The 54558-nt window shown below is 55.9% G+C and carries 59 protein-coding genes, 1 tRNA gene and 1 pseudogene (2 of these 61 cut by a window edge); 31 read left to right on the top strand and 30 right to left on the bottom strand.

From position 1 onward, the window contains the following. The 5 genes from ACRZ9X_RS04190 to glmM form a co-directional block, all read left to right on the top strand. Positions 1–480: the 3' portion of a cell wall hydrolase gene (locus tag ACRZ9X_RS04190; RefSeq protein ID WP_480516106.1), read on the top strand. Its footprint begins 147 nt before the window's first position; the window shows 480 of its 627 coding nt (coding positions 148–627); the start codon falls outside the window, past its left edge; the stop codon is at positions 478–480. 73 nt (positions 481–553) lie between these two features. Then, positions 554–1927, top strand: coding sequence for a multicopper oxidase family protein (locus ACRZ9X_RS04195; protein WP_480516107.1), 1374 nt, complete (start codon positions 554–556; stop codon positions 1925–1927). 101 nt (positions 1928–2028) lie between these two features. After that, complete coding sequence (locus ACRZ9X_RS04200; protein ID WP_480516108.1) at positions 2029–2949, top strand: dihydroneopterin aldolase; 921 nt, start codon at positions 2029–2031, stop codon at positions 2947–2949. A gap of 35 nt (positions 2950–2984) precedes the next feature. Next, the gene (folP, locus tag ACRZ9X_RS04205) at positions 2985–3944 is read left to right on the top strand and encodes a dihydropteroate synthase (protein ID WP_480516109.1); all 960 of its coding nucleotides are present in this window, start codon (positions 2985–2987) and stop codon (positions 3942–3944) included. Between the two features lie 31 nt (positions 3945–3975). Further along, the gene (gene glmM / locus ACRZ9X_RS04210; RefSeq protein ID WP_480516111.1) at positions 3976–5319 is read left to right on the top strand and encodes a phosphoglucosamine mutase; all 1344 of its coding nucleotides are present in this window, start codon (positions 3976–3978) and stop codon (positions 5317–5319) included. On the opposite strand, the gene ACRZ9X_RS04215 is transcribed toward glmM, so the two are convergent. Continuing rightward, entirely contained in the window at positions 5316–6218 is a 903-nt protein-coding gene (locus tag ACRZ9X_RS04215) for a DMT family transporter (protein WP_480516113.1), read from the bottom strand. The two genes, glmM and ACRZ9X_RS04215, sit on opposite strands and share 4 nt — an antisense overlap. A 78-nt stretch (positions 6219–6296) precedes the next feature. Between ACRZ9X_RS04215 and ACRZ9X_RS04220 the strand changes: the two genes are divergently transcribed. Continuing rightward, positions 6297–6605 carry an ArsR/SmtB family transcription factor gene (locus ACRZ9X_RS04220; RefSeq protein WP_480516115.1) on the top strand — a complete coding sequence of 103 codons (309 nt, stop codon included), beginning with the start codon at positions 6297–6299 and terminating at the stop codon, positions 6603–6605. Further along, complete coding sequence (locus tag ACRZ9X_RS04225) at positions 6602–7057, top strand: SRPBCC family protein (protein WP_480516117.1); 456 nt, start codon at positions 6602–6604, stop codon at positions 7055–7057. Before ACRZ9X_RS04220 ends, ACRZ9X_RS04225 begins: the two co-directional genes overlap by 4 nt. Before the next feature lie 144 nt (positions 7058–7201). Here ACRZ9X_RS04225 and ilvC read toward each other — a convergent pair whose 3' ends face one another. Then, positions 7202–8224, bottom strand: coding sequence for a ketol-acid reductoisomerase (gene ilvC / locus ACRZ9X_RS04230; RefSeq protein ID WP_170652671.1), 1023 nt, complete (start codon positions 8222–8224; stop codon positions 7202–7204). Positions 8225–8355: 131 nt separating this feature from the next. Between ilvC and ACRZ9X_RS04235 the strand changes: the two genes are divergently transcribed. Both ACRZ9X_RS04235 and ACRZ9X_RS04240 read left to right on the top strand, forming a co-directional pair. Next, a complete protein-coding gene (locus ACRZ9X_RS04235; protein ID WP_480516119.1) occupies positions 8356–8811 on the top strand; it encodes an Lrp/AsnC family transcriptional regulator in 456 nt (151 codons plus the stop codon). Then, on the top strand, positions 8808–9266 hold the full coding sequence (locus ACRZ9X_RS04240; RefSeq protein WP_480516121.1) for an Lrp/AsnC family transcriptional regulator: 459 nt from the start codon (positions 8808–8810) through the stop codon (positions 9264–9266). Before ACRZ9X_RS04235 ends, ACRZ9X_RS04240 begins: the two co-directional genes overlap by 4 nt. Positions 9267–9273: 7 nt before the next feature. Here ACRZ9X_RS04240 and ACRZ9X_RS04245 read toward each other — a convergent pair whose 3' ends face one another. After that, positions 9274–9975: a GntR family transcriptional regulator gene (locus tag ACRZ9X_RS04245; RefSeq protein WP_480516123.1), complete on the bottom strand. Its 702-nt coding sequence runs from the start codon at positions 9973–9975 to the stop codon at positions 9274–9276. Between the two features lie 231 nt (positions 9976–10206). Here ACRZ9X_RS04245 and ACRZ9X_RS04250 point away from each other — a divergent pair, with 231 nt between their 5' ends. Continuing rightward, positions 10207–11334 carry an aminotransferase class V-fold PLP-dependent enzyme gene (locus ACRZ9X_RS04250; RefSeq protein WP_480516125.1) on the top strand — a complete coding sequence of 376 codons (1128 nt, stop codon included), beginning with the start codon at positions 10207–10209 and terminating at the stop codon, positions 11332–11334. A 16-nt stretch (positions 11335–11350) separates the two neighbouring features. Here the strand turns inward: ACRZ9X_RS04250 and ACRZ9X_RS04255 are convergent, their stop codons facing one another. The 3 genes from ACRZ9X_RS04255 to ACRZ9X_RS04265 all read right to left on the bottom strand — a co-directional run bounded on the left by ACRZ9X_RS04255 (position 11351) and on the right by ACRZ9X_RS04265 (position 13606). After that, positions 11351–12547, bottom strand: a complete 1197-nt coding sequence (locus tag ACRZ9X_RS04255) for a UbiH/UbiF family hydroxylase (protein WP_480516127.1) — start codon at positions 12545–12547, stop codon at positions 11351–11353. A gap of 77 nt (positions 12548–12624) precedes the next feature. Continuing rightward, entirely contained in the window at positions 12625–12873 is a 249-nt protein-coding gene (locus ACRZ9X_RS04260; protein ID WP_480516129.1) for a hypothetical protein, read from the bottom strand. Positions 12874–12961: 88 nt separating this feature from the next. Then, positions 12962–13606 carry a pyrimidine 5'-nucleotidase gene (locus ACRZ9X_RS04265; protein WP_480516131.1) on the bottom strand — a complete coding sequence of 215 codons (645 nt, stop codon included), beginning with the start codon at positions 13604–13606 and terminating at the stop codon, positions 12962–12964. Positions 13607–13706: 100 nt separating this feature from the next. On the opposite strand from ACRZ9X_RS04265, the gene ACRZ9X_RS04270 reads away from it, so the two are divergent. Continuing rightward, positions 13707–14354: a GntR family transcriptional regulator gene (locus ACRZ9X_RS04270; RefSeq protein ID WP_480516133.1), complete on the top strand. Its 648-nt coding sequence runs from the start codon at positions 13707–13709 to the stop codon at positions 14352–14354. Between the two features lie 6 nt (positions 14355–14360). Here the strand turns inward: ACRZ9X_RS04270 and ACRZ9X_RS04275 are convergent, their stop codons facing one another. Together ACRZ9X_RS04275 and carA are read right to left on the bottom strand one after the other, a co-directional pair. Further along, the gene (locus ACRZ9X_RS04275) at positions 14361–16232 is read right to left on the bottom strand and encodes a glycosyltransferase family 2 protein (RefSeq protein WP_480516135.1); all 1872 of its coding nucleotides are present in this window, start codon (positions 16230–16232) and stop codon (positions 14361–14363) included. An 80-nt stretch (positions 16233–16312) separates the two neighbouring features. Beyond that, complete coding sequence (carA, locus tag ACRZ9X_RS04280; protein ID WP_480516137.1) at positions 16313–17479, bottom strand: glutamine-hydrolyzing carbamoyl-phosphate synthase small subunit; 1167 nt, start codon at positions 17477–17479, stop codon at positions 16313–16315. 183 nt (positions 17480–17662) lie between these two features. On the opposite strand from carA, the gene ACRZ9X_RS04285 reads away from it, so the two are divergent. Further along, a complete protein-coding gene (locus tag ACRZ9X_RS04285; protein ID WP_480516139.1) occupies positions 17663–18145 on the top strand; it encodes a GatB/YqeY domain-containing protein in 483 nt (160 codons plus the stop codon). On the opposite strand, the gene ACRZ9X_RS04290 is transcribed toward ACRZ9X_RS04285, so the two are convergent. From ACRZ9X_RS04290 to ctaD, 3 genes are all read right to left on the bottom strand, one after another. Beyond that, complete coding sequence (locus ACRZ9X_RS04290; RefSeq protein ID WP_480516141.1) at positions 18146–18640, bottom strand: DUF2244 domain-containing protein; 495 nt, start codon at positions 18638–18640, stop codon at positions 18146–18148. A gap of 45 nt (positions 18641–18685) precedes the next feature. After that, complete coding sequence (locus tag ACRZ9X_RS04295) at positions 18686–19285, bottom strand: DsbA family protein (protein WP_480516143.1); 600 nt, start codon at positions 19283–19285, stop codon at positions 18686–18688. A gap of 142 nt (positions 19286–19427) precedes the next feature. After that, positions 19428–21086, bottom strand: coding sequence for a cytochrome c oxidase subunit I (gene ctaD / locus ACRZ9X_RS04300; RefSeq protein WP_480516145.1), 1659 nt, complete (start codon positions 21084–21086; stop codon positions 19428–19430). A gap of 289 nt (positions 21087–21375) precedes the next feature. On the opposite strand from ctaD, the gene ACRZ9X_RS04305 reads away from it, so the two are divergent. After that, on the top strand, positions 21376–21795 hold the full coding sequence (locus tag ACRZ9X_RS04305) for an HIT family protein (protein ID WP_480516147.1): 420 nt from the start codon (positions 21376–21378) through the stop codon (positions 21793–21795). A 388-nt stretch (positions 21796–22183) separates the two neighbouring features. On the opposite strand, the gene lipB is transcribed toward ACRZ9X_RS04305, so the two are convergent. Together lipB and ACRZ9X_RS04315 are read right to left on the bottom strand one after the other, a co-directional pair. Next, positions 22184–22864 carry a lipoyl(octanoyl) transferase LipB gene (gene lipB, locus ACRZ9X_RS04310; protein ID WP_480516149.1) on the bottom strand — a complete coding sequence of 227 codons (681 nt, stop codon included), beginning with the start codon at positions 22862–22864 and terminating at the stop codon, positions 22184–22186. A 28-nt stretch (positions 22865–22892) separates the two neighbouring features. Further along, entirely contained in the window at positions 22893–23552 is a 660-nt protein-coding gene (locus ACRZ9X_RS04315; RefSeq protein WP_480516151.1) for a DsbA family oxidoreductase, read from the bottom strand. A 140-nt stretch (positions 23553–23692) separates the two neighbouring features. On the opposite strand from ACRZ9X_RS04315, the gene ACRZ9X_RS04320 reads away from it, so the two are divergent. Next, positions 23693–23779, top strand: a tRNA-Leu gene (locus ACRZ9X_RS04320). 550 nt (positions 23780–24329) lie between these two features. Here the strand turns inward: ACRZ9X_RS04320 and ACRZ9X_RS04325 are convergent. From ACRZ9X_RS04325 to ACRZ9X_RS04340, 4 genes and pseudogenes are all read right to left on the bottom strand, one after another. Next, positions 24330–25301, bottom strand: a pseudogene (locus tag ACRZ9X_RS04325) (recombinase family protein); the annotation flags it as partial. Beyond that, on the bottom strand, positions 25289–25588 hold the full coding sequence (locus tag ACRZ9X_RS04330) for a hypothetical protein (RefSeq protein WP_480516153.1): 300 nt from the start codon (positions 25586–25588) through the stop codon (positions 25289–25291). The pseudogene ACRZ9X_RS04325 and the gene ACRZ9X_RS04330, both read right to left, overlap by 13 nt. Positions 25589–25815: 227 nt before the next feature. Further along, entirely contained in the window at positions 25816–26112 is a 297-nt protein-coding gene (locus tag ACRZ9X_RS04335; protein ID WP_480516155.1) for a type II toxin-antitoxin system RelE/ParE family toxin, read from the bottom strand. Then, positions 26109–26360 (bottom strand): type II toxin-antitoxin system ParD family antitoxin, encoded by a 252-nt coding sequence (locus ACRZ9X_RS04340; protein WP_480516157.1) that lies wholly within the window; start codon positions 26358–26360, stop codon positions 26109–26111. Before ACRZ9X_RS04340 ends, ACRZ9X_RS04335 begins: the two co-directional genes overlap by 4 nt. Before the next feature lie 64 nt (positions 26361–26424). On the opposite strand from ACRZ9X_RS04340, the gene ACRZ9X_RS04345 reads away from it, so the two are divergent. From ACRZ9X_RS04345 to ACRZ9X_RS04355, 3 genes are all read left to right on the top strand, one after another. Beyond that, positions 26425–27144 carry a hypothetical protein gene (locus tag ACRZ9X_RS04345; protein WP_480516159.1) on the top strand — a complete coding sequence of 240 codons (720 nt, stop codon included), beginning with the start codon at positions 26425–26427 and terminating at the stop codon, positions 27142–27144. 110 nt (positions 27145–27254) lie between these two features. Further along, positions 27255–28148: a restriction endonuclease gene (locus ACRZ9X_RS04350; protein ID WP_480516161.1), complete on the top strand. Its 894-nt coding sequence runs from the start codon at positions 27255–27257 to the stop codon at positions 28146–28148. A 64-nt stretch (positions 28149–28212) separates the two neighbouring features. Continuing rightward, the gene (locus ACRZ9X_RS04355) at positions 28213–29124 is read left to right on the top strand and encodes a hypothetical protein (RefSeq protein ID WP_480516163.1); all 912 of its coding nucleotides are present in this window, start codon (positions 28213–28215) and stop codon (positions 29122–29124) included. Here the strand turns inward: ACRZ9X_RS04355 and ACRZ9X_RS04360 are convergent. Then, entirely contained in the window at positions 29109–30098 is a 990-nt protein-coding gene (locus tag ACRZ9X_RS04360; RefSeq protein WP_480516165.1) for a hypothetical protein, read from the bottom strand. The genes ACRZ9X_RS04355 and ACRZ9X_RS04360 overlap by 16 nt on opposite strands. Before the next feature lie 304 nt (positions 30099–30402). Between ACRZ9X_RS04360 and ACRZ9X_RS04365 the strand changes: the two genes are divergently transcribed. The 5 genes from ACRZ9X_RS04365 (at position 30403) to ACRZ9X_RS04385 (ending at position 34563) form a co-directional block, all read left to right on the top strand. Further along, entirely contained in the window at positions 30403–30768 is a 366-nt protein-coding gene (locus tag ACRZ9X_RS04365; RefSeq protein WP_480516167.1) for a phosphoglycerate kinase, read from the top strand. Positions 30769–30915: 147 nt separating this feature from the next. Then, a complete protein-coding gene (locus ACRZ9X_RS04370; protein WP_480516169.1) occupies positions 30916–31401 on the top strand; it encodes an ABC-three component system protein in 486 nt (161 codons plus the stop codon). Beyond that, the gene (locus tag ACRZ9X_RS04375; RefSeq protein ID WP_480516171.1) at positions 31389–31913 is read left to right on the top strand and encodes an ABC-three component system middle component 5; all 525 of its coding nucleotides are present in this window, start codon (positions 31389–31391) and stop codon (positions 31911–31913) included. Before ACRZ9X_RS04370 ends, ACRZ9X_RS04375 begins: the two co-directional genes overlap by 13 nt. After that, positions 31900–33834, top strand: coding sequence for an AAA family ATPase (locus ACRZ9X_RS04380; protein ID WP_480516173.1), 1935 nt, complete (start codon positions 31900–31902; stop codon positions 33832–33834). Before ACRZ9X_RS04375 ends, ACRZ9X_RS04380 begins: the two co-directional genes overlap by 14 nt. Before the next feature lie 78 nt (positions 33835–33912). After that, positions 33913–34563 carry a hypothetical protein gene (locus tag ACRZ9X_RS04385; protein ID WP_480516175.1) on the top strand — a complete coding sequence of 217 codons (651 nt, stop codon included), beginning with the start codon at positions 33913–33915 and terminating at the stop codon, positions 34561–34563. Positions 34564–35162: 599 nt separating this feature from the next. Here ACRZ9X_RS04385 and ACRZ9X_RS04390 read toward each other — a convergent pair. Beyond that, positions 35163–35978: a hypothetical protein gene (locus tag ACRZ9X_RS04390; RefSeq protein ID WP_480516177.1), complete on the bottom strand. Its 816-nt coding sequence runs from the start codon at positions 35976–35978 to the stop codon at positions 35163–35165. An 80-nt stretch (positions 35979–36058) separates the two neighbouring features. On the opposite strand from ACRZ9X_RS04390, the gene ACRZ9X_RS04395 reads away from it, so the two are divergent. From ACRZ9X_RS04395 to ACRZ9X_RS04405, 3 genes are read left to right on the top strand one after another with little or no spacing between them, the layout of a single operon-like run. Next, positions 36059–36739, top strand: a complete 681-nt coding sequence (locus tag ACRZ9X_RS04395) for a recombinase family protein (RefSeq protein ID WP_480516179.1) — start codon at positions 36059–36061, stop codon at positions 36737–36739. 23 nt (positions 36740–36762) lie between these two features. Next, positions 36763–37089, top strand: a complete 327-nt coding sequence (locus ACRZ9X_RS04400) for a hypothetical protein (RefSeq protein WP_480516181.1) — start codon at positions 36763–36765, stop codon at positions 37087–37089. 50 nt (positions 37090–37139) lie between these two features. Then, the gene (locus tag ACRZ9X_RS04405; RefSeq protein ID WP_480516183.1) at positions 37140–37577 is read left to right on the top strand and encodes a hypothetical protein; all 438 of its coding nucleotides are present in this window, start codon (positions 37140–37142) and stop codon (positions 37575–37577) included. An 11-nt stretch (positions 37578–37588) separates the two neighbouring features. Here the strand turns inward: ACRZ9X_RS04405 and ACRZ9X_RS04410 are convergent, their stop codons facing one another. The 4 genes from ACRZ9X_RS04410 to mobC form a co-directional block, all read right to left on the bottom strand. After that, positions 37589–38134, bottom strand: a complete 546-nt coding sequence (locus tag ACRZ9X_RS04410; protein WP_480516185.1) for a hypothetical protein — start codon at positions 38132–38134, stop codon at positions 37589–37591. Then, a complete protein-coding gene (locus ACRZ9X_RS04415) occupies positions 38131–39621 on the bottom strand; it encodes a type IV secretory system conjugative DNA transfer family protein (RefSeq protein ID WP_480516187.1) in 1491 nt (496 codons plus the stop codon). Before ACRZ9X_RS04415 ends, ACRZ9X_RS04410 begins: the two co-directional genes overlap by 4 nt. Before the next feature lie 107 nt (positions 39622–39728). Further along, entirely contained in the window at positions 39729–40988 is a 1260-nt protein-coding gene (locus ACRZ9X_RS04420) for a relaxase/mobilization nuclease domain-containing protein (RefSeq protein WP_480516189.1), read from the bottom strand. After that, positions 40985–41341: a plasmid mobilization relaxosome protein MobC gene (gene mobC, locus ACRZ9X_RS04425; RefSeq protein ID WP_480516191.1), complete on the bottom strand. Its 357-nt coding sequence runs from the start codon at positions 41339–41341 to the stop codon at positions 40985–40987. The genes ACRZ9X_RS04420 and mobC overlap by 4 nt, the downstream gene beginning before the upstream one ends. Before the next feature lie 183 nt (positions 41342–41524). Between mobC and ACRZ9X_RS04430 the strand changes: the two genes are divergently transcribed. After that, positions 41525–41917 (top strand): DUF6538 domain-containing protein, encoded by a 393-nt coding sequence (locus ACRZ9X_RS04430; RefSeq protein ID WP_480516193.1) that lies wholly within the window; start codon positions 41525–41527, stop codon positions 41915–41917. 162 nt (positions 41918–42079) lie between these two features. Here the strand turns inward: ACRZ9X_RS04430 and ACRZ9X_RS04435 are convergent, their stop codons facing one another. The 6 genes from ACRZ9X_RS04435 to ACRZ9X_RS04460 all read right to left on the bottom strand — a co-directional run bounded on the left by ACRZ9X_RS04435 (position 42080) and on the right by ACRZ9X_RS04460 (position 48108). Next, positions 42080–43075 (bottom strand): ABC transporter ATP-binding protein, encoded by a 996-nt coding sequence (locus ACRZ9X_RS04435; RefSeq protein ID WP_480516195.1) that lies wholly within the window; start codon positions 43073–43075, stop codon positions 42080–42082. Beyond that, the gene (locus ACRZ9X_RS04440) at positions 43072–44106 is read right to left on the bottom strand and encodes a Gfo/Idh/MocA family protein (protein WP_480516197.1); all 1035 of its coding nucleotides are present in this window, start codon (positions 44104–44106) and stop codon (positions 43072–43074) included. The genes ACRZ9X_RS04435 and ACRZ9X_RS04440 overlap by 4 nt, the downstream gene beginning before the upstream one ends. Then, positions 44103–44942, bottom strand: coding sequence for a carbohydrate ABC transporter permease (locus tag ACRZ9X_RS04445; protein ID WP_480516199.1), 840 nt, complete (start codon positions 44940–44942; stop codon positions 44103–44105). The genes ACRZ9X_RS04440 and ACRZ9X_RS04445 overlap by 4 nt, the downstream gene beginning before the upstream one ends. A 10-nt stretch (positions 44943–44952) precedes the next feature. Then, the gene (locus ACRZ9X_RS04450) at positions 44953–45867 is read right to left on the bottom strand and encodes a carbohydrate ABC transporter permease (protein ID WP_480516201.1); all 915 of its coding nucleotides are present in this window, start codon (positions 45865–45867) and stop codon (positions 44953–44955) included. Between the two features lie 67 nt (positions 45868–45934). Continuing rightward, positions 45935–47188 carry an ABC transporter substrate-binding protein gene (locus ACRZ9X_RS04455; RefSeq protein WP_480516203.1) on the bottom strand — a complete coding sequence of 418 codons (1254 nt, stop codon included), beginning with the start codon at positions 47186–47188 and terminating at the stop codon, positions 45935–45937. Continuing rightward, positions 47185–48108 carry an N-acetylmuramic acid 6-phosphate etherase gene (locus ACRZ9X_RS04460; protein ID WP_480516205.1) on the bottom strand — a complete coding sequence of 308 codons (924 nt, stop codon included), beginning with the start codon at positions 48106–48108 and terminating at the stop codon, positions 47185–47187. Before ACRZ9X_RS04460 ends, ACRZ9X_RS04455 begins: the two co-directional genes overlap by 4 nt. Positions 48109–48267: 159 nt before the next feature. On the opposite strand from ACRZ9X_RS04460, the gene ACRZ9X_RS04465 reads away from it, so the two are divergent. From ACRZ9X_RS04465 to ACRZ9X_RS04485, 5 genes are all read left to right on the top strand, one after another. After that, positions 48268–49155: a glucosamine kinase nucleotide-binding domain-containing protein gene (locus tag ACRZ9X_RS04465; RefSeq protein ID WP_480516207.1), complete on the top strand. Its 888-nt coding sequence runs from the start codon at positions 48268–48270 to the stop codon at positions 49153–49155. Then, positions 49142–49897, top strand: a complete 756-nt coding sequence (locus ACRZ9X_RS04470) for a GntR family transcriptional regulator (RefSeq protein WP_480516209.1) — start codon at positions 49142–49144, stop codon at positions 49895–49897. The genes ACRZ9X_RS04465 and ACRZ9X_RS04470 overlap by 14 nt, the downstream gene beginning before the upstream one ends. Positions 49898–49909: 12 nt before the next feature. Next, positions 49910–50938: an SIS domain-containing protein gene (locus ACRZ9X_RS04475; RefSeq protein ID WP_480516211.1), complete on the top strand. Its 1029-nt coding sequence runs from the start codon at positions 49910–49912 to the stop codon at positions 50936–50938. After that, complete coding sequence (gene nagA, locus ACRZ9X_RS04480) at positions 50935–52065, top strand: N-acetylglucosamine-6-phosphate deacetylase (protein ID WP_480516213.1); 1131 nt, start codon at positions 50935–50937, stop codon at positions 52063–52065. The genes ACRZ9X_RS04475 and nagA overlap by 4 nt, the downstream gene beginning before the upstream one ends. A gap of 238 nt (positions 52066–52303) precedes the next feature. Next, positions 52304–54295, top strand: a complete 1992-nt coding sequence (locus ACRZ9X_RS04485; RefSeq protein ID WP_480516215.1) for a tetratricopeptide repeat protein — start codon at positions 52304–52306, stop codon at positions 54293–54295. A gap of 29 nt (positions 54296–54324) precedes the next feature. Here the strand turns inward: ACRZ9X_RS04485 and ACRZ9X_RS04490 are convergent, their stop codons facing one another. Next, positions 54325–54558, bottom strand: partial view of a DUF6476 family protein gene (locus ACRZ9X_RS04490; protein ID WP_480516217.1) — the 3' portion only. It continues 75 nt past the right edge of the window; the window shows 234 of its 309 coding nt (coding positions 76–309); its start codon lies off the right edge, out of view; it ends in the stop codon at positions 54325–54327.

Consider the following 54558-nt stretch of genomic DNA (forward strand, 5'->3'; position numbering starts at 1 on the left):
CGCAAGCCGCTGGACAAGGTAGAGGTATCCTACACAAAAGGGTGGCTGGATGAACAGCCCAAAGCGACCGGCGACGAGGGATTCAAGTGCCTTGCCGAGGCGCTGTATTTCGAAGCGCGCGGTGAAAGTGTTCGCGGTCAGTTCGCGGTTGCCGAGGTTATTCTGAACCGGGTCGATAGTGCCCGCTTTCCGAATACGCTGTGCGGGGTGATCCGGCAGGGCACCGGCAAAAAATACCAATGTCAGTTCACTTATACCTGCGATGGTCGGAAAGAGATCATCCGGGAAAAGCGCGCGTATGAGCGGGTCTCAAAAGTGGCGCGAGCGGCGATTGACGGCAGGGCAGATAAACTGACCGATGGTGCCACGCATTACCACACCAAGGCGGTTCGCCCATCCTGGTCCAAGGTCTACAAGGAAACGACGCGGATCGGAGTGCACATCTTCTATCGGCACAACTACCGCACTGCGCGTAACTGATTGCCGCACCCGCGCTGGAAGGTGGGTGGCGCTGGGTAATATGAACTCTATGTTGCGGGCCAGGAGGCCCGCAATGACTTTTTCCCGCAGACAATTCCTGCAAGCCACAACCGCGTGTTTGGTCCTGCCCCGTTCGGTGCATGCCGCACTGCCCGAGTTGCTGGTCCGGCCGTCTTCGCAACAGATTGCGCCGGATGGGTATCCTGAAACAAATATCTGGAGCTATGGCGGCTCCGTGCCCGGACTCGAAATCCGCGTCCGGCAAGGCACGCGGGTGCAGCGTCGCGTGCTCAATCATTTGCCGCAGCCGACCACGGTTCATTGGCATGGCATTCGGATCGACAACGCCATGGATGGTGTGCCTGGCCTGACGCAAGAGGTCATCGCGACCGGCAGCCGTTTTGACTATGACTTTGTCGTCCCCGATGCGGGAACCTATTGGTATCACGCGCATAACCGCTCGGTGGAGCAGGTGGCGCGGGGGCTTTATGGTCCGTTGATTGTAGAGGAATCCGCCGGGCCTGATGTGGATCAGGATGTGACCCTGATGTTGGATGACTGGCGCCTTGATCCCGAAAGCGGTCAGATCAGTGATGACTTTCAGAACGGTCACGACCTCAGCCATGCGGGGCGTTTGGGCAATCTTATTACCGTGAATGGTCAGATCGACCCGGCCTATCCCGTGCGTACCCATGAGCGGTTGAGGTTGCGGCTGATAAATGCGGCCAATGCGCGGATCTTTGACGTCGGTCTGGATGGGCTGACCGGCTGGATCGCGGCGCTGGATGGAATGCCGTTGGATGCGCCGCTGCGAATCGATGGGAGCTTTCCGCTTGGGCCTGCGCAACGCGCCGATCTGATCGTGGATGTCACAACTGGGGTTGGAGGAGTTGCAAGCCTAACCAGCACCGAAAGGGATGGAACCTTTGGGCTGGTCGGTTTTCCGGTGTCGGAGGCTGCGGCATCTGGGCCACGCGAGGGCTTTGACCCTCTGCCGCCCAACCCGGTGCCCGACTTCTCTGTGCAGGAAGCGCCACTGCACCGGATGACAATGCAGGGCGGGGCCATGCGATGGCTTGACAACGCAATTTTGGGCGATACCGAGCTATCTGGTCAGGAGTTGGCTCAGTTGGGGCGGTTCTGGGCCCTGAACGGATATGCCGAGCGCCCGCAAGATCCGTTTCTGGATACGACCATCGGGCAGGTGCATCGCATTGAGTTCGCGAACCAAACAGCCTTTCCGCATGCAATGCATCTGCACGGGCATCATTTCCGTCTGCTGATGCAAGACGGCAGTCTTGGTCCCTGGCGAGATACCGTATTGGTCGGACGCGGCCAGACCCGGCAGATCGCCCTGATGGCGGATAATCCCGGGGATTGGTTGTTGCACTGCCATATGCTGGGCCACGCCGCATCGGGCATGATGAGCTGGTTTCGCGTGACCTGACGCCGCATTCGACGGGTGGAAAGGCGTTTGCTGCGGTGTTATACGCCCGCGCAACGCTTAATTTGGGCACATAGTCCACCGAGCCCGAAAAGGTCCGTCGCATGAGTTCTGAAATCCGTCTTGCTTTCGCGCACCCGTCCGAACGAGCCGAAGCGACGGCTGCGTGCGGACCTCTGGACCGAATTTCGTTGCGCGACCACATCGTTGAAGTCGAGATCGGTGCCTTTCAGGCCGAGAGGGGTACCACGCAGCGCATCTGTTTTAATGTGGTGGTCGAGGTGCGGCCCCTGACCGACCCGATTGATGATGATGTGGATCGCATCCTGTCTTACGACCGTGTCACCGAAGCGATCGCCTTTGAGTTGGCCGCCGAGCGTTTGAACCTGCTTGAAACGTTGGCAGAGCGTGTGGCCGAACGCATTTTACTTGAGCCTCAGGCAGTAAGAGCCTTTGTTCGCATCGAAAAACTGGATCGCGGTCCAGGTGCGCTTGGGGTCGAGATCGTGCGCAGCATGGATGCCACGCATCACGATGTTGCCGAAGAAGAACGCCCCCATCCCCGGCTGGTGTTCCTGTCGAACGAGGCCATCGCCTCGGGCAATCTGACCGGCTGGATCGACCAGCTCGAGAACCGACAGCGCCCTCCGATCTTGTGCGTCGGTGCGGCCGATCTGGCGGTGCCGCAGACAGGTCATGCGATGACCCAGCGCCGCATCGACCTGCTGGCGATCGAGCAGAACGCCTGGGTTCTGGCCGCGCGGGATCATCGCTGTGTGGTGGTCTCGACCCGGACCGAGCTGGATTGGGCGATGAAGAATGGTCAGATTTGCGTCTGGGCGCCGTCCAAGATCGTGCTGGACGCGGTCGATGGCCCCTCGGCGGCGCCGTCTGATGCGGTGGCTTTGGCGGCGTGGTTTGCCGCAACTTTTGAGGCCAGCGAGATGCTGGTGATCGGGGGCGATTTGCCTGAGACCCCAAAAACGCCATTGCGTGCGGTTTCGGTGGAACAGGCCAAGTTGTGACGACCTATTATCGACCGCTTGTGCAGCACGGACCGATGCGCCCAGAGAGCGCAGTATCGCTGGCCGGGCAATCTTTGTGGTTTACGCATGCCGAATGTTTGCAGCGTGATGAGAATTCACGCATTGTAGATATTGATTTGATACCAAAGACTTATCTGGAAAAGCTTACGCGATCTCGCGCGCCCGTTTCGGGGCTGGATATGGCGCGGTCACAGATCATGGGCATTTTGAACGCCACGCCAGACAGTTTCTCGGATGGTGGCGTGCACAATTCGGTCGACGCAGCCCGCGCCGCCGCCGCCGTGATGGTGGCGCATGGGGCGAGCATTCTGGATATCGGCGGGGAATCAACGCGCCCCGGTGCCGATTTCGTGCCCGAAGACGTAGAGATCACCCGGACACAGCCGCTGATCGAAGCGATCCGGGCCGAGACCGATGTGCTGATCTCGATAGACACCCGCAAGGCCAGCGTCGCCAGGGCCGCGCATGAGGCTGGGGCTGGGCTGATCAATGATGTCTCGGGCTTTACCTTCGATCCACAACTTGCGCCGTTTTGCGCCAGCATCGGCGCGCCGGTCTGCGTGATGCATATGCAGGGCGATCCCGGCACGATGCAGGACGATCCGCAGTACGACGACGTGCTGCTGGACGTCTACGATTTCCTTGAATCGCAGATCGCGCATCTGGAAAGCCTCGGGCTAAGCCGGGACCTGATTATCGTCGATCCGGGCATAGGTTTTGGCAAATCCACCGAGCACAACCTGACGCTTTTGCGCAATCTCAGCCTGTTTCATGGGCTCGGTTGCCCGATCTTGTTGGGAGTCTCTCGCAAGGGCATCATTGGTGAAGTCGGCAAAGAGCCGCGCAAGGATGCCCGCGCACCGGGATCAATTGCGGTGGCTCTGGCAGGATTGTCACAAGGCGTGCAGATTATACGTGCCCATGATGTGGCCGAGACGGCTCAGGCCTTGCGTCTGTGGGCCGCTGTCCGGTAGGGCGGGTGCACGTAATCAAGGAGTAGATCTGATGCGCAAGCTGTTCGGAACCGACGGGGTGCGGGGCACCGCCAACACGCATCCGATGACGGCTGAGATGGCCTTGCGCATGGGGGCCGCAGTGGGCCGTTACTTCCGCCGGGATGCAAGCGGCGTGCACCGGGTTGTCATTGGCAAGGACACGCGGCTGTCGGGTTATATGCTGGAAAACGCGCTGACGGCGGGCCTGACCTCGACCGGGATGAACGTGCTGTTGTTGGGGCCGGTGCCGACGCCTGCGGTGGGCTTGATGACCCGGTCGATGCGGGCGGATCTGGGCGTGATGATTTCAGCCAGTCACAACCCGGCCGAGGATAACGGGATCAAGTTTTTCGGGCCGGACGGGTTCAAGCTGTCGGATCAGGCCGAGTTTGAGATCGAACGGTTGATCGAAGAGGGCGTGAACCCGGCGCAGGCCAAGAATATCGGTCGCGCTCGCCGAGTCGATGACGCACGGTTCCGCTATGGCGAGCGGGTGAAATCCTCGCTGCCGCGCGACGTTCGGCTGGATGGGCTGAAGGTGGTGATCGACTGTGCCAACGGGGCAGCGCACCGGACGGCTCCGGAAGTGCTGTGGGAGCTTGGGGCAGATGTCATTCCGATTGGCGTCTCGCCGGATGGCAAGAACATCAATCTGGACTGCGGATCGACCAAGCCGCGCGTGGCTGTGGAAACAGTGGTTGCTCATGGTGCGGATGTGGGCATCTGCCTGGATGGTGATGCCGACCGGGTTGTGGTGATCGACGAAACCGGCGCGGTTGCGGATGGCGATCAACTGATGGCCCTTTTGGCGGGCGCATGGTCGCGCGCTGACCGGCTCAAGGGCGGTGCCTTGGTGGCGACGGTGATGTCGAACCTCGGGCTGGAGCGGCATCTGGCGGGGCAGGGTTTGCGGTTGGAGCGGACGGCCGTTGGCGACCGCTATGTGGTCGAGCGGATGCGCGAAGGCGGTTTCAACCTGGGCGGCGAACAATCCGGTCATATCGTGATGAGCGACTATGCTACCACTGGCGATGGGCTGATGGCCGGTCTGCATTTTCTGGCCGAGATGGTGTTGTCTGAAAAGAAAGCCTCGGAACTGGCGCATCAGTTCGAGACCGTTCCGCAATTGCTTAAGAATGTGCGCTTCGCGGCGGGACAAGCGCCGCTTGAGGCGGCGAACGTCAAGACTGCGATCTCAGATGCCGAAGCGCGGTTGAATGGACAGGGTCGTCTTTTGATCCGTAAGTCAGGCACCGAACCTCTGATCCGCGTGATGGCTGAATGCGAGGATGCGGCCCTGTTGACACAGGTGGTTGATGGCATCGTGGCCGAGGTCGAGGCAGTTGCGGGTTAACGCCCGATCAGCATTTTGCGCAGGCTGAACCACTGGCTGATGGCCAGCCCGCACAGGATCATGACCAGCGCGATGAAAAAGCGCAGCGGTAGGGCCTCGGACAATATCCACGCTCCGAACACCATCGACCAGATGGGAACCTGATAGTTCACCAAAGTCATGAACACCGATCCCGCGCTGAGGATGATCGATACGCGCAGCAGCGTGGCGAAAGCCGTGGGGATCAGGCCCAATACGATGATCGCCAGCCCCGAACGGGCGCCTTGCCACGATGGAAGCCCCTCGGTCATGACCATGATCGGCAACAGGATGACCGCACCCACGACCAGCGTCAGGGCCGACAGAACCACCGGATCAATCGGTGGACAACGGCGGGTGAAAATGGACGAGCTCGCATAGCAAAACGCTGCTCCGACGCAGGCCAGTTGCGCCAGCGGTTCGGCCCCCTGACCCAGTTGCGCCAGGCCCGGCCCGATCAGCACCAGCGCACCCGAGAAACCCAAAGAGACCCCGACCAACCGGCGCAGATTCATAGGCTCGTCCGAGAAGAAATGCGCAAGCGGCAAAACCATGAGCGGAACCGCCGCCATGGACAGGCCCGCGAAAGCGGATGGCACATATTGCTGCCCCCAGCTTAGCAGGACAAAGGGCAGGGCGGTGGACAGCACTCCGATCACCGTGATTGAGGCCCACAAGGGCCCGCCCATGCGCGGCAATCTGCGCCCGGTCAGCCGCATCAGCACCAGCAACATGACCGCACCCAATGTGGTGCGCGCAGTGGCCACGGTCACCGGGCCATAGCCTTCCAGCGCTATGGCGACGACCATAAACGTCGCGCCCCAGATCAGACCCAGAGCGATGACGCCGCCCCAGTCACGGTGGTTGGGTTGTTGAACCATTCCATCCCCTTATCCCGCAACTCGGGCAGTGTCACGGGGTGTTCTTGACTTAATGTTAGCTTTGACTTACCGTTAGTTATGGCTTACCAAGATGTGTTTTCAACGCTGGGCGACGCCACCCGCCGTCAGGTTTTTGAGGCAGTCGCCGCGCGCCCTCGCGCCGTTGGGGATTTGGCCGCAGACCTGCCGGTCAGCCGCCCTGCGGTATCCCAACATCTGAAGGTTTTGTCCGACGCCGGTCTGGTCATTTGCCGTGCCGAAGGGACACGCCGGATCTACGCCGCGCGGCCCGAAGGCCTGGCCGAGATGCGTGCCTGGCTGGAGCGATACTGGACAGATGTACTGGAGAACTTCGCAACCGAAGTGAACGAAGGACAAGACGGATGACCGATCCAATCATCAAGACCATTGTTGTGAACGCAACGCCGGACCGTGCGTTTGATGTCTTTGTGAACCGGATTGCCAGGTGGTGGCCGCTGGAGGGCCACGCCGTTTCAGCAGCTAAAGGGCAGGCTGCGCTGGCGGTTGTGATCGAACCCCGGGTCGGTGGCGCGATCTATGAGACCATGTTTGACGGAGAGCGTGAGGATTGGGGGGAGGTACTGGTGTTTGAAGAGGGCCGGCGACTGGCGTTCAGCTGGCACCCGGGCACGAACAAAGACCGCCCGACCCGGGTGGAGGTGGCCTTTGAAGCGCAAGACGTGGCGCAGACAAAAGTCACACTGACCCATTCGGGTTGGGAGGTCTGGGTAAGCGACGCGCCGGACAAACGTTCCGGATATGACAGCGGCTGGGATTACGTGCTGGGCGACTGCTACGCGAATGCCGTCGCCAACTAGAAAGGGCAACCGCGCGGGCCGCCCTTTCGCTGACAAAAGCCAGTCTTGGGTCGTTTTGCGTTCGATTTGAACCGAAATACGCTGTCTCTCCCTTCGGTCGAACGCGCATTTCGATGCGTTTTTTCAGATCAAACGCTGAACGCCTCAGTTCTTTTCTTTGTCGACCATTTTGCCGGCCGAGATCCAAGGCATCATGGCGCGCAGTTTCGCGCCGGTTTCCTCGATCATGTGCTCGTCATTGGCACGGCGCGATGCTTTGATGGTCGGCTGGCCAACGGCGTTTTCCAGCATGAAATCGCGAACGAATTTGCCCTGCTGGATGTCGCTGAGAACCTCTTTCATCCGCGCTTTGGTCTCGTCATATTTCAGGATCCGCGGGCCGGTGACGTACTGGCCGTACTCGGCGGTGTTCGAGATCGAGTAATCCATGTTGGCGATGCCGCCTTCGTAGATCAGGTCAACGATCAGCTTCACCTCGTGCAGACACTCGAAATAGGCCATCTCGGGCGCGTAACCGGCCTCGACCAGTGTTTCAAAACCACAGCGGATCAGTTCGACCAGGCCGCCGCATAGAACGGCCTGCTCACCGAACAGGTCGGTTTCGCATTCTTCGCGGAAGTTGGTTTCGATGATGCCTGAACGACCGCCGCCGATGGCCGAGCAATAGGACAGGCCAATTTCCAGCGCTTTGCCGGTTTCGTCTTTGTCAACGGCCACCAGACAGGGCACGCCGCCGCCTTTGGTGTATTCACCGCGCACGGTGTGGCCGGGGCCTTTCGGGGCCATCATGATGACATCAACGCCTTCTTTCGGCTCAATCAGGCCGAAATGCACGTTCAGGCCGTGGGCGAACGCGATGGCAGCGCCGGGCTTGATGTTGTCGTGGACGTATTTCTTGTAGGTCTCGGCCTGCAATTCGTCGGGCATGGTGAACATGATCAGGTCGCACCAGGCCGCCGCTTCGGCGATACCCATGACTTCGAGACCTTCCGCTTCGGCTTTCTTGGCCGAGGCCGACCCTTCGCGCAGCGCGACGACAAGGTTCTTGGCACCCGAGTCGCGCAGGTTCAGCGCGTGGGCGTGACCTTGTGAGCCATAGCCCAGGATGGCCACTTTTTTGTCTTTGATCAGGTTGATATCGCAATCGCGATCATAATAGACGCGCATGTTGCCGGTCCTTTCTGTTTCGATTGCGGTGCTTTTATCCTGAAGTCGGGGTATTGGCGATAGCGTTGGGATTGAGTATTTGAGGAAAAGATGAAGAATCATTCTCGAAATTTCGAAGTTTTGTGAAAATCATGCTTGATGACATCGATCGACGTATTCTGCGGCATTTTCAGGCCGAGCCCAGCCTGACAGTGGCAGATTTGGCTGATCGCTGTCGGATCAGTCAGGGGGTTTGTTGGCGGCGGATCGAAAAGATGCAGGCATCAGGCGTTATTGAGGGGCAGGAGGCCGTGATTGACTGGGCGGTGTTGGGATATGCGGTGGAGGTGTCGCTACGCATCACGCTGGACAAGACTCAGGCGCGGGCATTTGACGATTTCACAGAGGCTGCGCGTGATGTGGCCGAAGTGATCGAGATCCAGACTTTTCTGGGCCGGGTGGATGTAAGGTTATCTGTTCTGGCGCGAGATATGGCGCATTATCAGCAGGTCTACCGCGACAGGATTCTGACGTTGCCTCATATCGCGGATATCGAAGCGCTCATGCATATCACGCGTCTCAAACGTGACGAGGCTTTGCCGGTATGATCGAATTGGATGAAACAGACCGCAGGATTTTACGGGCGCTGGTTCAGGATGCGACGCAAAGTGCAGGGGCGTTGGGGCGTCGGTTTGGGCTGTCTCAGCCTGCTACGTGGCGGCGTATTCGGCGGTTGGAGGAGGCGGGTGTCATTGCTGGCCGTCGATTGCGTCTGAATGCCGAAGCTTTGGGCTTTGGGGTGACTGTCTTTCTGGGGGTGAAGCTGGCCCGCAAGGGGCATGTCAGTCTGGAAGATTTCGAGCGTGCCGTCAGCGCCATTCCCGAAGTCCAGACGGTGGAGCATGTGCTGGGTTTGTACGATTACAGATTGCGGGTTGTTGCGCGGGACCTGTCTGATTTCGAACGTGTTTTACGACGACGCATCATGACATTGCCGGGCGCGGGCGAGGTCGAAGCCAATGTGTTGCTGAGCGAAGAACGACTGCCCGGTCCGATCGGATAGGGCCAATTCAGTATTTGGTGCGGAGCCGAAAACCCGGGTGATGGGTCATACGGGCGAATGTCATGGGTTGCCCGTCTTTCCATGTGGTACGTTCCAACTGGATCATGGATGCGCCGGCAGTGGTGCCCATAAACTCGGCCAGCCGGGCATCGGCGGAGACGGCGCAAAACGCAATCTCGGCTTCGGTGAAAGGGGCGGTGTTCAACAACCACTCATGCGGGCCCGAGGTTTTCAGATCGGCTTGTTCGATTTCCGGAACTGTGTCGATGCTGATCCAGCGTTCCTCAAGCTGGAAGGGGCGGTTATCGGCATAGTGCATGCAGATCACATGCAGGACCCGGGCACCGGGTTGCACATTCATCTGTGATGTCAGCCAGCCCGGGCTGTTGACCACGTTGCGTTCGACCAGGGCATAGCGGTAGGTGGAATTTTGGTTTTCAACCTCTTGCCGGGCCAGCGAAATCTCCAGCTTGGCTTGTTTGCGTGGCTCTTTCTTGACGCGCGTTCCGCTTTTGCGCTTGCGTTCGACGAACCCCTGTTCAGCCAATTCCCGAAGTGCGCGGTTGACCGTGGCGCGGGCACAGTTGAATTCTTCGGCCAACTGGGTTTCTGTCGGAAGAAGCGAGCCCTGTGGCCAGATGCGGGCTTCGATCCGTCGTTTAACTTCATCCCGAACAACCTGAAAACTAATGCGCTTTTGCAAAGTCACGAGTTACTTAATCCATTCAAGTTCAAAGTGAGTGTATCTGTTCAGAAACACGTCATAGTGTAAAGAGGTGGTGACACTGGTTAGCGTCATCTCGGCTATTTGTTGCATAGGATTTCCTCAATTAAAACCTCAGGTTGAAGGTTCCCTAGGGTCAACCTTCCCCAAGGATTAGCGCTTTACCGGCAAGACCCGAGCGTGCAAAACATTTGTGAAACTGGAAAGGACGCTAAAATGCCTGCACTGCTGGAAACTGTGGACCCGGATGGCCTGGAAGAATTCTCGGTCGTGTTTACCGATCGGTCTCTCAATCATATGTCTGCAAGCTTTCAGCAGGTCATGCGGGATATCTCGGACATGTTGTGTGCGGTTTACAACGCGGATGGGGTTGCGGTGATCCCGGGGGGCGGGACCTACGGCATGGAAGCCGTGGCGCGTCAGTTTGCGCGTGGGGCGACGGCTGTTGTGGTGCGCAACGGTTGGTTCTCCTACCGGTGGAGCCAGATATTTGAATCCGGGGCATTGACCGAAACCACCACCGTTCTCAAAGCGCGACAAACGGGCAATTCCAGCCCGTCTCCTTTTGCCCCGGCACCGATTGATGAGGTGGTTGCGACCATTCGGGAACAGCGGCCCCAGATCGTTTTTGCACCGCATGTGGAAACTTCGGCTGGTGTGATCCTGCCCGATGACTACGTCACCGCGATGGCGGAGGCTGCCCATGAGGTCGGCGCGCTGATGGTTCTGGACTGTATCGCATCGGGGTGTGCCTGGATCGACATGAAGGCGACCGGTGTGGATGTTCTGATCTCGGCCCCGCAAAAAGGGTGGAGCGCGTCGCCCTGTGCCGGGTTGGTTATGCTGTCGGAGCGTGCTGAAGCCCGGTTGCAGGAGACGGACTCGGATAGTTTCGCCATCGATCTGAAGAAGTGGCGACAGATCATGCAGGCCTATGAAGCGGGTGGGCATGCCTACCACGCCACAATGCCGACGGATGCGCTCCGGGCGTTCCGGGATACGATGGTTGAAACCCGCGATTATGGCTTTGAAAAGCTGCGCGACGCGCAGTGGGCCTTGGGTGACGGCGTGCGCGCGATGCTGAAGGAAAAGGGCATCGTTTCTGTCGCCGCCGACGGGTTCGGCGCGCCGGGTGTCGTGGTGAGCTATACGTCGGACCCGGAGGTGCAGAATGGCAAGAAATTTGCCGCTCAGGGGATGCAGATCGCGGCGGGGGTGCCTTTGCAATGCGACGAGCCCGAGGGGTTCAGCACCTTCCGTCTGGGTCTGTTCGGCCTTGATAAACTGTATGACGTGGAGGGCACGATTGCGCGTCTGCGGCGGGTTCTGGATCAGGTGCTTTAGGCACCTAGGCACCGCCTCAGCGCACACCGAGACCCATCTGCATCAGAGTTTTGCGCACGGGTGGCAGGGAATAAAGCGCGTTCAGCCCCATCGCCCGCGCATCGCGCAGCGGTCGTGTCTCGATCATCGAGGCGCGGTTCAGAAGATCAATACCTTTGACACGCAGTTGGATCTCGGTGTGGCGCGCCTTGTGATAAGCCTGCAGCATTTGCGCGTCGCCCAACCCCTCGGGGCGGGCCTGCGCCAGGTCCAGCAGGCTGCGCAGATCACCCAGTGACATATTCAGCCCCTGCGCGCCGATGGGGGGCACCACATGCGCGGCCTCGGCCATCAGGGCGACGCGTTCGCCCGACAGCCGTTCCGCCGACTGGGTGATTATCGGCCAGATGGTCCGGCGCGAAGCCAGCTTCAGCGGTCCGAACAACCCGCAGGAGCGTTCGGTCATCGCCGCTTCGAATGCCGTGTCCTCAAGGTTCAGCAGTTCCACCGCGCGCGGACCGCGTTCCATCCAGACGATTGCCGAGGACGGCTGATCCTGCCAATCCGGCAAGGGCACCAGCGTGAAAGGACCGCCCGAACGGTGGATTTCCGTCGAAATATTCTCATGAGGGGTGGGGTGTGTGACCGCAAAGGCCAGTGCCTTCTGTCCATAGCGCGTGGTGCGCACATCAATTCCCGCTGCTTCGCGCATGGGTGAATTGCGCCCATCGGCGGCCACCACAAGCTTGCACCGGATGCGACTGCCATCGCTCAGGCCGACGCGGGCCTCATTGGTGCGGGTGAACAGGCTGACGGTGCCGGTGCCGGGTCGGAAATCAACATTGGGCAGTTCGGCCAGCCGGGCCACCATTTCGCGCCGCAGTAGCCAGTTGGGAAGGTTCCAGCCAAAGGGCTGGTCCGAGATGTCGGCAGCATTGAAATCGCGCACCACGCGAGGTTCCGGCACGTCGCCGCCCGCGTCCACGATCCGCATGATTTGCAAGGGGGCTGCATGGGCATCCAACCGAGCCCAGAGACCGCATTGCTCCAGCAAGCCATGGGCAGGCTGCAGAAACGCGGTGGTGCGCAGGTCTGACCCGTCAACATCCCGCTCGGTGATTGGCGGTGTGGGGTCAACGCAGATCACGTCGAACCCGGCGGCACCAAACGCGGCGGCAGCGGTCAGTCCGGCGATGCCGCCACCGGAAATCAGGATGTCGCAGCTATCTGTCATGACCTTGGCCTCCGTACTCTGGCGCAGACCCTAGAGCGGTTCTGAACCGGGTGCCAAGTGACATCCTGTCCCGTGCATCAGCCGCGCGAGATCAGGATCAGAATCAGGTACATCACCGGCACCATCATAAGGGCAGGGATATAAAGCCCCGGTAACCCGAACAGCATGACCGAACATCCCCACATGCTGAAGATCGCAAGCGCGGTATAGCCCCAGTCTTCGCCCTCGCCATGAGCGGCGTCGCGGGCCATCCAGCCAAACAGGGGAATCGCAAATAACAGGCGCTGCCAGACGGGCAGGCGCCGAAATGTATCGGTCGCGCTCATGGGGTTTCTCCGGTTCTGTTCGTCGCTCCTGCGCATATAGGGGCAAGCCCACGCCTGCAGGATGTGCAGATCGTCGCAGTGTGACAGCCTATCGCAGGCGGCCCAGAAATGCGGTCAGATCGTCGGTGTGATGATGAATGTGATCGGCCTCATGGGGGTCGGGCGCGACGTGAACGGTGCGCATTCCCATCTCATGTGGGGCCGCAAGATTGCGGGGATCATCTTCGAACATTGCCGCCAGTCCGGCGTCAATTCCATCCTGTGCGAAGATCGCCTCGAACGCGGCCTTTTGCGGTTTTGGCCGGTATTGCGCGTGCTCGATCCCGTAGATTGCATCGAACAAGCCGCTCAGGCCACGAGCATCTAGAACCCGCTCGGCATATGGGGCGCTGCCATTGGTATAGACGATGCGGCGACCGGGTAGGGACCGGATGTGATCGGCCAGTTCCGCGTCGGGGTCCATATGGCTCATATCGACCTGATGCACTGCGTGCAGATACGGGTCGGGGTCCAGATCATGTTCCGCCATCAGACCGGCCAGAGTGGTACCGTATTCGCGCCAGTAATGCGATCGCAGCCGATCCGCTTCGGCCCGGTCCACACCGATGGCGCGCACGACGTAATCCGTCATCAGAACCTCGATCTGATCGAACAGGCGCATATGTGGCGGATATAGCGTGTTGTCGAGGTCGAACACCCATTGGGTGACGTGGGAAAAAGCGGGTTTGACCATGATTTCGGTTTAGGCCTCCCGGGCGCGGTTTTCAATGCCACACTTGATTGCGGGGGCGCGGGCCGGATAGACAGGTCCGAACGAGGAGATAAAACACCCGATGCCCCAATCGAAACATCCCACCAAAGATGCCTATAGCCTGATTCTCGAAGCGATCGACGTGGGCGTTTACAAGCCCGGTGACCGATTGGTGGAAAGCGAGTTGGCCGAGCGTTTCGGAGTCTCGCGCACACCGATCCGCGAAGCCCTGCAGAGGCTTGAAACGCAATCGCTGCTGGAGCGGGACGGGCGATCGCTGATCGTGGCTTCGCTGGATCACAACCAAATGGCCGAACTGTACGTGGTCCGTCGCGAATTGGAAGGGCTGGCCGCCAGATTGGCGGCCAAGCATGCGACCGAGGAAGAGATCAGGGTTCTGCAGGATATGGTCGAGGCAGATGATCAGTTGGTGAACGATCCCACAGCTCTGTCACGTGCAAATCGCCGGTTTCATGAACAGATCCATCTGGCCTCGCACAACCGGTATCTTGTGCAACAGCTGGACCTTGTTCACAGGACCATGGCGCTGATGGCGACGACTTCGTTGGCGGTACAGGGCCGGGGCGAAATCGCCCAGAACGAACACAAGGCCATAGTCGATGCCATCGCCGCGCGTGATGAGGACGGAGCCGCGAAGGCCCTGCAGGATCATATTTCGGTGGCATTCATGACCCGGCTCAAACAGGATGCCGTGCGGCGTGAGAAATAGGACCACTCAAGGGGTCGCCGGTTCTTCACCCGCGTGACCATGCTGGGTTTTGTCCCAGAAAAACGGGTTCACCACCAGTTCCCACAAGGCTTTATAGGCAGCCAGAACGCCCATCGGGTAATACAGAATCATTGTGGGCACCCATGGCAAAAGAAACCGCTTTTGCCCGGCAATCACGCCCAAAGCGCCAACGATGAAGTTTGCCGCCTCGGCCGCCAGAAACAGATAGATCAGACCATTCAGCATCTCGGGCGTCAGAACGGCGTGAAACGGGTGGGGCAGGCCCAGTAGCACAAGCCAGAACGCCCACAGGACCGGCGCCAGCAGAAATTGACCCAACGTGCCGAGAAAGAAAGCCTGAACGCCCAGAAAGCGCACAAGCCCAAGCTCTTTCAGCAACCGGCGGGGCGTACGCATATGCACGAGGTAGGTGACCATGAACCCCTTCAGCCAGCGAGACCGCTGCTTGACCCATGGCCAGGCACGGAAATTGGCCTCTTCATAAGTGGTGGTATCGATGATTTCGGTCCGATAGCCAGCCCGGCTCAACCGCACGCCCAAATCGGCATCCTCGGTAACGTTATGCGCGTCCCAGCCTCCCAGTTCCAACAGTTTGTCGCGCCGAAAGAAAAAGGTTGTGCCACCAAGGGGAACAACCAGGCCCAGCCGTGCAATGCCCCTGAGGATGATGCGAAACCAACCATTATATTCGATGGTGAAACAGCGCGCGCGCCAGTTTGTGCGGGGGTTGTAGTAATCCAGCATCCCCTGAAGACAGACGACATCTTCCGCCGCATTTGAGAAATGGCGCACCACCGTTTCGATCTGATCGGGGACGGGGGCGTCCTCGGCATCCCAAACGCCCAGAATCTCGCCCCGGCAGAAATCCAGCGCGTAGTTCATCGCCCGAGGCTTCGTGGTCAGATCACCCAGTTTTGGCACTTCGAGCGCACGGATCCAGCTTGGCAGCGTCAGACACTCCAGCGCAGAGCGGGTGACTTCATCTTCTTCTTCCAGCACAAGGATGACGTCGAGCAGTGTTTTGGGATAGGTCAGCCGCTGCAGCCGGGCAATCAGCACATCCGCGATTTCACGCTCTTTATAAAGTGGAACCAGAACAGAGACACAGGGCAGTTTTGACGGCGCAATCTGTGTGTGTTCCGACGTCACCCTGCGCGGCGTCAGGTAAGCCACAAGGCCCGCAAGTCGAAGCAACAGAAAGAGAACCAAAGTTGCAACCGTGACAGCCAGCACCAAACCAAGACCCGTGACAGGAAAGACGGCAAACAAGGCGCCCAGCAGCATCAGACAGGCAAAGACGGTTGAGTGTGGGCGGATTGTCCAGTTTCGGCAGCTCTGCTCGGGGGTGACCCGCGTCTCGGCGGCTTGGGCCAGTGGCACAGCATGGCAACGGGCGATCGCCTGATCAATCTGATCGCTTTCCGCCAAAACAGGGACAACGGTCAGCCCATTGCCTGCCATAGCTTCGACAATCGTGGAAAACCGGTCAGGCCGCGCGGTTGCGATCAGCAATATCGGTCCCACCCGCATCCAAGGCACCACGTTGTGCGACAGCCAGAACGCAACGGGCATGATATTGCACAGCTCTGGCGTCGGGGGTGTCTGCGCAAGATCGGCGATCTGCAATCCGCTTTGGTCGGACAGTGCTGCCACAACTTCCTGCCGCGAAACCCAGCCCTGACCCACCAGTATCTCACCAACCGGGGCATCTTGGCTGTCCTGCAGATCCAGCGCTTGTGTCAGTTGTTCCGGTGTGATCGTGCCGCGGTTCAGCAAGCAGGTGCCCAGACGCTCGGGCGCCTGCCTGCTCTCAATTGGTTCGCTACGCGCCGCAGTTGGTAAATTCAGTTCGCCCACTGGTACATCCTGCCATGGTTAACGCATGGCAGGTTTGCGGCATTAGGGTTAACGCGCGGTTAACATTGATAAAGGTGAGGTTAAGCCTGTGCTTTTCGCCCGGCCATGGCTTCGGCGAAGCGTTCGAACAGATAAAAACTGTCCTGAGGGCCGGGTGATGCCTCGGGGTGGTACTGCACCGAATAAACCGGGCGATCGCTCATGCGGATACCGCAGTTCGAGCCATCGAACAGCGAACGGTGCGTTTCCATGACACCCTCGGGCAGGGATTGCGTATCCACGGCAAATCCGTGGTTCATCGAGGTGATCTCGACCTTGCCGGTTTCCAGATCCTTGACCGGATGGTTCGCGCCGTGGTGGCCGTGGTTCATCTTGACGGTCTGACCACCCAGGGCCAGCGCCAGCATCTGGTGCCCAAGGCAAATGCCAAAGACCGGCAGGTCGGTGGTGTCCAGAACCTCCTTGATCATCGGCACAGCATATTCGCCGGTGGCGGCCGGGTCGCCGGGGCCGTTGGACAGGAACACGCCATCGGGATTATGCGCCAGAACCTCCGCAGCGGTGGCGGTGGCGGGCAGGACGGTCACATCACAACCAGCCGAGGCGAGGCAGCGCAGGATGTTGCGCTTGGCCCCGAAATCCAGCGCCACGACCTTGTGCACAGGCGCTTCCTGCCGCTGGTAGCCATCGGGCCACGCCCAACGCATCTCATCCCAGCGATAGCTTTGGGCGCAGGTGACATCCTTGGCCAGATCCATACCTTCCAGCCCGGCAAAACCGCGCGCGGCGGCGACCAGAGCTTCGATGTCGAAACTGCCGTCGGGGTCATGGGCCAGTGCCACATGCGGCGCGCCTTGCTGGCGAATGGCGCGGGTCAGGCGGCGGGTGTCGACGCCGCCGATGGCGATGCGGCCACGACGCGCCAACCAGCTTTTCAACTCTTCTGCCGAGCGCCAGTTGGATGGCTCGGTCGGGTCCCATTTGACCACCATGCCAGCAGCCACCGGATCGCCGGTTTCGTCATCTTCTGGGTTCACCCCAACATTGCCGATATGGGGGAAGGTGAAAGTCACAATCTGGCCCGCGTACGAGGGATCGGTCATGATCTCCTGATAACCGGTCATGGCGGTGTTGAAACACAGCTCGGCCACGGTCTGGCCGGTGGCGCCGAAGCCAACGCCGTAGAACAAGGTTCCATCAGCCAGTGCCAGACATGCGGTGGGCTTGGACGGGGCGTTCTGGGCCATGGCGCGACTCTCCTGCAAGGTAAACCGGCGCATACCTAAGGGGGTTGGGCGCTTGGGTCAAGCCTGTTCAATTTTTGGGCTATCTATATAAATCAATGCCTTAGCCGTATTCATCCCCGGTTGTGCCTCGCTTTTTGTTTCGATATGGTCGGGGTTCCTTTGTCATGGGGATGGACAGACCATATGGATATGCGTTCGCGGGTGAACTCTGCCCTGAAGCAAGCAATGAAAGACAAAGAGGCCGAGCGTCTGTCGACGTTGCGCCTTATCAATGCTGCGATCAAGGATCGGGATATTGCGTCTCGGGCATCGGACAACGAAGAAGCCAAGGGCTGCGGCGATTCCGAGGTTCTTGAGATTCTTGGCAAAATGACCAAGCAGCGCAAGGAAAGCGCGCGCGCCTATGAAGAGGGCGGACGATTGGATCTGGCCGAGCGCGAACTGCGCGAGGTTGAAGTGATCGAGGAATTTCTGCCCAAGCAGCTGGACGAGGATGAGGTCAGCAAGGCGATACAGACCGCCATCACCGCCACCGGCGCGGGGTCGATCCGGGATATGGGCAAGGTCATGGGCGAGCTGAAGACGCGCTATACCGGCCAGATGGATTTCGGCAAGGTTGGTCCGATGGTCAAAGACCATCTGTGCGCAGCGTCCAGCGGCGGCTGATTATTCCTGCGCGGCAGGGTCGCGCAGTTTCTGGCTCAGATCATAATACAGCGCGATCCGCTCGTCTTCGGACAGGAATGCGCCGATTTCGACCTCTCGGCCATCTCCGATCAGGGTCACGTAATGTGGGACAGGGCCACCATGAGTGTGCATCTCGGGGCGCGCCCAATACCGGTTGCAATGCCATTCCAGAGGCGGTTTCCGAGGGGTGACGTGAATTAGATGCGCTTGTGTTCCGGTCAGGGTCAGTACCTCGAACACCCGGCGCGCGCGGTAATTGGCCTCGAAGGCCAGCCATAAACCCAGAACAGTGACCAGCAGGAACGGCAGCAAGCCCCACAAGAGTACCGATCCCAGCACGGCCATCAACGGAATGAGACCGAACAGAAAGACGGCCAGAACGACCCCCATGGCCCCGCGCGGCGGCAGCGAGTTATGCGGCCAAAGACGCAGTTCCTGTTCCGTGTCCGAGGTCTGTTTCCAATGATAGGGCATGATTGAGAATTAGCGTAAAGCGTGCCGTGGGCAAAAGCCAAAATGTCAGACGACATGTCCCACGCGGGACCATGACAAAGCGTCGTCCAACCTGTCATCTCCCCAGAAAACCTCACCGCGCACAACAAAACTTGGCGCGCCGAAAATTCCCAGTTTGATGGCGGTTTCCGTTTCCTTTTCAAGGGCTGCAGCCGCGTCAGGGCTGCGTGCTCGGGCCAGCATGAGACGGGGATCTTGTTGGCATCGCAGCAGTGCCTCGGATATGGCGGCCTCGGATCCGGCTTCGACCCCGTCTTCGAACCAGATTCGATAAAGCGATTGCGTGAAAGACTGGCCCCAGTCATCCACCATTCCAAGCAGAGCCACCTGATTGGCAAGGGCAAGGTCCGAGATCGGGTAGGGCGCGGGCAGGTTGGCATGGATACGATACTTGGCCGCACGGCGTTCTATATCGCGCCACATGTAGGCCGATTTCGCAGGTTTGCCCGCGAAGGGAATATTCTGCTGCTGTGACATCACGGTGCGCACATTGAACGGACGCCAGTTGACGGTGGCGTCATGTTCGGCGCACCAAGCGCTTAGGCGTGTAACCGTCAGGAAGCTGTAAGTGCTGCCTATGGAGTACCAGAAGTCAATTTCAGGCATGTGACCCCTCCGGTTTGCCGGATGTCGTGCCCGTAACAGAATAGCGGATTTTTTCGGTTCTGGCGACCGTGCGACGCCTTAAGGCTGTGCAAAGAGAAAACCCCGCCGGTTTGGCGGGGTTTCATTTGGGTTTGATCAGGGATCAGTGCGCGTGGCCCTTGTCCCAGTCTTCCTGCTTGGGCAACTGCTCGAACGTGTGTTCGGGCGGCGGCGAGGGCAGGGTCCATTCCAGCGTGTCAGCATATTCGTTCCACGGGTTCGGACGGGTCTCACGCGCGCCACGCATCAGCGCGTAGATCACGATGCCGAAGAACAGCAGGAACGAGGCGAAGGATACGAAGGCACCGATCGACGAAACGAAGTTCCACTGTGCGAACGCTTCGGGATAGTCGATATACCGGCGCGGCATGCCCTGACGGCCCAGGAAGTGCTGCGGGAAGAAGGTCAGGTTGGCGCCGATGAAGAACATCCAGAAGTGGATCTTGCCCCAGAATTCGGAATATTGACGGCCCGTCATCTTCGAGAAATAGAAGTACACGCCTGCGAAGATCGCAAAGACGGCACCCAGGCTCATCACATAGTGGAAGTGTGCCACCACGTAGTACGTGTCGTGATAGGCACGGTCCACACCGGCCTGCGACAGCACAACGCCGGTCACACCGCCAACTGTGAACAGGAACAGGAAGCCGAAGGCGAACAGCATGGGCGTCTTGAACTCGATCGAGCCGCCCCACATGGTCGCAATCCACGAGAAGACCTTAACCCCGGTTGGAACCGCGATGACCATCGTGGCCAGCATGAAGTAAGCCTGCTGACGCAGCGACATGCCAACGGTGTACATGTGGTGCGCCCACACGACGAAGCCCAGCACACCAATCGCGATGATCGCCCAGACCATCGGCAGATAGCCGAAGATCGGCTTGCGGGCGAAGGTCGCGATCACGTGGCTGATGATGCCGAAACCGGGCAGGATCACGATGTACACTTCGGGGTGGCCGAAGAACCACAGGATGTGCTGATACAGGATCGGATCGCCACCGCCGGCGGGATCAAAGAAGGTGAAGCCAAAGTTGCGGTCCATCAGCAGCATGGTGATCGCGCCCGCCAGAACCGGCAGGGATAGCAGAATCAGCCACGAGGTGACGAAGATCGACCAGCTGAACAGCGGCACCTTGAACAGGGTCATGCCCGGGGCACGCATGTTCAGGAAGGTGGTGATCATGTTGATCGCGCCGAGGATCGAGGAGGCGCCCGATACGTGAACGGCAAAGATCGCAAGGTCCATGGACATGCCGCCCTCGGTCGTCGAAAGCGGTGGGTAAAGCACCCAGCCTACGCCCGAGCCGAGCTGGTCATTGCCACCGGGGCTCAGCAGCGAGGCCACGCCCAGCGAGGTACCGGCGACGTACAGCCAGAAGGATAGGTTGTTCATCCGCGGGAACGCCATATCCGGCGCGCCGATCTGCAACGGCATGAAATAGTTGCCAAATCCGCCGAACAGGGCGGGGATGACAACGAAGAACATCATCAGAACACCGTGATAGGTGATCATCACGTTCCACAGGTGTCCGTTCGGGGTACACGGGTCGGCCATGAACCCTTCGAGGCACATGTACTGAACACCGGGGTGCATCAGCTCAAGCCGCATATAAACGGTCATCGCTACCGAGATAAACCCGGCCAGCGCCGAGAAGATCAGGTACAGAATCCCGATGTCCTTGTGGTTGGTCGACATGAACCAGCGGGTGAAGAACCCGCGCTGGTCTTCATGGTCGTGACCATGAATGGCTGCGTCTGCCATTAGGTGCCTCCTGTTGCAACTACACCGCGCAGTCGGACCTCTCCAACGCGCGGGATTCCTGCTGGTTTTAGAATGCGGGGGGGCGACCTTCAATGGTCGAGTTTGATCTGGATCAAGATTAATTGTCGCGGGGTACGGGATGCCTCGCGCGTTTCTGTCCGGGATCACTGCCTATCTGGTCATCCAAAGGCGGAATTCAAGGGGTGTGTGCCAAAGCCGGTAATCGTCGCTTGACCCCTCTGGCACGGAGCCTCAGAACTTGAAGCGACATACTTATCGGAGACCTCAGATGCCCGCTTATGATCCCGACAACATCTTTGCCAAGATCCTGCGCGATGAAATCCCCTCGAACCGCGTGTACGAAGATGACGAGACCGTCGCCTTCATGGATATTATGCCGCGCGCGGATGGTCATTTGTTGGTTATTCCCAAAACACCCTGTCGCAACCTGCTGGATGCCTCGCCACAGCAATTGGCAGCCGTGATGGCGACCACGCAGAAGCTGGGACACGCGGTGATGAAGGCGTTTGCGGCGGATGGGGTCACGATCCAGCAGTTTAATGAAGCCGCAGGTGGGCAGGAGGTGTTCCATTTGCATTTTCATGTTTTGCCCAGGCATGAAGCAGTTTCGCTCCGGGCGCCAGGTAAGATGGGAGATTTTGACCTGATCGCAGAACACGCGGACAAGATTCGGGCGGCTTTGAGCTGACTTGACCAGCGCGCGCCTAAAGGCAAAGCGCAAATTGCGCGTCGATGGGTTGAACCTGTCCGGCGCGACGCTTGCGCTGGTTTTGGGGGTTTGAAACGAGAATTGCCGTTCCGATATGGGGTCGGAACGGCAGACTCGTAACCAAACACTTCATCGGATTTCACGGGGTAGTACCGTGATCACCGGTTAACACACCACTCACTCTTGAACGGCCATTACACACTACGTGGTTGTGCGGGGTTTGTATTGGGGGGAAGTGAAAAAAACCTGAATTTGATACGAATAATGGTAAATCTCAGCGGAGATGTTCACGGTTCCAGAAACAGAACCTGACGCAGCCCAAGATTGTTGTTTTGTCTTGTGTCAAAACCGAGGCGAGAGTGCAGAATCACTCGGCGGCGCTGGCCGTATCGGTGCTGAACACATCGTCGAAGGTCCGACGCAGCGCGACATCCACATCCGCCATCGACACCGGCAAACCCAGATCGACAAGCGACGTGACACCATGTTCCTGTATGCCACAGGGCACGATACCGCTGAAATGTTCCAAGTCCGGTTCAACGTTGATAGAAATGCCGTGAAAGCTGATCCATTTACGCAGCCGCACACCAATCGCAGCGATCTTGTCTTCGGCGGGTTGGCCGATCAGGGTCAGCGGTTTATCATTGCGCTGAACCCAGACGCCGACGCGCCCGTCTCGGATTTCGCCGGTCACATTGAACTCGGCCAGGGCCCGGATGACCCAGTCTTCCAGTTGCTGAACGAATTTGCGAACGTCACGCCCGCGTTTTCGCAGATCAAGCATTACATAGACAACGCGTTGCCCCGGACCGTGATAAGTGTATTCACCGCCACGCTTGCTTTCGTAGACGGGAAACCGGTCGGGATCTATCAGGTCCTTGCGGCGCGCCGAAGTGCCCGCCGTATACAAAGGAGGGTGTTCAAGCAGCCAGATGCATTCATCCGCCGTCCCGGACTCGATCTCGGCCACACGCGCCTCCATAAAGGCGGTGGCATCCTCATACTTGGTCAGCCCGTCGGTCGTCTTCCATTCCATGGTCAGGTCCATAGACTGTCTGGGCGCTATGGAAAAGAGGTTATGCCGCGTCTGCAAGACAGCGTCGCAGGACCTGAGAATAAGTGTCGATCCCTTGCGCGCCTGTCAGCAGGTATTTCCCGCCAAACACCATGGATGGAACCCCCGAGATGCCCCGGCTGCTCCAGAATTGCTGTTTTTCCCGCACTGGACCTTCGTGTGCCCCTGATGTCAGCGCCGCCCTTGCCGCGTCAGGCTCAAGGCCGGCAGCGCGGACAGCACCCATCAGGACCTCGGTGTCCGAGACATCCTGCATCTGAGTGAAATAGGCATCGAACAGCGCAAGCTTCAGCGGGTGCTGGCGCCCGTGACCTTCGGCCCAGTCCAGCAACTGGTGCGCGGCGAAGGTGTTATAGATTCGACTGTTTTCGGTGAAATTGAATGTAAACCCCAGCTCGACCCCTAACGCGGTCAGCCGTTCCCGAGCCTGCTGGCTTTGTTCCGCGGTCGAGCCGTATTTCTCCATTATATGTTCCCGCAGGTTCTGGCCTTCGGGGCCCATCATCGGATTCAACTCAAACGGATGCCAGCGCAGCTTGGCCAGAACACTCTCTTGTTTCAGCGCCTCGTCGAGCTGACGAAAACCAACGATGCACCAGGGACAGACTACGTCAGATACGATGTCGATCTGTACGACGGGGCGGGGATCCGAGGGTGCCATCTGCTGTTCCTGACTTTTGTCGTGATGTCCTGAGATTGTACAAATAGGAATGCGTGAGGTGAATTCAAACTGCCGTGTTTTTGCCTCTTCACATCGTGCGGTTCAGCGTCTATACGCGCCTCTACCAAGTCAATGGCAGTGCGGTCGTGGCGGAATTGGTAGACGCGCAGCGTTGAGGTCGCTGTGGGGTAACACCCGTGGAAGTTCGAGTCTTCTCGACCGCACCATTTCACATTTTGATGTGAAATCCGCTAAAAAATCAAAAATTACAGACGTTTGCGGAGTTCGATATCCGTTTTCGCGGTCATATGCCAATGGGGCTTTGAAGGCTGCATTGAGGATGGTTTTCTTCACGAGTAGTGATCCATTTTCATAGATGTTCCAAGGGCTTGAGAGGAAGTCCCTCAAGAGTTCGATAATTTCACTAAGGCCGCGTGTGGGTTTTGTGGTGTGGGACAACTTATCCGTCAGTAACAGCTTGTCCTCTTCCAGCTTGGCGATCTTGCTTTCAAGCGCAGCCATAACTTTTGGATTCGAAGTCTCAATCATACGCTCAACAAGCGCATCTTGTTGCTTGTCCAGTTCTTTGTGCTGGCGTTTGATTTCGGTCTTCACCTGCTTGGCCTGATCTCCGCGTTGATCCCATGCGTCTTTCAACATGGACATCGCGATATCGAGCAAGTTTTTGCTTGGGGTCAGAGACCGCAAGATCGCCTCAAAGCCTGTGTCTATTTTCTCTGCGCGAATACCTTTGCGGTACTCAGAACAGCCTTTCGTCTGGCAATTGTAGTAGGGGTAGCGTCTGCCGGTAGCGCTCCGGGCATGGTACGCGGTCATGGGTTTGTCACAACACGCGCAGTTCACCGCGCCACGTAGCGGGAAGTCTTCGTTTATGTCGGGGCGTTTGGCTGCAACGCCTCTGCTGTTTCGGCGCTCTTGAATGACCTTGTAGGTTTCCAGCGAGATCAGAGCTTCATGATGACCTTTGCGACGAGTGATGCCCCACGGCTCATGCTCAACATAGCCCGCATAGATCACACGGCTCAGCATGTCCGTCACCTTCTGCTGGCGGATTTTTCCATCCGGCAGGTCTTTGGGGAAGTCAGGCTGGCCTTCGAGGAACCTTCGCACATCTGCCTGTGCAGAGAACCGACCAGAGGCATAACCCTCCAATGCTTCCTTGATAATGGTGGCGACAGGTTCAACGCGGGTCAGCAATTTGCCGTGTGAGCCTGTCTTCTTGTACGCGTACCCGATGGGGGCCGCGAAGACAGAATAGCCGTTCATCATCCGACCCTTCATGCGGTTGGAGGTTTGTTCCGCATTCTTCTCGCGTTGATGTTGCGCGACTGAGGCCAGCATGTGTTCCACGAGCCGCGAGTCGCTATCCTCACCAAATTCAATCGATGGGCTTTCCAGAATGCCGCCAGCGTCCGACAGAGTTTCACGTAGGGCTATATGGGCCTGCACGTTGCGCGCAAAGCGGCTGATGTCGTCAATGATGACAACAACGCTGTCTTTGGGATGCAGGCGCAAGAAGGCCAGCATCCGATCCATAGCAGGACGGCGTTCGAATTTACCCGACATATCGTCCATGAACACCTCAACCACATCATAGTCCTTGTAGGTGGCGTATTCCCGACAACGGTTTTCCTGAGAGGCGAGGCCATCGCCTTCACGCACCTGCTTGGCACCGGACACGCGGGCATAGATCACGGCCTTTGTTGGTTTTGATGTTATTCCTGCCATTGGTCCTCCTCTGCGCGGGTCTGCGCCAATTTGTTGTTCAACAAGGATACCAAATCCGTAGAATCCTGATCCAATGCTTCTTCATCTTCTCCACAGATTTGCGGGATGGGGTGCAGGTCGTAACCGAGATCGACAAACATCACGACGATGGACCACAGGGTTTCGATCAGTTCCTGTTGCTGATCCAACGGCATGTCGCTGTCTTCCAGCATGGCTGCATAAACTTCCCAGTCTACGGAGAGGCTGGGTCTAACAGGCATATCTTTCTTATCTGGCGGACAGGTCATGCACGCGCTCCTTTCTTCAAAATGTTTGGTGATGGGTTCGTTCCACTATGGTCTCGCCATAGGCTGGAGTGAGAACAAATATAGAACATATAACCACATCATCTTGCCTCACGCAAGAATAATTCTTCAATCATCCTATGCGCTTAGATGTGACCATACCGTGGCAGGCCCACGGTGATCTCAGGTGAAAGGAAGGTGAAAACGGGTGATCGGGAGTGTTGAAATGATTATCCGATGGGGTTTTCCGGCCAGTTCTCACGACCGTGCCGCACCCGCAAAATTCTAACCATCCGGTTATCGTCAACCAGATAGACGATTACATGTGCATGCACCGGATGGATGCGGACGGGTGGGGTAATCTCATCCCGCAGACGCGCCATTTCCGGGTTCTCAGCGATCAGTTCAATCGTTTGGTCGATCTTGTCCTGATAGGCTTCGGCTTGCACGACACCAAAGTCTTGAACACCATCAACATAGATTTGGATCAGATCGGCTTCCGCCTTTGCAGAAAGGCGATAGTTCATTCTGAGGCTGTAATTCTTGCCTGTTGTCGGGCAATGGCGCGGATTTCGGCGAGAGATTTGCCGCTGTCTTCACTGGCCATCGCCTCATCGACCAGACGTTGCATGGCAGCGATCTTGGAGGCACGATCTTGATCATGGCGGATGAGATCACGCATGTACTCGCTGGCGTTGTCGTAACGTCCAGATTTCATTTGCTGTTCTACCCAATCCCGCATTGGATCAGGGAGGGAAATATTCATGCTGGCCATATCTGGTCCTCCTACGCATAGTATGTCACAAAATGACAAATATTGCCATAGGAACATAGTCCTCATGTCATTTGATCCAAAGAGCAAAGCGCATAAAGCGAAGCTTTACAAAACCTTAGTCGCGGCAGCGGAACTTGCAAATGAACAGTTTGATCAGTTCCTGCAAACGCCGTTCAACCCTCCATGGAGCTTGGCGGACAACTATCGGCGCAACCTGCAACGAGGCGAATACTCGGCAATTCGGGCGAATGTGTTGTATGATTTCCTGCTCAATCATCACTTCAATATTGCGCATTTGGAAGCACCGGAGATATTCCCGCAGACGCCCGAAATGCGGTGGCGGGAGATATTGGACGAACGCGCCGTGCGAGGTGCGCTGAGAATTGTTCCAGCAAAACGCAGGTTGGGAATTGTTCAACGAGCGGAACTAGTCAATGCGGCAAGTACTGCTCTGAAACTAGGACAACTATTTTTCCTTGAATTTGAGAGCAAAACCAGTGGATACGGTATCGCGTTACAAGGCGTTCGCAACGTCTGGCACCCCATTCCTTTGTCGCAGGACAGTTCATACATTGCTGCAATTTCGCGGGGGTGTAACTTACTACCGTGTGGTCGAGATGGTCAGCCGGAACCGCTGGTAGAAAACCACGATCTTGGATCGCACAAGTTCGCCTTGGTCGTGGGGCAGATGCCGAGTTTTCCACATGAAATAAAGCACATTGTTAGTCAGGGCGTGCACAAGGATTTTCAGTTTCATATCGCGGACGCCTGCTTTGTAGAATAGCGTCGGCATAGAAATCACGAAGATCAGATGGTTGCGCTAAACTCAACTTTTCTTCACGAGTGGCATGTGTTCGAACTCCTGAGGGCACATGAAAACGATAGCAAGCATTGGTGAGCAATTTGATTGACTGGACTGAGATTAAAAACGGTGATGAGTGGGAACTTTTCGCGCGGGATTTTCTGGCAAATCTAGGCTTTGTTATCGAAAGAGAGCCATCAAGAGGCCCCGATGGTGGGCAAGACATCATTGTTAGCGAGCAAATTAACGGAAAACTCCACTCTGAAAAAGTTACTTGGCTAGTGAGTTGTAAACACTATGCGAAGGGTGGCTCGTCAGTCGGGTCCAGTGATGAAAACAGTATTTCTGATCGGTTGAAGCAACACAAAGCAGACGGGTTCATAGGGTTTTACTCTACCATGGCAAGTTCGGGTCTGGCCAATCGACTTGCCGAGCTTGATGTTCCATATGAAATCTTCGACGGTCGAAAAATTGAGGGGCACTTTGTAACGACTGGTTTTTCTCGACTCGCTCTTCGTTACTTCCCAAATAGCTACAGTGCTTTACGTCCTATACAAAAACTCACCGGAGAATATCTGCAAATTAGCTGTGAGGTTTGTGGGGTTGATCTTCTTCAAAAGAGCCTCGTTGATCCAATGTCAGGCATCTTGACTTGGGCGCAGAAATATAGCGACGACCACAAAGAAGTGGTATCTGTTCATACTGTTTGCAAAGGAGAGTGTGACAGTTCTTTGGAACAAAAGCTCTATGCCCGAGGCCTGTCCACTACTTGGGAGGACATTGGCGATATCTGTAAGCCTGTTGTGTTCTTACGTGGCCTTATGACCTACACAAACATTCTCAGGAACCCGCAGATATTGATTTCGGACGAAGCGCATGAAAAGGTGAAGGACACCTACATTGCGATCGCACAACGTACTTTGCGCGAAACCACACTTGATGATGTCGAGCGATTTAACGTTTTAGTCTCTATTGAAGGTCTTTAAGGCACACTGATAACTTAAAGCGCAGTAGGTTGTATTTTCTTCTTTGCCACTCTTGGAGGTCGTAGTGCTCCACCAGCTAGTTAATTTCTTTGAACATTATCCGGAAAACCTGTTGAGCGTTTTTGACAAACGCTCTTCTGATATTGATGCAGGGCTTTTGTTCCGATTGAACGACTATCGGGACCGCCAACAACAAATTCTCCAAGACACTCATGCTTTCCGAATAGATTCTGAAGCCGAAGCCATGCTGGGCCAATTGATTGATGAAATGAGGCAAGATGGCCTCGAAGATACTTATCAGAATATTATCCTTCCTTTTCCAGCTATCACGATGGAAAAACAGGCTGTGGAGAACGGCACAACAATCATTGGCTTTCTCACGCAAGTCGATGGCGACGTGTATACTCAGACATTCATGGCGAACGAAGGTGGAGCTGTCCCAAGCATGTTTGCTTTGAAATCGTCTGGCCTAAATGCCGAAATTTTGCCCACTCCCACGCAAGAGTTCCTTCTGCAACAAAAGAGCGGTCAGAACTTGGAGGAGGCACTCGAACAGGAACAAACGTGGGGTAAATATTTCTTGGCATTGGCAGTTGGGCTGTCTGCCTTGTTGAAGCACCAAAACATGTTGGAAGTGGAGGAAGTCGCTGCCTATCCAAGACCGGAACGTCGCCGGGCTCAAAGAAGCGGGAAACAGCTCCCTGATTCTCGGGTCTTGAAAATCAAGCTTGGAAAATCCGGTCGAGGGCAATGGGAGGCGATGCAAGAAAACACAAAGTCAAACAATGGCGATCCTATACGTCGCCGCACCCATTGGGTACGAGGACACTTCATGCGCAACCGATCAGGTGGACTAAGTTGGCGAATGCCACATCTACGTGGCGCGGGCCCCCTAATTCAGCAAGAACGCCGGATTGTTGCTGAACAACAAGATGACGAGGCTCTCAATCAGGTCGCTAATCAGTTGGACTTATGAACTGACAGAATGGGTTTTAGAACTTCATTACAGGGCCATAACATCGCCCATTCCTTTGCACCTTGGGTTTTCAACCCAGTGTATCGTGATGGATCACTAAGATTGGCTAATCCCAAGTCTTGGAAGAAATCCTGTGGTTCGCCAAGGTCGCTTTCAATGGACGAGGCTCCGGCAATTTGAGCCAATCGAATAGCGTCAAAAATACAGGGGATGCTTACCTCGCGAGCGAACCCTTGAAGTTCTTCAGCGTCTGGAATGAGTGAAGCGTTCCGACCGAGTTGTGCTGGGATCAGCGGCAGTTCTGACAAGTGGCCCAAAAGTTGGAAAATTCGGGTCGCCGCTTTGGGATGAGTTTTGCCCTCATCGCCATTTTTGGCATCTTCACATTCGATCAACATCATCATGCCGGACACCGCCATTGCTCGGTACCGCAAGCATTCCAACTCATTCGGTGAATAATTTTCCAGTAACATCTCACTAGCATCGTGGTCTGCCTGCAACTCTAAACATAAAAGCGCATTCTTACGTATATCCGCTGGTAGAGCAGCCATTGAATTAGGCAGAGGTGATGCACGCTGGGACACGTTCAACTGGGCTGTGTTGCGCGTCTCAGTGATACTGAATCCCCCTGTGAGTTCAAAGTGATTCAAATCTATATGGTGCAACTCGTGCAGCATCATCCAGACCAAGGAAACCTGTGTCATCTGATCTGCATCAGATGCCATAGGCTGGCCTGCACCTGCCAGAAACTCCGCATTCGCGAAAGCGTCCGCCCAAAGCTGTGCGGTTTTCTCGACCAACCCAGTCGTGACGCGCAACAGATAGCCTTCTCCCTCCGGTTCCACCACTGCCCAGAACTCTGCAGCGTCGATCCACAAGGTGCGTAGGTTAATTGCCAGCGGCCTCCCCAATATCTCTTCGTAGTGCCGCCGCGCAGCCTCAAACGCCGCGTCCAGCCGTTCTCCTGCGTTCATAGTCGCTCTCTCAATATCACTATGAGCAGCACGTTATGCGCCTGTGAAGGAAAGGAAAACCCAGCCATCCACCAATCCTCACAGTCGCGTTTTCGTGGTTTGTTGCCGCATGTCAGACGCCATCCCTGCCGCCTTTCAGCTTTGGCCCGTTCCGAATGGTCTGACGCCAGATTGGCATCAGGCGTCTCGGGGTCAATGGGCGGCCCGCACCGCCCGTGTTGCCCATGACCCCTTCGCCTCATCCCCGTTGCCTATCCCTTGGCGTCCTTCGGGACAGCCCAAACCAGAATGAAAGGAACAGCAAATGGGACTAGATATGTATGCAGAAATCACCACCGAGGAAATCACGACGCCCGTGGATTTTAAGGTCACAAACAGCAGCCAGATTCACTACTGGCGCAAACACCCCGACCTGCATGGTTGGATGGAAGAACTTTACCGAGAGAACGGCGGATCAGCGGACAGTTTCAACTGCGTAAACGTCATGCTGACATCCGAGAACTTAGACCACCTCGAGGCCGACATTTTGAAGCGCGATCTGCCTACGACATCCGGGTTCTTCTTCGGAAAATCTGAGGGGTTGGAAACTCAAGATGATCTGGCGTTCATCACCAACGCACGCAAGGCTATCGCCGAGGGGTACAGCGTATTTTACACATCTTGGTGGTAAGATCGGTTCATCTCAAATGCGACCACCCGACAAAACTTAACTTAAGCTCTGTAGGTGGTCGACACCCAGCTAGTGGTTGAACAGGGAAACACTACAAGATATGCCTTGATGAGCACCTCTACGATCCAGTGAACCAACTTTATTCTTATGAACCAGATTACGACACTTCTCGAAGACCTAGCCAAGGAAATCGACGAAAACCGCAGGGAGGAAATGACTAAGTTTCTCAGCGACTTATATCTTTATGTACATGACAGGGATGAAAATGATCCAGATGATCTAGAAACGAAGCTGAGAAGCGCCAAGAGAATACGAGAGTTGCAGCACGCTAACAGAGCGTTGGAGAGTTTCGAAATGTTGCTGGAAACATATCAGCATTTTCCATCTGGGCAAAAGTTGCTCGGGTTCTTTTTAGCACAAATACATGACGTTTTTTGCTATCAAATTCTTGGAAAAAACCTGAACGACAACGACATAGATTCCATAATTCAAAAGCAAATCGTAGATAAAACAATATCAGAAATGGGATTGGGTTTTAAACATTTCACCTTGACGCCAAAGCACGTGCGAGGAATGATCTATTATTTGGCCGACAAGTGCTATGTACGCTGGGATGAAAAATGTTCAGCTTAACGTACACCTCAGCTTACGATCCATATCATACAGTTTTTCGTATGCTGGCAATTTCTGCCTACGTTGACACACAAAAACCTCTTTTGTTTGACACTGTTCGTATTGTTGATTTTTATCATAATTTCCCTTGGCTTCTTGGCGATTTTCAATCCTTTTCCAGAATAAAAGGATTCCAAAAAGACAAGAACAAAATTGTGAAAAATTATCCAAAGTCAAAATTTGAAGTTCTACCTGACAAGCATATTGTCTTCCAGAGAATGCTGCCCTCTCAACTGTCTGCGAAAAGTGCGTTGGCTGGCATTGAGGTTGTTTCAATTGAGGGTGACGAGCTTACCTATTTGACCACAGGCATGCTCAGTGCACGCATGCAAAAAGTCATTGGCGATTATCGCTCACAGCACGAAGAGTTATTGACATTTCTAGCCGAAAAACTTTCGCAAGTTCCCTTGTTTGGGGCTGGAGGCCTTAAGGACAGAAGTGGCTTGGGGGAATTCAGATATGATATCGTTTAATCCATCTCTAAAGGTGACAAACCTTACAGTTACACGCCGCGATAACACTGTTTATTCGGAGGAGTTCCACTCAGGCCTGAACATCATCAGCGGTGAAAACAGTTCGGGAAAGTCTAGCATCATGGACTTTCTTTTTTATGGCTTGGGAGGCGATCTTGCCGAACATCAATGGCGTGAGACGTCGTTGCTGTGTGACAACGTCATCATCGGGCTTGAGTGCAACGGGCATCGCATCTCCTTGCTGCGAGAGATTGAACAAAAGCGTATGCGCCCGATGGAGATATTCTTTGGGGATCATAGCAGTGCTTTGAACGCAGCACGAGATAAATGGCAAAAGTACCCCTATGCCCGGGGTGGCGGCAAGAGTGACAAAGAGAGTTTTAGCCAAGTCCTATTTAGGCTGCTGGGTCTTCCCGAAGTTCGCATCGATGAACAAAATGTTAAAATTACGATGCACCAACTGCTTCGATTACTCTACTCAGACCAGCTTACATCTGTCGAGAGAATATTCAGACAGCAGCAACCGGACGACGCTATTACTCGATCCACGGTAGCTGACATTCTACTCGGTGCATACAGTGACAAGTTCTATTCTGCGACGCTGCGCTTAAAAGATGCTCAGGACGAACTGAAAGCGACGACAGTTAAACTACGGACAACAAGAGATAGATACGAAGTTGACGGTCATCCACTTACTGAAGAGTGGATGAATGCTGAAATAAGAAATCTAAATTTAGACATCGAGAGAATTTCTAAAGAAATAGAGGCGATAGAAAATCAGATGTTTGCCGATCAGTTCGATGATCGGTTAACTCTTAATGATCAAGCAGAAACTTACCAGCGGGTTGTATCCCTACAAACCGAAATAGGAATGCTGTCTGAACAACTGGATGCAGTTGAACTAGAAATAACGGAGGCACAAGAATTCATTCAGGCGATGGAACGTAAAGTCGCCGACCTCACAAATGCCAATGCCGTCGTCGAGGAGTTCGAATACCTTAATTTTGATATGTGCCCTGCTTGCATGGGATTGGTCGAGGCACATCAAGTCGAAGGGGGTTGCTCCCTCTGTAAGCAACCTTTTGACAAGGGTGATGTCACAGATCGGTCTGCCAAGATGCTAAATGAGGCTATTCGGCAAAGAGATCGCTCTCTCTCTATCCAAAAAGACCGCATGCAGCAGAGAGACGAGTTGCTAGCGGAAATCTCTGCGAAAAAGCTGCTTTGGGATGACGCTAGTCGATACTACAGTATTGCACTGAGGTCGCCCACTACAGAACTCCGTTCTAAACTTCGCGACCTTAACCGTGAATCCGGCTACAAGCACAGGCAATTGGAAGAAGTATCGTCTAAGAAATCTATAATTGAAGAGTTACGTTTGCTTGAAGAGGCGCGTGCTAAACTCGAGCAAGAAATCGACCAACTCGAGGCAACTATTCAAGCGGAAGAGCGCCGGAACATTGCTAGGAAATCACATGCTCGGTCTAACATTGAGAGCATGGTTTTAGATTTCTTGCACGAAGATTTAGATAGGCAATCGACATTCAAATCCGCTGACAAAGTGGATTTTGATTTTGAAGGTGATCGGTTATCCGTCAACGGGGAAAGCTTCTTCTCTGCTAGTTCGATGGTATATTTGCGGAATAGTTTTTTGGCGGCGTTTCATTTTGCGGCTACCCACGATCCAGATTTTGGGCACCCAAGGCTCCTGATGATGGATACCATCGAAGACAAAGGTATGGAGCAAGAACGAAGTAAACATTTCCAGAGGCTACTCGCCGGCCGCTCTGAGGACGCGCCTGCTGATCACCAACTGATTATTGCCACGTCAATGATTGCAGAAGAATTGAACAACTCAAAATATGTCATTGGGCAACACTACACGCACGAGAATAGAACCCTAAAGATCGAAACGAGATAATGGGCAATGTGTATATGCAAAAAGCTGAGTTCACTAAAATCTAGAGTTTTCAAGACGAGAGGAAAAAACGAAACATTTATGCAGGAGAATGTTAATTGGACACTGCTGCGTGGTTTCGGAGCCTCCAATTTAGCAACCGCGACAGCGTTAATGCCCTTTGTTGGCTATGTAATTTTGTATAATAGTCAGCTAAGTAACTTTTTGGGTGGCTTGGGCGGCCTACTTGATGACCAACCCTCAGCAGAAACTTGTGGCAGTTTTTTCCCTTTCTACGCAAAGCTCAACATGCTGTATCTTGGTTTGTTTTTGATTGGCCTAGCAGCTGTAGTCTTTAAAGTCTTGGCCCCCCGCGAACTCAAGCTGTACCAAGATGTAAATCAGTACATAGACAGAGAACGGGCAAATTTGACCGCACGCCGAGTAAGGTCAATGTACCGCACTGTCCGCCACCGTCGCCCGGAGATTGGAGAAGAGTTACTATTGAGAGCGAGTTGGTTTGATAGCGGAGTACCCATCACAAAGGCGTCGGCTGAATTCTCAGGCAATGCGAATGAGGATGTCGTTCTAGATCTAATGAGGTGTTTCTTCCAAGCTCAAGATCGCCACCATAGGCGCTTCGCAGTCATATGCTGTCTGGTGTTCTTTTCAGTAGGTAGTCTGTTGTTATTGTTGCCATCTGGCGCTTTTTCTCTAAGAGTGATCTGCGCCATCACACACAGCTGGTCCTGACAACGGTGCATGCATTAGGTTATGCATCTACTAAAATTCTGAGATTTCAAAGCTCAAGCGGTGTAGCAGTCTAGTTACCTCCGGCACCTTCAAAAGTTACCGCAAGATGTGTGCGGTAGTACCGCACATCTTGGCAAGGGGGTCCGCTGCGCGCCCCCGTTGCATCCCCCTAAGCTATGGCCGGAGCAGGGCATTGAGCCCTGAACCAGCCAGCAAACATATCAGTGTTTGATCCCTCGTCAGGGAGAAGTCATCTCTCCCCAACACCCCATAGATCAACCCTACGCGGATTGAATGCCGCCAGCTTGTCGAAGCTGAACCCGAGCAGAGAGATTTCACTCTCCCTGCACCCATCGACTTGGGAGACGTTCCTGCCCCCAAGACCCCAGACCATGTTCATGGAGACCAAACGGTTCAGCCCGTTGGATTGCTGTCTTAGGGCTGCCGCCCCCAGCGCGGATCAAAGGGTGGGTCCTCGCCATGCTCGCTTCATGTGCATTGCAGCTCCGCGTGGCTCTGGTCCCGTGTGGCAGGCACACGCCCTTGATCCTTGCACCACCGTTCCTCGGCGGAGGCCAGACGGTTGCATGCGCAACCAGTCATGAACGAGAGGAAAGAAATATAGAGCGATGATTAGTCCGTATTAAACACAGGAGCGCCAAGCCTATTGCTAGCGCGGTAGCGCCGAAGGCCATAGCCAAATACTCGTTGTATGTGCTCACGCTTGTGGCAAGTCCAAACGCGTTGTCAAAGGTTTGCCCTGTGTCAGCTTGGATTTGAGCAATGCGTCCCCTCAGTTCTAAGAACCTCAAGCAGGAAGCCACAGCAACGAAGGCAGCAATTGCTGTAGTCGGCCACAAGAGCCACCTTGAGCGACTTACAAGGACAAACGGTGCGAGAAGCCTGAGTGTCAATTTCTCTCGATATTCATGAGGCATCAAACCCGAAACACCCCACCGAACTACCGACATGGCAATGATCAGCATGGCAGGCGAGAGTATTGCTGTGTTCGATCTTTCCGAAGCATTCATTCTTGATAGAGCATCGTTCAACATGCACGTATCGCATTGTTCGATCATGAAAAACACGGCGATATTCATGGTTGCGAACACCGCTACACCAACGGCGAAAACCCATCTGTTCCCCAAGATAGCCAGCACATAGAGTACCCAAATTCCAGATAGAGCTACAGCAATGAACGCATATTGAAATTCGCTGGAAAAGTGAGCCTGATCCATGAGTGTGGTGGAGGCAAAGACGCTATAGACAGGCAACACCATCGAAACGATGAAACCTGCGAACAGCATAATCGAGATGCCAACGACGAAAAGTACCATTAGGCCGCCGCCAGCATCGCCGGGGCGAGCATTTTTTCCTGTTATTTGGCCGAAAAGATACCCAGTGAAAAAGTTCATTCTCTACGCCCTTGCTTGTCTTGCGCGGCGTAAAAGGGGTCCCTTTTTCTAGATTTACTATGATCGCACGGCCAAATCACTTGGGCCTTGTTTATCCACAGAAATCTCAAATCAATGAGATCGCCAAACCTATCCTCAGTGCGGTTTTGCAAAGGGACCCCTTAAGACAAGGACTTTTTGCAATGAAAACCGCTTGTTCGATTGAATTCACCTGTCACACTGAAGAGGTGAACCGAAGCAAATCCAAGAAAGACGAGTCGAACCAATCAGATAGCCGACAGGGACGAAAAATCGGCTATGTCCGTGTGTCTGATGCTGATCAATCCGAAGCTCTCCAGATTGATGCGCTTCAACATGCAGGATGCGTGAAACTCTACACCGATCACGGTGTTTCAGGCGCGAAGGCGGCAAGGCCCGCACTTGATCAGATGCTAAAAGACCTGAGAAAGGGCGATACGCTCACCGTTTGGAAGCTGGATCGGTTGGGCCGATCTACCATCCATTTGCTTTCAATTTTGGAAGACCTTCAAGCCCGAGGTGTCCATTTTCATGCCATCACCCAACGCATCGAAACATCAACGGCAGTGGGGCGAATGATATTTGGTCAATTGGCCGTATTTGCAGAATATGAACGCAGCTTGATCAGCGAACGCACTAAAGCGGGGATGAAGGCCGCTAAAGAACGTGGTGTGCATGTCGGACGGCCAAGACAGAAGTGTTTCGCAGCTACGAGCCAATTTGAAAAAATCGCAAAAAGATGAATTCTGTATGCTATAATAATAGAATGAATTCAAAAAGTTGGTGGGATTTCTTTGATGAAGACCCTTATGAAAAAGTGGGACGGCACGTTCCGAGTGTCATGGGAGTGCCGATTGTAGTTCGGATGGCTCGCGTATCGTGGGCCTATTTGGATTGGTTAGGTGATGTTGAAGAGTGTGACATTCACGAATTTTTTGCCGAAAATGAGAAGGCACACGACCCCAACGAGTGTGATTTTGATGAGTGGATGGAAGGAGCAGTACAGCAAGGTTATTTGCGGCGTGAGAAAAAAGGACTGCCGAGACCTGAGTGGTGCCCGCCAGCCAACCCTGCTGAGTTGGTAGACATCTAAGAAACAGTACATACATTGCTTTGCATGGCTACGATGCGGGGAGTGTGTCTTTGTTCGAGAATGATGATAACGAAAACCGACGGGGTAGCAAAAGCAACGTCGGACGGGAGCACAAGCCCAAAGACTCAAAAGATGTGGAAAATGCTCCATCCGGACATCTGGGTTTGGAGGTGGTTTTCACTCCGTCTCCAAGTTTGGCCAAGACCATTCGAAAGGCACGGCCAACGAATTCTATCGAGAACTCGAACCTTAACAAAGTACCGGAGAAACCCGACAATCGTCCTTTGGCGATGAAGACCGGCGACAAAGAAGTGGATGATCACTACGAAAAAGATCATCGACTGATAACAGAGGAAGAGATTTCGGATGCGAAGTCGCCGGAGAAGTCACGAGAACAAGCAAAAAATTCCTCGAAAAGGAAGCTGTCGGCGCAAGACATCTTCAATAAATTTTCCAAAGACCGAGAACACGATAGAGGTTTGGATTGACACCGCTGATTTTAGAACTTCTGTTCGCGGACGCCTGATGATGTCTCTACGCGGCGTGGTAGCCTTATGCTGTCTACAAGATGATTTAACCAAACAACCACCTCGGCAGGGTTAACCGTCTTCTTGTAGCTCAATTTTCCACTCGGTAGCGAAAATCCTGTACTTTCTGTTTTTCCACCGTAATTGAAACCAAGCGTTGAGCCTTCCAAGAGGCAGAACCCGCCCCAGTACTGCCGATCATACACTGCGTCATAAACTTTGACCGACTCGGGAGTGACGCGAATATGAACTGTTACAAAGAAAATTCGGTTCAGTAGAAAGAAGTACGCGGCACAAAAAGCGACTAGGATCAGGGTCAGCAACGGAACTCCTGATGACAATGAGACGATTGCACCGACGACTGCGAATACCCAGAGAATCCCAAGGGGGATAAAGAGCAGCTTCAACCAAAGCGACCTTGCTTGCGAACGGAAGGATGCGTCGGCAGTTTCGTCATCACAGTGATGCAAGGAAACACTGTAGGGTGGGTCAGTATTGATTGGTTCAAATGCGGTCATGTTTTCGGTCTCAGGTCCTTCATCCGATCATCAAGATATGACAGTCGCCGGATCATGATAGGGTCTGCGCCAGGGTAGATAATTAGCTGATTGCCCGACTGGCGAGAGAAGAAATAGGCAATTTCGTCTGGGCTCAAAAGGGGTGAGGCTTGTATCGAGGTGGACTGGCCGGAAAATCCATCGGCAGCCTGCGATATGCTGATTTCGCCTTGGCTAACTTGCCTGATTGACGAAACCCCGAGCCTTTCGGACACATATTTTAGCGTACTCAGGTCATTGAGGCCGAAGGTTTGAAAGATAGAGGCATTTCCAAGAAAGGTTTCCCATCTGTGTCGATAAATTTGCTTGAGTTGGGATATGTCCTGCCAGATTGACCAGATACGAACGCCATAACCAGCCAGTAGCCCAGCAGCGGTTTCCAGAGCTTTCATGTGACCCAAAACATGCATTTCATCTAGGATCATGAGTGCAGGTATTTCAGGGATTTCCCGCGAACTCTCCACTGCACCCAAAAGCCGGTTGATGAACAACCTGAACATACGAAAGTGGCGATGCAGGCGCGAGGCAGGAAGGCACAGGTATACGCTGCTGTTACCGAATTTCCATGTCTTCAAGTCAGGAGATCGGTTTTCGCCGGATAGCGTTGTCGCAATTGGTGGAGACGAAAGAAATGCAATATTCTCCCGGACCGTAGACAGAACACCACTGCGTTCACGGTCACTCATACTGATCAGCGCTGATGCAGCTTCATGTGGTACGCCGTGCGCAATCGCTGGGGCCTCGTCATTTGGGTCATTAAGCATGGCAACAAGCTGCGCCTCAAATTCACCTGCTTCATCAATTCCGGTCGGCAGAAAAATCAGGCGTCGAACTTCGTTCAAATCACGCTTGGTAACGGTCGGGGCGGCTGCGACCCATGCAATATACCCGCGCAAAATTGATCTTGCTGAGTTGGTCCAATGATCACCACCTTCGCGGCTGGCATCTTCGACAACAAGTGCGTCCGCGATAGCATCACACTCGTCAACAAAATCACTTGCTGTTGGATCAAGCCCTTCGAGTGGATTGAAACCTGAAAGGTAAGATGCATCGACATCGGCCACGCCGAAAGGGTCGATCACGAAGACATCTTGGCCGAGGCCGCCCTGTGGAATGTTGCGCCCCAGTCCTCGTCGTTCAGCGGTGTTGGTTGCGTTCTCACCTTTAGGATCAAGAACCAACACCGAGCCGGGATATAGAAGAAGGTTGGGAATAATTGCTGATGTTCCTTTTCCGGCGCGCGATCCCGCAATGGTCAACAGGTGTCGATTGTCCGCAATACCAAGTAAGTCTCCATGTAGAGATTCCCCCATGAACAATTTACCTGCTTGGTAAGACCAAAAGTCACTTTCTTGCAGAACTCTTGGGTCCATCCAGAGCGCTCTAGGGGCTGCTCCAACCGCGTGATCTGTTCCCGGCAAGCCGCGCGGTAGTTGATTAAATTCCATCACTTAAAACCCATCAAGTCCAATAAGGACGACTATGTTCGCTGCCAATTTGATTGTCACGGCAAAACTCTCCGACTTGGATTCAGAGTTTTGGGCAGAGCGTTAGCCTACAGTCCCAACCCTCGATAACGATCACGGTTGAAGTGTTTGAACAGTTTGTTTTGACGCATGGTGCGCGAAATCGATTGGAACAATTGTCTGCGTTCTTGCTGGTGCTTACGCCGCAGCGCCTCGACGCGTTTTTGTAGAGCAAGGCGCTCCTTCATCTGTTCCCGAACCATGAAATCTCGTTGTTTCTGGTCACGATGAGCGCTGGCGCGGGCTTCTCTTTCGTTTTGAGAACGAATGGATTTGGCTTTGCCTGAAAAGCGGTCAAACAAGCCACGAAGGCCCTTGTTGAGCCGATTGGATCGAGTTTTGGTTTCTTCTGCCCATCGCTTCTCTTGTCCCTCTTTCAACTTCTGCCGTTCTAAGCGATGAACGCGTTTTAGGTTGTCGTTTTCTTTTTGCAGTGGCTCCAATTCACGGTACTGGCGATCTTTGTTCTGGGAGAGAAAGACCCGCATTTGGTTGGTAACTTTTTGTCGGATGTCTAATTGTGCGTCTGCAACAGAGGGTAAACTCTCGGCTGAACCCAATTTGGCCCTGACATCTTTGGCTTTCAGACCAGTCCATTTAGGAATGGCATAGATATTGCCATCGACATCAAGTGCAACGAACCCACGCCGGTCTCCCTTGACCAAAAAATACCCGCGACTCTCAAGGGCATTCTTGAAACTGATCTGGCTGTCACTGCGTTCCCATGCTTGCTGGAACGCTTGCTTGATTTCGCGCGGGTCTAGGTTCTGGCGTTTGGCCTGTTGCCATTCTTCCAATGTGAAATTCAGAGGGGATTTGTTGCCATAGGTCGCTAGACCATCTGGTAGCTGCCACCCATGATCGAGAAACAGATCACGCGACGCATCCCGCAGCTTGTTTTTGAAATGGGGCAGATTGATCGCCTTCATCTCATCGGCGTCAATGCGCGACCACACAACATGGGCGTGGCGACGGCCTTCCTTCTCATGGAGGATAATGGCGCGGGGTTGATTGATTAGACCGAGCTTTTCCTCGGCACGATCTGCCGCCTCAATAAACGCATCCTCAGTGACATTATGCCCAACAGGTGGGTTCAAACTCAGTGAAAACAAAAATTGCTTGCAGCGGGTTGCTTTGGAAATGGCGTGCGCCTCGGACAAGGCACCGTGAAGTTGATCGGACAAAAAACCACGCAACTCTAAGCATGAGACATGATCGTTGTCACGGTCGTTCATAAGGTGATCAGCCAAAGCCTTTGCGCCGCCACGTTGAGAGCCTTTGAGAATCAAGACTTGATCCCCAATGCTTCAATTAACGTCGCTCGCATCCATGCGACTTCAGCGACGGCGCGCTTGAGGTCAGCTTCTAGTTGCTCATCAAGAATCAGGGTTCCTTGATTCAGATGTTTGGCAATCTGGTTGAGATTGTTGGATGTGCGAGTTTGGCCAAGACGTGCTAACACTTCTGCCAAGAGCTGTTGCTCGGCAACAGGTGGTTTTTTCCGCCTACGGTATTTGGGGGCCTCGTCGGCAAAAACCACGGACTTGATGTACGACGCCAGAGGCATGGAACCAGCTTGGGTTTCCAACCGCGTGCGTTCTGAATCAGTCAACCTCAGAGAAAACGGGGCAGGGCGTGTCATGGGCGCGGCCCCCGCAAAAACGATTTGTCGTGATCTTTCAGGATGTCATGCCAACGCTCTAGCTCGTTGAATACTTCATCCAGATCAGGGGTCTTGTCTTCACCAGAACAGTTCGAAGTCGCTCTTTCCGACCGCACCAAGTACTAGATTTTCAACAATTTTCTTCGCCGAATGTAACGGTAAATGGACCCTTTTGAGATGGATGCGCGGGTGCCAAAGGGCCTCTTTAAGAGGGGCAACGGATACGCGGTCAGAGTCGCAGTACCTAACGAATACCAAGCTATCATTGGTAAGAAAGAGAACGTGTGGAGTCTCGGAACGCAGGACTTAGCTGAGGCTCTGGTCAGGCGAAAAGAGGTCTCGCCGGAGATTCTGGCTTCGATTGGTGAGGGCTCAACCCCTGAACCAAAAGTCAAACAGGTTGCCAGACATAACCCGCAAGAGGGGACTACTGTTAGGGACACGGGGCTTCGCTGGCTCAGGGAAGCGGACGGGATCAAAGAATCCACCAAAGCGAGGTATCGGCAGCACCTTGAGGGCTTCGAGGCTTACCCATTGGTCCACTTTGTGCTTTGAGGCGCAGTGAGCCAATTTTATATGAATGGAAACATCATTTTGATGTTTTGCAGGAGTTTGGCCGAGTTCCAAAGACCACTTGCAATGACGAGAAACACGCGTATTCAAGTCATCAACATGCGTCGGTTGCACCAGCTTACCGATATCAATGTCAGTTCAGTCTCAGCTTAAGCGTGCGCCCTGCGAATCGAAGCGGTAGGTGCGGTCTGGGGTGTAGCCCAGGCGAACAGTTTGGCCTGTTCCGACCGGAATCTGGCCGAACAGGCGGGCTGTGATCTGGTGATCCTGTACCCTGGCAATCACGTTGGTGTCTCCGCCCAGATGCTCGACATGGGTGACATTTGCCATGATCGGACCGTCATCGGACAAATACAGATCTTCGGGCCGCACGCCCATGGTGGCATCTCCGCTGTCGCCCAGCAGACTGGCCGGAAAGAAGTTCATTGACGGCGCGCCGAGGAAACCGGCGACGAACTGGTTTATGGGGTTGTTATACAGTTCCATCGGGCTGCCGACCTGTTCCACACAGCCGTCGCGCAGGACGACGATCTTATCAGCCAGTGTCATCGCCTCGGTCTGGTCGTGGGTGACGTAGATCATCGAGGCATCGAGCTGCTGGTGCAGGTTGGCGATCTCCAAGCGCGTGTTCATGCGCAGGGCGGCGTCCAGATTGGACAGAGGCTCGTCGAACAGGAACAGCTTGGGTTCGCGCACGATGGCGCGGCCGATGGCGACGCGCTGACGCTGGCCGCCGGACAGTTCCGAGGGGTAGCGGTCGATGTAAGGTTCGAGGTTCAGCATCTTGCTGGCCTTGGCGACGCGTTCTTCGATGACCTGCTTGCTCTGGCCTTCCTGTTTCAGCGCCAGCGACATGTTCTTGCGCACGTTCAGGTGGGGGTAGAGCGCGTAGCTTTGGAACACCATCGCAATGCCGCGTTTTGACGGCGGGGTGAGGTTCATGAGGTCTCTGCCGATGCGGACCTCGCCCGAGGTCACGTCCTCAAGCCCTGCGATCACGCGCAGAAGGGTGGACTTGCCGCAACCCGAGGGACCGACGAAGACGACGAACTCGCCGTCTTCGACTTCGATGTTGATATCCTTGAGAACTTCGACGGTGCCGAAGGACTTGTTCACGTTTGTCAGCGTCAGGGCGGTCATGTGCGTGCCTCTTTCAGCGGAATGGGTTGGCCGGTGCGGATGCTTTCATCGGCGGCAAGGCAGATGGCCAGCGATTGCACGGCGTCGTTCATGTGGCGGGTCAGGTCGGTGTCCTCGGCGATGGCGCGCAGCATGTAAGCTTGCTCCGCATCACAGAGCTCCTGATGGCCAGGTTCATCGGGCATGTCGATTGTCTGGTCGCCATCGGGGCGGTGAACCAGAATACCGCCGACCTTGGTGTGGCCGTCGATATCGGCCGACGCGCCCTTGTTGCCATCGGTGATCGAGACCGAGCCGTTGGGCGAGACGATATCTTTCACGAAGAACGCGGTTTCCGACATCATCGGACCCCATCCGGCCTCGTACCAGCCGACCGAGCCGTCTTCGAAGATCACCTGAAACTGGCCGTAATTGTACATGTCCTCGGCGATCTCATCGCTCAGCCGCAGGCCCATGCCATGCACGCGCACAGGGTCCGAGTCGGTGATCTGACACATCACATCGACATAGTGGACGCCGCAATCGACGATGGGTGAGGTGGTCTGCATCAGCGCCTTATGCGTCTCCCACTCGGCCCCGCTGCTTTGCTGATTGAGGTTCAGGCGGAAGACGTAAGGCCCGCCAAGGTCGCGCGCCTCGGCGATCAGGCGCATCCATGAGGGATGGTGGCGCAGGATGTAGCCGATGACCAGCTTGCGGTTGGTTTCAATGGCCTTTGCGACGACGCGCTTGGCGTCCGCCACTGTGGTCGCCAGTGGCTTTTCGACAAAGACATGCGCGCCTGCCTCCATCGCCGCGCAGGCGAAATCGGCGTGGCTGTCGGAGTAGGTGGCGACGACCACCAGATCGGGGTTCGTCTCGGCCAGAGCCGCGTGAAAATCGGAATAGGCCGGGTAGCCAGCCAGATCGGGATGATCTACGCGACCGGATCGATTGACCAGACCGACGATCTGCGCGTCCGGGTGGTTGTGATGGGCCAGCGCGTGGCTCAGGCCCATATTACCGAGGCCTGCGATCAGAACTTTGGTCATTTGACAGCTCCTGAAGTGATGCCGCGGATCAGTTGGCGCGAGAAGATGACGTAAAGCACCAGCACCGGCAGGATCGCCATCGACAGCGCCGACAGAACCGCGTTCCAGTCCGTGACGAACTGGCCGATGAAGACCTGGCTGCCCAGCGTCAGGGTCTTGGTCTCCTCAGCGGGGGCGAGGATCAGCGGGAACCAGAGGTCATTCCAGATCGGGATCATGTTGAACACGGCCACCGTCGCCATGGCCGGGCGGACCAAAGGCAGGACCAGTCGGAAAAAGATCGTATATTCCGACAGGCCATCAACACGGCCTGCGTTTTTCAGATCGTCGGACACTTGCCGCATGAACTCGGAAAGGATGAACACGGCCAATGGCAACCCTTGCGCCGTATAGACAAGGATCAGCGCCCAGAGGGTATTCACCAACCCGGTCGCCACCATCAGTTCAAGGATCGCAACCGTACCGATGCGGATCGGGATCATGATCCCCAGCGCAAGATAGAGGCCCATGAGGGTGTTGCCCTTGAACTTGTACTCGCTCAGCGCGAACGCAGCCATGGCCCCGAACAGCAGGATGAAGGTCAGCGACACCACGGTCACGATCATCGAGTTCTGAAAGTAGAGGAAGAAGTCCCCTTGCTTCATCACCGTCTGGTAGCCGATCAGCGAGAAGCTCTCGGCATCGGGCAGGGCCAGCGGTTCGCGAAAGATCGAACGGCGGGATTTGAAGCTGTTGATAATGATGACGAAGACCGGGAACAGGGCGATCAACGTGTAGAGGATTAGCGCCCCGTGCATGGCGGCGGTGTTCAGCGGGTTGGAACGTGCTTTGCTCATCACTTGGCCCTCACAACTGATACCTGCGCATCCGGGTCTGGATGCCGAACAGATAGATGCAGACGCCCACAAGGATGATCGCGAACATGGCTCCGGCGATGGCCGATCCCATATGCGGGTCACCCAGTTGCAGTTGGAAGCCAAAGAAGGTGCGGTACATGAAGGTGCCGAGGATATCGGTCGAGAAGTCGGGCCCAGCCAGTGCGCCCTGTGAGACGTAGATCAGGTCGAACGCGTTGAAATTGCCCACAAAGGTCAGGATCGAGATGATCCCGATCGAGGGCAGGATCAGCGGCAGCTTGATCTTCCAGAAAGCGGACGCCCCGGTGATGCCGTCGATCTCTCCGGCCTCAAGGATCTCTTCGGGAATTGATAGCAGGGCGGCATAGATCAGCATCATCGGTATGCCGACGAATTGCCAGACCGAGACCAGCGCCAGCGTGGTCAGGGCGTATTCTTCTTTGCCCAGCCACGGAGCGAACAGCGATTTCAAACCAACGGCGTCCAGCATTGAGGGTGCGATGCCCCAAAGCGGCGACAGGATCAGCTTCCATGCGAAGCCGACGATGACAAAGCTCAGGACCGTTGGGATGAAGATTGCCGATCGGTACAGGGCCGAAAACCGAAGGCGCGGATGGCTTAGCAGTGCAGCCAGGGCGATACCAATCGGGTTTTGCACCAACATGTGGATCAAAAAGAACCAGAAGTTGTTGCCTAAGGCATTCCAGAACTGCTCGGACCAGATCGGGTCGAAGAATAACGTGCGGAAATTCTGCAAGCCCACGTAGATGCGCGCCTGATCGACCTCGGAAAACAGTGCAAGGCGCAGCGTGTTGAACAAAGGGAAGATCATCACCGCCGTGTAGACCAGCACCGCAGGGGCGAGGAAAACGACGATGTGCCAGCGGATGCGGCGGGTCTGCATGGGATTCTCCGGGGGGATAAGGAACCGGACGCGACACACGCCGCGTCCGGTGTGAGTGGTTCAGGTTTTACTGGTGCGGTGCATACCAGCTGGCCAGACCTTCCTGCAGGCGTGCGCTGGCTTCTGCCGGAGTTTCCGCACCTTTGACGACTTGCGCCGCAGCATTCCAGGTTTCGTTCTCAAGGTTCGGTGTACCGCGCGACAGGATCTGATAGGTCGAGCGGATGGTCGCCTCGCAATCGTTGCGCCAGCTTACGAACTCCTTAGCCAGCGGGTCCTGCAATTCGACCGGAGCGCTTGAGAGCGGGAAGAAGCCGGGCAGGGCGTTGCCGAAGATGTCAGCGAATTCGGGCGAGGCCACCCATGCCAGAAAAGTCTGCGCAGCTTCGGGGTGCTCGGTCGCAGTATTCATGCCGATACCGATATCGGTATGATCCGAGATGTAGCAGGTGTCGCCCGCGGCACGCACCGGCGGCTTGAAGGCACCCATCTCAAAGTCGGCCTGCGCATTGAAACCCGAGATTTCCCAGCTTCCCGCAGGATAGATCGCAGCGCGGCCCAGCGTGAAGATGTTCTGGCTGTCCGGATAGGTCTGTGCTTCGTACCCGTCGCCCAGATAATCCTTCCAGCGTGCAATCGTTTCATAGGGCTCGACCCATTGTGGGTCTGTCAACGATTGTTCGCCCGCAATCAGCGCCAAACGCCCTTCTTCACCTTTCCAATAGGTGGGGCCGATGTTCTGATATCCCATTGTGGCCGCTTCCCACTGGTCATTGGTGCCCATCGCCATCGGGATATAGGTGCCGTCTTCCTTGAACTTGTCCAGTGCCGCAAAGAACTCCGCTTCGGTGGTCGGGACGTCGATACCCAGTTCGTTGAAGGCGTCCTTGTTATAGATGAAGCCGTGAATGACCGAGGCCATCGGGACGCAGAAGGTGGCCGAGCCGTCATCGGTCTGCCATGCCGATTTGGCCACGTCTGAAAAGTTGCTCATGGCGGGCATCGCCGTCAGATCCGCAAGATGCCCGTTGTTGTACAGCCCCAACGAGCGGTCGAATGGGCGGCAGGTGAGGATGTCGCCCGCCGAGCCGGCCTCGAGCTTGGCGTTGACGGCGGCGTCGTATTCAGTCGGGCTGTAAGGAGAAAAGACCAGTTTAATGCCGGGGTTGGCGGCCTCAAAAGCCGGAATGATCTTTTCCTGCCACAGAGTCAGGTCGTCGTTGCGCCAGCTTTCGATGGTCAGCGTGACGTCTTCGGCATAGGCGCTTGTGGCGACCAGCGCCGTGCTCATCAAAGCAAGGCCCAGAACTTTGCGTGTCATTTGGTATCTCCCAGGTTGATAGTGTCGTTGTTATGGTTCAGTCGTTCCATCGCGGGGCGCAGATGCCCGTTGAACTCTCGCAACAATTGATGTGCGATTTCAAGCGTTTGCGCGCCGGTAGCCAGCAGAGCGGCGCATTTCAGGTTGCCATCGGCCTGCGTCAGGACCTGCTCGGCCTTTTCGGGGCTTGCGCCGGTGAGTTGGCAGACGATGCCTTTGGCGCGGGCGCGCAGTTTGTCATTGTCTGCGCGCAGATTGATCATCATGCCGTCCTGAATATGACCCAGTTTCACCGCCATGAGCGTCGACAGCATATTCAACGCGATCTTTTGCGCGGTGCCGGCCCCCATGCGGGTTGATCCCGAAATCACTTCGGGTGGCGTTTGCAGCAGAACCGGGTGATCGGCGAGTTGCAGCAGTTCGGAGTTCGCATTGTTTGCGATGCCAACTACCGTCGCGCTCTTGGCTTTCGCCATACGGGCGGCCGCAACGGTGTAAGGGGTTGTGCCGCTGGCTGAGACGGCGATCATCGTGTCCGACTGGGACAGATCGGCCAGCTCCAACTCGAGCTCGTCGGCAACATCTTCTACATCGCCGGGCATTTCGGCGTGTTTCGGCAGGCCACCGGCCATGTGGATGCGAATCTGGTCCGAAGGGATCGAGAATGTGCCCCCAAGCTCCAGCGCGTCTGAGGCTGCCATCAGGCCAGATGATCCTGCCGCCAAATACCGCAGGATACCGCCGGAATGAAGGGTTTCCGCCATGGCCCGGGCCCCGGCGCAAATCGGGTCCAGCGCGGTCTGGGGTGCGGTGGCTGCCTGAGATTGCCCGGCGGCCAGCAATGCCGCGACCTCGGCCAGTGGTCTGGCGTCCAGTCCGATCGCATCCTGATGCAGCTGTTCTGTGACCGGCGTCGTCACGTGATTCCCCCTATGGCTTTCACGCATCATACCTTTTAGATACCATTAGTCTACCATTTTTGTTTATCGCCGCATTTTAGTTTGAAATTCTATCAAAAACCGAGCCTTGGATGCTGTTTGGTCTTCAAAATAGCTTAAAGGTATTATAAAGGTATCTGCATGACTCGAGTTGCTGACACTTATGTTTTGGCTATTGATGGCGGTGGAACGCGGTGCAGAATCGCGCTGTCTGATGGCGTCGATACACGCCGGGTCGAGGTCGGAGCGGCCAATGTGTCGACAGATTTTCAAGCTGCGCTCGCGGAAATTCAGCGCGGTTTGAAGGAGTTGGCGGATGCTTGTGATCTGTCGGACGCCGAGTTGGCGTGCATCTCTGCATATTTGGGATTGGCAGGCATAACGGGTGAACAGATAGCTGGGCGATTAATGGCGGCTCTACCGTTCCGGCATGTTCGAATCGCAGATGATCGCGCGGCCGCGCTGCGTGGGGCATTGGGCCCGCAAGACGGGTTCATTGCACATTGCGGAACTGGATCGTTTCTGGCCGGGCAGTTGGGCGGCGACACCCGTTTCGCGGGCGGATGGGGCCCGGTGCTGGGCGATCAGGCATCTGCGCAATGGGTTGGACGCAAGGCACTTTCACTGACTTTGGATTGCGTTGATGACGTGACGGAACGCTCAACGCTGGCTGATCAGCTGTTGGCGCGCTTGGGTGGGGCCGCGGGAATCGTACAGGCTGCCGGGTGTATGTCGCCGACCGAATTCGGGGCGCTGGCGCCGATGGTCACCCATGCCGCCGGGCAGGGCGATCCTTTGGCGCTGAGCATTCTGGGTGACGGTGCGACCTATCTGGCGGGCCGGATGGTGAAAATGGGGTGGGCCAAGGGGCTGCCGATCTGTCTGACGGGCGGTATCGGCCCGTATTACGCCGAGTATCTGCCGCAAGACATGCGGGCTGCCCTGAACCGTCCCAAAGGCGATCCGTTATCCGGAGCCATCGCGCTTGCACATGCGTTTCACGAGGAGATCGAAGATGAGCATTGCTGATTTCCTGCGCCCGGACGGCTGGTTGGGGCATACGGCGGGGCCGCGCTATGTGCAGCTGCGCCAACGGCTCGAGGAAGGGATCGCCGCAGGCATCCTGCCGCCCAACAGCTCGCTTCCTCCGGAACGCGAAATCGCCGAGTTGACCGATCTGTCGCGGGTCACGGTCCGCAAAGCCATTCAAGAGCTGGTGCGCAAGGGCGCGGTCGAACAACGACAGGGCTCGGGCTCTTTCGTGCGCGAGCCGGTTGCGCGCGTCGAACAATCTCTGTCGCATCTGACATCCTTCACCGAGGACATGGAGCGGCGCGGAATGAAGACGACATCGACCTGGTTGGAGCGCGGAATCTTTCTGCCTTCGCCGGATGAGATGATGGCGCTGGGCCTGTCGGCCAACGATCAGGTGGCACGCATTCACCGCCTGCGCGAGGCCGGCGGGCGACCCATGGCTTTGGAGCGCGCGTCACTGCCGCTGGATATCCTGCCCAATCCGACTGAGGTCACCGGCTCTCTGTATGCGTTTCTAGATCAGTCGGGGTTTCGCCCGGTTCGGGCCATCCAGAAAATCTCGGCCATCAACCTCGAAGCGCCTGAAGCAAGGTTACTGGATGTTGCCGAAGGAACAGCCGGGTTGCGCATTCAGCGTACCTCGTATCTGGAAAGCGGCCGCGTCGCGGAACTGACCCGGTCCATCTATCACGGCGATGCTTACGATTTTGTGGCAGAGCTTCGCCTGTCAAACTGAAAGGCACGGAAAATGCCCCCCGACACTACCCAAATGAGGCTGGAAATCAATGAGATACCTGCCGCAGTTGAACGCTTGCTGGCCGATGATGCCGGAGCGATTTCCAAGGCCGCCAATGCGATCCGGGACCACGATCCGCATTTTCTGATTTCCGTGGCGCGCGGGTCTTCGGATCATGCGTGCAGCTATCTGAAATATGCCGCCGAACTGCTGTTGGGCCTGCCCATGGCGTCGGTCGGCCCGTCGGTCAAGTCCATATACGGCGTAGACATGCGCTGCGCGGGTGCGGCCTGCATTGCCATTTCCCAGTCCGGTCAAAGCCCCGACATAGTCCAACTGACAAGCTCACTGACCGCGGGCGGGGCGTATTCGGTCGCGATCACCAACAACCCGGCCTCGGCACTGGCCGGGGTTGCGTCTGCGACCCTGCCCATCCATGCGGGCCCGGAATTGAGCGTGGCCGCGACCAAGACTTTCGTGACGTCTCTGGTGGCGGGTCTTTGGCTGTTGGCCGAGATAAAAGATGACGACACGCTTTTGACGTCGATCCGCAGCTTGCCAGAGGTTTTGGGCAGGGCCATCGCCTGCGATTGGGGCCAAGTTGTCGAAGCCGTCAACGGGCAGTCGCTGTTCACGCTGGGGCGCGGCATGTCCTGGGCGGTCTCGAATGAGGCCGCGTTGAAGTTCAAGGAAACCTGCCAAATTCACGCTGAAAGTTACTCCTCAGCCGAAGTTTTGCACGGACCGGTCTCAATCGTGGATCAAGGATTCCCGGTTCTGACGTTTGCGTCCGGTGACGCGACCGAGTCCAATATAGCCGAGGTTGCGGATGCGCTGGTCGCCAAGGGTGCACAGGTCTTTGCGACTTCGGATCGGGTAAAACAGGCCGTTGCGCTGCCGCATGTGCGCACATCACACTGGATGACTGACCCGGTGGCCTCGATTGCCTCGTTTTACGGGATGGTCGAAGCGGTGGCCAAGCGTCGCGGCATAAACCCGGACACGCCCCGTCATCTGAGAAAAGTGACGGAAACCGTATGAGCGGCCAGACCATCACGTTCTCAGGCGGTCGCATTTTTGACGGCCAGACGATTTGGGACGATCATGCGGCCCGGTTCGCGGATGGCGCGCTGGTCGGGATCATTCCCCGAACTGAGCTGACCCGGGATGAAACGGTCATCGATTTGACAGGCGACATCCTCAGCCCCGGTTATGTGGATCTTCAGGTGAATGGTGGCGGTGGGATCATGTTCAATGATGACCCGTCGGTGGAGACACTGGGGCGCATCGCGGCGGCACATCGCCAGCTGGGCTCGACGGCGATTTTACCGACGCTGATCACCGATACGCCGCCAAAGACGCGGGCGGCCATTGCTGCGACTGTTCAGGCTGTGCAGCAGCAGATACCCGGGATTGCTGGCTTGCATCTTGAGGGGCCGCATTTGTCGGTGCGGCGCAAAGGCGCGCATGACAGCGCGTTGATCCGGCCAATGACGGATGACGATCTTGACCAGCTGATCGCCGCGCGCCGCGACTTGCCTGCCTTGCTCGTGACGTTGGCCCCCGAGAACGTCAGTATAGATCAGGTCAAAGCGCTGAGCGGCGCCGGTATTCTGGTTTCGCTGGGCCATTCCGACGCGTCATTTGACACCTGTCTGGCATACGCACAGGCTGGCGCGCGCTGCGCCACACATCTGTTCAACGCCATGAGCCAGCTTGGCAGCCGAGAACCCGGTCTTGTAGGCGCGGCCCTGAATAGTGAAACCATGTCGGCCGGACTGATCGCGGACACGGTGCATGTTCATCCTCGAACCATGCAGATGGCCTTTGCGGCGAAACGTGGACCGGGGCAGATATTTCTGGTCAGTGATGCCATGGCTGTCGCCGGGACCTCGCACCAGGATTTCCGCCTTGAGGGCCGCCTGATCCGCCGCGAAAACGGTAGATTAACGCTAGAGGACGGCACTCTTGCCGGGGCTGATCTGGACCTGACCACTGCCGTGCGTGTTCTGAACCAGCAGGTCGGTATCCCGCTGGAGCAGGCTTTGGCCGCCGCGACCCGTGTCCCGGCGGACCTTATCGGCGCATCGGCTGGCAGGCTGTCCCTGAAAACGGCCATTCGGATATCTGATGATCTGTCGCACGCAACGCCGGTTCCGGGGGGGTAGCAAAACGGGGAAAGTTTGCATCACTCTGCGCACGGGGCCATTTCCAATCTCGCGGGCTGCAACCACGTTGTGTATCACTTGGCGCATGACTTATCGGAAGCAGGTGCCAAGTGCATAGTTTAGCAATGATATCCATGGGGGAACATGCGCGGATCAAAGGGTGGACGACCAAGGTGGTTGAGCACCTTGGGAGAGCCTGGCCCAAGGGTGCGCCTGCGCGTACTGCCGGGTTCCCCGTATGAGCAGCAACCGCGGGGTTTTCATTGGCCAGCGCAAGGACCGGATGGGCGCGCGCCTGCTCATGATGCTGACCTGCATCCGTCTGGCTCAGGATTACCAGACCGACTACCGGATCAATTGGTTTCCGCAAGGGGCTGACGCGCCGGAACTGGATCACCCGCAAGAGCTGTTCACCCAAGACTGGATGACCTCGCATTTTCTGAACGCGCAGGATGTCGACGCCAGGATGCGTGATGCGCTGCCGGTCTGGAGCTTCCAGAACGATCCAACGTCTGAACGACTGAACGCGCATCTCGCATCGGGGCGTTCAGTGCTGGTCGAAGAGGGGTTCGAGGTATTGGCGTTCCCCTGGGAGGACATCGAAGCGATCCGTCCGCGTTACCGGGGTTTTATCCACTCGATCGGTTTCGCCGATGATATCCGGCCCATTATGAACCGGATCGACGAACAGCTGTCGGACAAGGGGGTCTCGGCCTATCACATCCGGCGTGGAGATATTCTGAACGGACTGCCTTGGAAGCACTCGACCTGGCCTGCCAAGATCGAGCCCGAAGAGTTCTATGAGGCGCATCTGGAAAAAACCAAAGGGTCGACCGCTATCATGTTTTCCGACCAGCCAGAGTTGCTGAGCCGGTTCCAGGGCCGCTTTCCAAACTTGATGCAAATGTCAGATATTGCAGACCTTTCGGGTTTGACCCGGGCCAAGCGCGACTTTCTGGAACTTTACGCCATGTCGCGGGCCGAGCAGGTGATTGCGCCCTTTATCTCGGCTTTTTCCATGGCAGCAGCGCGGATTTCCGGCCAGCAACGCAAGGTGTTCCGGGATGTTCTGACCGAGACCGAGATTCAACAGATCAATGACCGGGTGATTGATCGCGTCGCTCAGGGACCCGGTGCTTTTCTGAACCCGTCCGAGGCGGCACATGTGTATTCCAAGGCGGCCCAGTATCTGGTGGCGCAGGATCGCTGTCAGGAGGCGTATGATCTGGCGCAACCCATTCTGGACGCCGGGGCCGACAATGCCTTTTTGCCGTTGCTGCAGGCGTTGAACAGTTTCTACCTTGGAAAGTGGAAAGACAGCGATCAACTGGCTGCGGATGGGTTGGAAACTGCGCATCTGTGGCCCGAGGATTATGCCGTCCTCAGTGCCTTGCGCGGGGCCATTCTGGGTGCCCAAAAGAAACGTTGGGCTGCGACGCGTCATTTCGTGAAAGCGTTTTGGGCCAAGCCGTTACGACCTGATGTTGTTGTTCTGGGGTCGCGGATGCTGTACCGCGATCAACTGGCTTTTCGGATGTTGCCGCCGGTCGATTGGGCGATGCAGAAGCAGATACGCCAACGTCGCTTTCCGCCGTTCAACAACCTCTATTTGGTGCAGCACAAGGTGATTGCCCGGCAGCCCTGCAACTTTGACCTCGTTCTGTTGGATTGGTCCGATCTGGCGCTCGACCAGAAAGCCCGGCGGTTGTTTGACAATCACACCCGATTGCAAGCTCTGCAAAAGGCGCTGGAGAATGTCACAGTCGTGCCTGCGGATGACCCGCGCCTTGTGAGCGTTCAGTCTCAGTTGGCCTATCGCCTGGGTGAGATTTCCGGCGCGGACGCGATTGATATCGCGCGATCAGTCACAAGAGATATCCCGGAAGACGCCATTTTTCACAAGCGGTTATCCGATATTCTGGAAGTTGAAGGGGATGTGGATTCCGCGCGGACGGCCATGGACGCGGCGCTGAGCTGTGATCCCGAAAGCCCGTTCCTGATCTTTGCCAAGGGACGTTTGATGGAGCGGCTTGGCAAGGTAGGACAGGCAGAGAAACTGATCCAAAAAGCGGCTGATCTGGATGAGGTCACCGTCGCGATACAGGGTGCCGCCGGGCAGGTTTCCTTGCGGCGCGGCGAAAAGCAAAAAGCACGCAAATACCTGGAGCGTGCTCGGGACCTGTATCCACCATTCAAGAGATTCCATAACCAGTTGAAACGGATTTCGTAGTTGCGAACCGATGGCTGGCGGTGTGGCTGTCAGCTATCCGGAACAGCAATCTCTTGCCGCAGCTTGCCGGTTGTTTTGTCAAAAATCAGGATGCGGTTGTCATCGGTGACAACGGCGTACCAGTTGTTTCCGATGGTCAACGCCTGCGCCCTCGCACCGTCCGGTAATTCGATCTGATCGGGCAGTTTGGGTGTTCTGTCGGTTAGACGGATGACAATCAGGGCGAATGTCACTAGAACCCCGCCAATCATCACCGCGGTCAG

The organism is Ruegeria sp. AL1, assembly GCF_056540905.1.

What these genes read in the sequence shown, in the direction of transcription:
- ACRZ9X_RS04195 (WP_480516107.1), top strand. Translation starts at nt 554, where the DNA reads ATGACTTTTTCCCGCAGACAATTCCTGCAAGCCACAACCGCGTGTTTG.
- ACRZ9X_RS04200 (WP_480516108.1), top strand. Translation starts at nt 2,029, where the DNA reads ATGAGTTCTGAAATCCGTCTTGCTTTCGCGCACCCGTCCGAACGAGCC.
- folP (WP_480516109.1), top strand. Translation starts at nt 2,985, where the DNA reads ATGCGCCCAGAGAGCGCAGTATCGCTGGCCGGGCAATCTTTGTGGTTT.
- glmM (WP_480516111.1), top strand. Translation starts at nt 3,976, where the DNA reads ATGCGCAAGCTGTTCGGAACCGACGGGGTGCGGGGCACCGCCAACACG.
- ACRZ9X_RS04215 (WP_480516113.1), bottom strand. Translation starts at nt 6,218, where the DNA reads ATGGTTCAACAACCCAACCACCGTGACTGGGGCGGCGTCATCGCTCTG.
- ACRZ9X_RS04220 (WP_480516115.1), top strand. Translation starts at nt 6,297, where the DNA reads ATGGCTTACCAAGATGTGTTTTCAACGCTGGGCGACGCCACCCGCCGT.
- ACRZ9X_RS04225 (WP_480516117.1), top strand. Translation starts at nt 6,602, where the DNA reads ATGACCGATCCAATCATCAAGACCATTGTTGTGAACGCAACGCCGGAC.
- ilvC (WP_170652671.1), bottom strand. Translation starts at nt 8,224, where the DNA reads ATGCGCGTCTATTATGATCGCGATTGCGATATCAACCTGATCAAAGAC.
- ACRZ9X_RS04235 (WP_480516119.1), top strand. Translation starts at nt 8,356, where the DNA reads ATGCTTGATGACATCGATCGACGTATTCTGCGGCATTTTCAGGCCGAG.
- ACRZ9X_RS04240 (WP_480516121.1), top strand. Translation starts at nt 8,808, where the DNA reads ATGATCGAATTGGATGAAACAGACCGCAGGATTTTACGGGCGCTGGTT.
- ACRZ9X_RS04250 (WP_480516125.1), top strand. Translation starts at nt 10,207, where the DNA reads ATGCCTGCACTGCTGGAAACTGTGGACCCGGATGGCCTGGAAGAATTC.
- ACRZ9X_RS04255 (WP_480516127.1), bottom strand. Translation starts at nt 12,547, where the DNA reads ATGACAGATAGCTGCGACATCCTGATTTCCGGTGGCGGCATCGCCGGA.
- ACRZ9X_RS04260 (WP_480516129.1), bottom strand. Translation starts at nt 12,873, where the DNA reads ATGAGCGCGACCGATACATTTCGGCGCCTGCCCGTCTGGCAGCGCCTG.
- ACRZ9X_RS04265 (WP_480516131.1), bottom strand. Translation starts at nt 13,606, where the DNA reads ATGGTCAAACCCGCTTTTTCCCACGTCACCCAATGGGTGTTCGACCTC.
- ACRZ9X_RS04270 (WP_480516133.1), top strand. Translation starts at nt 13,707, where the DNA reads ATGCCCCAATCGAAACATCCCACCAAAGATGCCTATAGCCTGATTCTC.
- carA (WP_480516137.1), bottom strand. Translation starts at nt 17,479, where the DNA reads ATGGCCCAGAACGCCCCGTCCAAGCCCACCGCATGTCTGGCACTGGCT.
- ACRZ9X_RS04285 (WP_480516139.1), top strand. Translation starts at nt 17,663, where the DNA reads ATGGATATGCGTTCGCGGGTGAACTCTGCCCTGAAGCAAGCAATGAAA.
- ACRZ9X_RS04290 (WP_480516141.1), bottom strand. Translation starts at nt 18,640, where the DNA reads ATGCCCTATCATTGGAAACAGACCTCGGACACGGAACAGGAACTGCGT.
- ACRZ9X_RS04295 (WP_480516143.1), bottom strand. Translation starts at nt 19,285, where the DNA reads ATGCCTGAAATTGACTTCTGGTACTCCATAGGCAGCACTTACAGCTTC.
- ctaD (WP_480516145.1), bottom strand. Translation starts at nt 21,086, where the DNA reads ATGGCAGACGCAGCCATTCATGGTCACGACCATGAAGACCAGCGCGGG.
- ACRZ9X_RS04305 (WP_480516147.1), top strand. Translation starts at nt 21,376, where the DNA reads ATGCCCGCTTATGATCCCGACAACATCTTTGCCAAGATCCTGCGCGAT.
- lipB (WP_480516149.1), bottom strand. Translation starts at nt 22,864, where the DNA reads ATGGACCTGACCATGGAATGGAAGACGACCGACGGGCTGACCAAGTAT.
- ACRZ9X_RS04315 (WP_480516151.1), bottom strand. Translation starts at nt 23,552, where the DNA reads ATGGCACCCTCGGATCCCCGCCCCGTCGTACAGATCGACATCGTATCT.
- ACRZ9X_RS04330 (WP_480516153.1), bottom strand. Translation starts at nt 25,588, where the DNA reads ATGACCTGTCCGCCAGATAAGAAAGATATGCCTGTTAGACCCAGCCTC.
- ACRZ9X_RS04335 (WP_480516155.1), bottom strand. Translation starts at nt 26,112, where the DNA reads ATGAACTATCGCCTTTCTGCAAAGGCGGAAGCCGATCTGATCCAAATC.
- ACRZ9X_RS04340 (WP_480516157.1), bottom strand. Translation starts at nt 26,360, where the DNA reads ATGGCCAGCATGAATATTTCCCTCCCTGATCCAATGCGGGATTGGGTA.
- ACRZ9X_RS04345 (WP_480516159.1), top strand. Translation starts at nt 26,425, where the DNA reads ATGTCATTTGATCCAAAGAGCAAAGCGCATAAAGCGAAGCTTTACAAA.
- ACRZ9X_RS04360 (WP_480516165.1), bottom strand. Translation starts at nt 30,098, where the DNA reads ATGAACGCAGGAGAACGGCTGGACGCGGCGTTTGAGGCTGCGCGGCGG.
- ACRZ9X_RS04365 (WP_480516167.1), top strand. Translation starts at nt 30,403, where the DNA reads ATGGGACTAGATATGTATGCAGAAATCACCACCGAGGAAATCACGACG.
- ACRZ9X_RS04370 (WP_480516169.1), top strand. Translation starts at nt 30,916, where the DNA reads ATGAACCAGATTACGACACTTCTCGAAGACCTAGCCAAGGAAATCGAC.
- ACRZ9X_RS04375 (WP_480516171.1), top strand. Translation starts at nt 31,389, where the DNA reads ATGTTCAGCTTAACGTACACCTCAGCTTACGATCCATATCATACAGTT.
- ACRZ9X_RS04380 (WP_480516173.1), top strand. Translation starts at nt 31,900, where the DNA reads ATGATATCGTTTAATCCATCTCTAAAGGTGACAAACCTTACAGTTACA.
- ACRZ9X_RS04385 (WP_480516175.1), top strand. Translation starts at nt 33,913, where the DNA reads ATGCAGGAGAATGTTAATTGGACACTGCTGCGTGGTTTCGGAGCCTCC.
- ACRZ9X_RS04390 (WP_480516177.1), bottom strand. Translation starts at nt 35,978, where the DNA reads ATGAACTTTTTCACTGGGTATCTTTTCGGCCAAATAACAGGAAAAAAT.
- ACRZ9X_RS04400 (WP_480516181.1), top strand. Translation starts at nt 36,763, where the DNA reads ATGAATTCAAAAAGTTGGTGGGATTTCTTTGATGAAGACCCTTATGAA.
- ACRZ9X_RS04410 (WP_480516185.1), bottom strand. Translation starts at nt 38,134, where the DNA reads ATGACCGCATTTGAACCAATCAATACTGACCCACCCTACAGTGTTTCC.
- ACRZ9X_RS04415 (WP_480516187.1), bottom strand. Translation starts at nt 39,621, where the DNA reads ATGGAATTTAATCAACTACCGCGCGGCTTGCCGGGAACAGATCACGCG.
- mobC (WP_480516191.1), bottom strand. Translation starts at nt 41,341, where the DNA reads ATGACACGCCCTGCCCCGTTTTCTCTGAGGTTGACTGATTCAGAACGC.
- ACRZ9X_RS04430 (WP_480516193.1), top strand. Translation starts at nt 41,525, where the DNA reads ATGGACCCTTTTGAGATGGATGCGCGGGTGCCAAAGGGCCTCTTTAAG.
- ACRZ9X_RS04435 (WP_480516195.1), bottom strand. Translation starts at nt 43,075, where the DNA reads ATGACCGCCCTGACGCTGACAAACGTGAACAAGTCCTTCGGCACCGTC.
- ACRZ9X_RS04440 (WP_480516197.1), bottom strand. Translation starts at nt 44,106, where the DNA reads ATGACCAAAGTTCTGATCGCAGGCCTCGGTAATATGGGCCTGAGCCAC.
- ACRZ9X_RS04445 (WP_480516199.1), bottom strand. Translation starts at nt 44,942, where the DNA reads ATGAGCAAAGCACGTTCCAACCCGCTGAACACCGCCGCCATGCACGGG.
- ACRZ9X_RS04450 (WP_480516201.1), bottom strand. Translation starts at nt 45,867, where the DNA reads ATGCAGACCCGCCGCATCCGCTGGCACATCGTCGTTTTCCTCGCCCCT.
- ACRZ9X_RS04455 (WP_480516203.1), bottom strand. Translation starts at nt 47,188, where the DNA reads ATGACACGCAAAGTTCTGGGCCTTGCTTTGATGAGCACGGCGCTGGTC.
- ACRZ9X_RS04465 (WP_480516207.1), top strand. Translation starts at nt 48,268, where the DNA reads ATGACTCGAGTTGCTGACACTTATGTTTTGGCTATTGATGGCGGTGGA.
- ACRZ9X_RS04470 (WP_480516209.1), top strand. Translation starts at nt 49,142, where the DNA reads ATGAGCATTGCTGATTTCCTGCGCCCGGACGGCTGGTTGGGGCATACG.
- ACRZ9X_RS04475 (WP_480516211.1), top strand. Translation starts at nt 49,910, where the DNA reads ATGCCCCCCGACACTACCCAAATGAGGCTGGAAATCAATGAGATACCT.
- nagA (WP_480516213.1), top strand. Translation starts at nt 50,935, where the DNA reads ATGAGCGGCCAGACCATCACGTTCTCAGGCGGTCGCATTTTTGACGGC.
- ACRZ9X_RS04485 (WP_480516215.1), top strand. Translation starts at nt 52,304, where the DNA reads ATGAGCAGCAACCGCGGGGTTTTCATTGGCCAGCGCAAGGACCGGATG.